The organism is Rhodococcus sp. 852002-51564_SCH6189132-a, from assembly GCF_001665495.1.
In the GTDB taxonomy this organism is placed as follows: Bacteria; Actinomycetota; Actinomycetes; order Mycobacteriales; family Mycobacteriaceae; genus Rhodococcus; species Rhodococcus pyridinivorans.
The window spans coordinates 1-57,671 of record NZ_LZMJ01000081.1 but is presented as its reverse complement, the minus strand read 5'-3'; the positions used below and the strand labels follow the sequence as shown (position 1 = coordinate 57,671).

Here is a 57,671-nt window from a genome sequence, read left to right as displayed (position 1 = left end):
CAGATCGACGTAGTCCACGTCGGCGGCCTCGGCCTGCTCGCGCATGACGGTGTTCAACCGGTCGATCTTCTCCTGCAGGTAGGTCGCGTCGTCGGGCCAGATCCGCTGCTCGGGGAAGCACCCGCCGTCGCGGATTCCGGTGGGATAGCCGACGAGCACGATGCGTGCCTCCGGGGAACGCCGGCGGATCTCGTCGATCACCGTGGTGTAGACGGGCGCGAAGGCGTCGATGGCGGCGTCGACACGGTCGGTGCCGTCCGGGGTGTTCGTGATCGCGCACGACGCGCCATCGGGTGGCGCCGAGAGATTGACGCATCCCAGCGCCAGCTGGACGAGACCGATGTCGTTGCCGCCGATACCCACAGTGACGAGTTCGGTGTCGGGGCGCAGCGCGTCGTACTGCGGTGGCACCGTCGCGCCGCGGAAGGTGGTCTGCGGCATCGCGAAGTCGAGTGAGGTGGCGGCGCCGCACGACGCGTCGACGAAGTCCTCGATACCGAGATCGGTCGCGACGAGGGTGGGGTAGTTGCTCGCCGACCGCCCGCACGGATCGCCGTCGGTCTGCGGCGGGATGCCGGGCCCGGAGGTGAACGAGTCTCCCAGGGCGACGTACGACGCGTAGTCCGCAGCCGGGGGCATGTCCTGCGTGTCGGCGCAGGCGACCGTGCCCACGGTCGTGAACGCGATTGCGGCGCAGGCGATGACCCCCGACCGTCGGAGAAGTCTCGGCATCGTCACAGTGGACCTCGCAATCCGGTGGGTGGATGTTTCCGAGGCTACAGGTGTGCCGGTGACCGGAGCGGGCGCCGAATGCCGACCGGTCGGGTCGATCGAATACCGAGCGTCCCGCTCATGCCTTGAAGTAGACGATCTGGTGCGAGGTCGCGAGCAGAACGCCGTCGCGACCCCACAGTTGTGCGCTCTGGTCGAAGAAGCCCTGTTCGAACCGATTCGCACGTGCGGTCGCGAGCACGGGGCTGTCGGATTGCGCGGCAACGGTCTCCGGGTCCGCGTGGAAGTAGACGGTCATCGAGACCGTGCCGGCCGGCAGCACCCGACCCAGACGCAGGAATGCCCGGGGGTAGAAGATGTCGCACATCGCGGTGAGCGAGGCGAAGTCGAGCGGGCGCGACGGGACGTCGCGGACCCACAGCGTCGACGTAGAGTCGGCGACCTCCGCGCTGCCCTCCTCGGGAACGACTCCTGCGGTGTACCGCATCTCGTAGTTGCGTGCCCACGCGATGAAGTCGGGCAGCGGTGTTGGCTCGAGCGAGTCGGGTGCCGGGGCGGCCGGCGCCTGCAGTTCGGTCGACGACCAGGTGGGGCGACGGAGACCGAAGACGGCCGTTGCGGTGGTGGCGACCTCGCCGCCCTGCGACAGTTCGATCGACCAGTGCTGGGTGGTCCGGTTCGTGCGCACCGGGCGCACCGCGATGTCGAACGGTCCGTCGGCGATGGGGCCGGCGTAGTTGATCGTCAGGGACAGCGGCATGCCGAGGACGTCCGGGTGTCGTTCGACCGCGCGGAGGAGAGTCGCGGCCGTGATACCGCCGAACGGGCCGACCATGTTCGCGTAGGCGGGGTGCGTGTGCCCTTCGGTGCGATCGTCCCGGACCTCGAACAGGTCGACGGCAGCGTCGAAGACGTGAGTGGTCACCGAGACGTCGGTCATGGCAGGGTCTCCTCGGAAGATGGTGTCGCGCAGGATCGGATCCGTACGACAACATACACAGAGTATGGGGGACCACCACCACTGCCGGAGGAACGGGTGATCGCTGCAGAACGGCGGGACGGACCGCGCGCGGCGATGATCGCCGGCGCGATCGCGCTGATGAGCGAACGAAGTGTCGCGGCCACGTCGTTCCGGGACGTGCTCGAGAACAGCGGGGCGCCGCGCGGCTCGATCTACCACCACTTTCCCGGCGGTAAGGCGCAACTCGTCGAAGAGACGACGGACCGGGCAACCACCCGGATCGAGCGGTCGCTGACGGCCGCCGGCGTCGGTGCAGAGCGTGCCGGTCGTTGGCGAGCCTGGTCATCGCCGCCCTGGAGGGCGCGCTGGTCGCGGCCCCGGCGCAACGCAGTCCGGCTCCGCTCGATGCGGTCGTCGCCGAACTCGAGGTGCTGCTCGCCCCGGTGGTGGGCTGACCGAAGCTGCAGCGGCCGGAAGCCACGGTCGGTGGACTCTCAGCCGTTCCGTCGCCGCGAGATTGCGTTCGCGATCTCGGCCGGCGCTTCCTCCGGAATCCAGTGCGAGACGTCGGGCAGGACCACGAAGTCGTACTCGGCGTCGACGAATTCGCCGCAGCGTTCGGCGCCGGCGCGGCCGATCGCGATGTCGGCGGTGCTCCAGATGTAGGTCGTCGGGACGCGGACCGGGGGAGTCGAATCGAGATCCCGCGTCATGGCGCGATACCAGTTCAGGGCGGCGGTGAGAGCGCCCGGCGCGGACAGGGCGGAGACGTAGTGGTCGACCGAGTCGTGGTCGACTGCGGAGGTGAACATCGCCCGCAGGCGCCGCGCGTCATCGGCGAGGAGCAGGGTCTCCGCCTTGCCTTCCTCGCGGAAGAGACCGATGTAGGAGGAGCGTTCGCGCTGGTCGGCGTCCTCCCGCAACGCCCAGCCGTAGGCGGCGAGGTGGGGGACCGAGACCGCGGTCAACGCCGAGACGCGATCGGGATTGTGGGCGGCGAAGTACCACGCCACAGCGGCGCCCCAGTCGTGTCCGACGAGGTGGACGCGATCGAGCCCGAACTCGTCGAGCAGGCCGAGGACATCACCGGCGAGCGCCGGCACCGCGTAGTGCTCGACGCCGTTCGGCCGGGCACCGGGGGAGTACCCGCGCTGGTCGGGGGCGATCACGCGGAAACCGCGCTCGACGAGCAGGCGCGCCACCGGCGTCCAGCTGCGTGATGTCTCGGGGAAGCCGTGCAGGAGCACGACGGGTGGGCCGTCCCTCGGACCCGCCACGCGCACGTCGAAGGTCAGGTCGTCGTAGGTGGCGGGTTCGGTCGATGCCATGGGAACCACGTTACGGAAGAGGAGTGTCTGCGACAGGATTTCCTGGCCACCTCGACGAACCGGCGTCGAGCCGACCCGTCACCGGTCGTTCGACGTCCGTCGCGGCCGCCACGCCGCCGCGCCCAGCAGGATCAGACGCATCTGTTTCTCCGCGCGCGTGACCACCTCCGATTCCTGCGCACTGCCGGGACGTTCGACGGCGAGCAGGTCGAGGACGAAATCGAGCATCGCGGTGACCAGCAGATCGGCGGCCATCTCGAGATCGTCGAACTCCCAGTCCTCGAGGCCCGGGGAGCGGCCCAGGTCGGCGGCGAGCTCGCTGGTCAGCAGGCGCAGTTCGACGGAGATCGCGGCGGCGACCTCGGGAACGCCGCCGTGGCGTTCGCGTGCCAGGAACCGGAAAGCCGCCTTGTGTGCCCGTACCTGTTGGACCAGCACGTCGAGCGATTGCCGCGCACCTGCCGGACCGGGCGTGCGACGCGCGTCGCGCAGCAGGCGCCGAAGTACCCGCATCGTGTCCGCCGCAAGGGTGACGCCGAGCTCGTCCATGGACGAGAAGTGCCGGTAGAACGCGGTGGGCACGATGCCCGCGTGACGGGCCACCTCCCTCAGACTCAGCCCGCCGAGTCCCCGGTCGGCGGACAGGTCGAGGGCGGCGTCGAGAAGCGCCTGACGTGTGCGTTCCTTGCGTTCGGCGCGTGTGGTCGGCGGAGGTGCGGAAGCGGTGGACACCCCCTGAGTCTAGGCATGACGTTCCCAGCGGTGTCCGTACATCTGTGTCAGCAGTCACATCGGGGTTGACAGGCGGGTGTGTCCGGCTGTCACACTGATTTCAGTGCACATTCGTTCACTGAGCACGCAGAGGTCTACCGAAAGGCGGACAGACATGATCGTGCGCGCCCGTCCGACGCCCGTCCGGCGCTCGGGTTCGTTGCGAAAATTGCTGGTAGAGGCACTCGGAGTGCTGTCCTACCCGCATCACCCGGACCGCTACCTGGAACTCGCCGACCCGCTTCTCGTCACGTCGGCGAACTATGCCCGGATTACAGATGTGGACCGAAGTGCCACCGACTCGCTCACGATCACGGTGCGCCCCGCGCAGCCGTGCCGACCCCTACCCGGGCAGTACGTGACCGTGTCGGTGCGTGTCGACGGTGTGCGGCATACGCGCTGCTACTCGCCGACGCTCGTCGAAGCGGAGTCGAAGCGCCGGCCCGACCTGCGGTTCACCATCGGCAGGCATCCCGAGGGTACCGTCTCACGCCACCTCCACGACCGAGCGCAGGTCGGAGACGTCATCGAACTCGGTTCTCCCGCAGGCGAGTTCGTGCTGCCGAGCCCACGCCCCCGACGTCTGCTGTTCGTCGCCGCGGGCTCCGGGCTGACTCCCGTGCTGTCGATGCTGTCCGGTCTCGTCGCCGAGGGGTACGACGGGTGCGCGGTGCTGCTCTACTACACCCGCACCCCCGGGCATGTTCCGCGCCGCGCCGAACTCGACGCTCTTGCCGACCGACCCAACATCGAGATCGTCCACGCGCACACCCGCTCCGACGACGGGCTGCTGCAGGGTCGGTTCGACCGCAGCCACCTCGCGGCCGTCGCACCCTGGTACGCCGGCACGCCCACCTTCGTGTGTGGTCCGGCGGAGATGGTCGCGGGCATCCGCGCGGTCTACGCCGAACAGGGAGCCGAGACGATGGTGAACACCGAGGAATTCGTCCTCGCACCACCGGTCGTGTCGACGGACGATGCCGGCGGCGAGATCTCCTTCGCCGAATCCGGCGTGGTTGCCCAGAACACCGGGTCGACGCTGCTCGAACAGGCCGAAGCGGCCGGTCTCACGCCCGAACACGGATGCCGCATGGGCATCTGCCACAGCTGCACCGCCGTCCGGCTGTCGGGGTGCACGCGCGACGTGCGTACCGGCGACGTCGATTCGGAACCGGGCCGCCGCATCCAGATCTGTGTCAGCGCCCCGGTCGGCGACGTCGCCGTCGAACTCTGAACCGGCCGTCCGGCGACACCACCGAAATCATTGGAGGACATCATGTTCGGATTGTCCCTACCCACCGTTCCCTTCCTGCCCTTCCTGTCCGACCGCAGCTCTTCGGTCGAGAACGAACCGCTCGTCCTCGACCACGACAGTGTCGAGGAGATCGGCCGCGAACTCGACGCACTGCGGGAGCAGACGCTCGCATCCCTCGGTGACGAGGACCGTGAGTATCTCTACCGGATCATCAGGGCGCAGCGCGGATTCGAGATCGCCGGTCGCGGTCTGCTCTTCGTCGGATTCCTCCCGCCCGCATGGGTCGCCGGTGTCGCGGCGCTGAGCGTGTCGAAGATCCTCGACAACATGGAGATCGGGCACAACGTCATGCACGGTCAATACGACTGGATGCGCGAGCCGTCGCTGAATTCCCGTGTCTTCGAATGGGACACGGTGTGCCCGTCGGACCAGTGGCGGCACTCGCACAACTACGTGCACCACACCTACACCAACATCCTCGGCCAGGACCGCGACATAGGATACGGGATCCTGCGCATGGACCCGGCCCAGAAGTGGCATCCCTACTATCTCGGCAACCCGGTCTACGCGACCGCCCTCATGCTGCTGTTCGAGTGGGGCGTGATGATGCACGACGCGGAGGTCGACCGGATCTTCGCCGGGAAACGCTCGTGGCGCGACGTGATCCCGATCGCGAAAGGCTGGTGGCGCAAGGCGCGCCGTCAGGTGATCAAGGACTACATCGCCTTCCCGCTGCTGAGCGGACCGATGTTCTTCCCGACGCTGCTCGGCAACGCGACCGCCAATCTGGTGCGCAACGTGTGGGCGTACTCGATCATCTTCTGCGGCCACTTCCCGTCCGGCGTGCAGTCCTTCACGGAGGAGGAGACCGCCGAGGAGACCCGTGGTGAGTGGTACGTCCGGCAGATGCTGGGCAGCGCGAACATCACCGGGTCGCCGTTGTTCCACATCATGTCGGGCAACCTGTCGCACCAGATCGAGCACCACCTGTTCCCCGACCTGCCGGCGCACCGCTATCCGGAGCTCGCGCCGAAGGTCAGGGAACTGTGCGAGAAGCACGGACTTCCGTACAACACCGGTGGCTTCACCGCCCAGGTGACGTCGGTGTGGAAGAAGATCTTCACGCTTGCTCTCCCTCCCGGCTGGTTCGCGCCCGAACCCGAGTCGCGGGTGATCATCGAACGTCACCGCTCCACCGATCGCCCGCTCGACGATGCGGGTACCCTCGCGGACGACACGATCGAGGGGGTCGAACATGGTGGGAAGATTCGAGCGTAACAAGGACACGATCCAGGAGGTCACCGAGTCGGCGGCCACCCACGTCGGCGCGATCGCGGGGATCATCACCGGAGCGGTCCGCGACGTCACCCGCGAGATCGGTGAGTTGATCACCGACGCGATCGAGATGCGCGAGGCCGCCCGCGCCGCGCGCGACGACGAGGAACGCGGAGAAGGGCCGGCGACGTCGGATCGTCGCTCGGCCCCTCCCGCGGAGTAGCGGATCGGAAGGGCGGATCGAGTTCCTACCGCGCGGGGACGCTCGAGGTGGTGCGGGGTGACGGACCCGGCCACCTCGTCGCGCACTGGAGCGCTCTGCACGCACTGTTCTGCGGGGCGACGGCCGAGGCGATCGGCCTCTACCTCCGTGCGGCCCGGGTGCATCGTGCGCACGGCCACCACGCCGCCCAGCTGACCTGCCTGTTCCAGCTGGCGATGGCGCAGACCTACGACGGACGACGCGACGACGCCCTGAAGGCGTGTGCTCGTGTCGTCGAGATGGCGGGCCAGCACGGCGAGCGGTGGAACAAGGCCTCTGCGCTGTGGCTCTCGGGGCTCGCCCATTTCCATCTCGGGCGCCTCGGCTCTGCAGTCGACGCGGCGAACGGTGCCCTGGAACGGATCCTCGACACGCTCGGCGTGCACTCCCGCACGCAGGTCGTCTCGTGGTTGCATGCCCACGGGGCGCCCGGAGCGTGACCGTGCGGGACGACGCTCCGGCTCAGGACCGGGCCGGGACCGATTCCCGGCGTGCCGCGGGCACCTTCGTGATCACCGTGAGCGCGACGGACACCAGCGCGATGATGCCGATGGTGGTGTAGGCGAGGGTGTACGCCTTGTCCTCGCCGAGCAGGGTCGACGCGATGATCGGCCCGATGATGCCGCCGATGCTCCATCCGATGAGCATCAGGCCGTAGATGGCTCCGGCGTTGCGCACGCCGAAGAAGTCGCCTGCGGTGGCGGGCATGGTGCCGAAAGCGCCGCCGTAGCAGAGGTAGATGATCGCGGCCAGGATCGAGAACAGCACCACGCCACTGGCGTGCGGCAGCACGATCAGGCACACGCCCTGCAGCACGAGCAGTGCGGTGAAGGTCTTCATCCGGCCGATACGGTCGGAGATCGCCGCCCAGACGATCCGGCCTGCGCCGTTGAAGATCGCGAGCGCACCCACGAGCGCCGCCGCGCCGGAGGCGCTGAAACCGGCGATGTCGGATGCGCTCGGCTTCGCCTGCGAGATCAGGGAGATGCCGGCGGTCACGCACAGGGTGAGGATGGCGGTCAGGAGGTACCACTGGGGCGTGCGCAAGGCCTCGCCCTGGGTGTACTCCTTGCCGCGGTCGCTCCCGCTGCCGTCGCTGCCGGTGGGTTCGAAGCCCGGCACGGTGTACCCCTCGGGCGGATTGCGGAAGAGGGCCGCACCGGCCAGCGACATCACGAGGTAGGCGATACCCAACGGCAGGAACGCACTCGTGGGATCGTCCGGATTCCGGTCGATGAGCCACTGCGCGACCGGCGAGGTGAGCACCGCGCCGAACCCGAAACCGCCCACAGCGAGTCCGGTGATGAGACCGGTCTTGTCGGGGAACCACTTCTGCAGCATGGCGATCGGGACGATGTACGCGAAGCCCAGCCCGAAACCGCTGATGATGCCGTACCCGAGGATGAGCAGCCAGTAGTCCTCGGCTCCGTCGGTGAACGAGGCGAGCAGGATGCCGAGCGCATAGATGATGCCGCCGATCAACGCGACGACTCGGGGACCTTTCAGATCCTGCAGTCGGCCACCGAGATAGGTGCCGATGAAGATCATGCCGATGGTCACGGTGAACGGCAGTGAGGCCCGGACCGTGCTCAGTTGCCAGGAGTCGGCGCTCTCGAGGGCTCCGCCGAAGACCGACCACGCGTAGACCGCGCCGATCGAGAACTGCAGCAACAGACCCCCGGCCACGAGGAGCCAGCGGAAGCTGCCCGGAGGCTGAGCCGTCGCGGCGTCGCCGTGTGGTTCGCGCGTAGGCTTGCCGGAGTCCATGCGTTCTCCTTCGTCCTGCCCGCGAGCCGGATCTCAGCTGCGGTAACGAACGGGTTCCCCGCGATCGACTCGTTCACGCTGGGGAACGACGGTGTACTTGGGATCCTTCGCCGACGCGATGCCGGCTTCGTAGACGCCGAGTCGTGTGCACAGCGAACCGACCATGAGTGCGGCGCCGGACACCGCCGACACCACCCGATTGCGGCGACCGACGAGTGCGCCGAGCGCACCGGCCACCGTCAACGCCTTGCTGGCCTTCATCAGTCGCCCGGGACGGCCGTGGTGGAGCGTCTCGGCCGACAGGCCCATCGACTTCTCCATCTGCTGCTCGGTCGCGAGTTCGACGAGCGCACCGCCGACCGCGAAGGCGCGCGCCGGCCCCGCCTCGGCGACCGGCGTACCCAGCAGTCCGAGACCGCCCGACGCGGCAGCGGCCGACCCGCAGAACACGAAGGGGATCTCCTTGTAGGCGGAGTGCCAGGCCGGAGTTGCGGTGTCGGACAACAGGACTCCGGTGTACGCGGCGACCGGTGGTGCTGTCAGCGCGCCGACGATCCCGGCGGGTCGGCCGAGGGCGAGCAGCAGGCGTACCGGCCCGCGCTTCCACCGGGCGGGGAGCATCTCGGCGATCTCGGCGACCGATGCGAGACCCGCGAACGGACCGTGCAACGACAGGATCCACGTCCCGACCGACATCGGTGAGGTCGGTTTCGCGACCCGCAGCATGTTGAGGAAGCGACTGGGTTTGCCGAGATCGTGGACCAGAGCACCGACACTGACGAGCAGCGCTGTGAGCGAACCGAATCGGGCCACCCGGCGCAGGGCGGGCCGCCCCGTGAGATCGGCGCCCGCGGCGAGCAGCGAACTGCCCGCGGCCACGCCCCCGGTGAACAGGTAGATCGCGATGTCGTGTTCCCACGGAGCCGGTTTCACGATCTGGCGCCCGTAATAGGACTCGAAGTCGGCCTCCGGCACCATCACCGGGTCGCCGCCGCGACCGCCACCGGACCGGCGGGGGTTGCCCGGGCTGCCGCCGTGCTGCACCTGGGTCATCCGCGCCTCCTCAGGAACGACGCGGCGGCGCCCGCCAGCATCGCGACGGCCGCGACGGCGGCGCGCGTCCACATCTCCGGCAGGTCCTTGGTCGTCACCACCGGATCCGGCGGAAGGCCGTAGACCTCCGGTTCGTCGAGGAGCAGGAAGAAGGCGCCGGTCCCGCCGACCCCGTCCTCGGGATCGTTGCCGTAGAGCCGCGCCTCGCTCACACCGCGCTCGTGCAGGGTTGCCAGTCTTTCCTCGGCGCGGGCGCGCAACTCTTCTACGTCGCCGTACTGGATCGACTCCGTGGGGCACGCCTGCGCGCAGGACGGTGTCTGGCCGTCGGTGAGCCGGTCGTAGCAGAGGGTGCACTTCTGGGCGATACCGACCTTCGGGTCGCCCTCCGGGCCCTTGCGGCGGTCGATGACACCGTACGGGCAGGCGGCCACGCAGTATCCGCAACCGTTGCAGATGTCGTCCTGCACGACCACCGTGCCGAACTCGCTGCGGAACAGCGAGCCGGTCGGGCACACGTCGAGGCACGCCGCGTGGGTGCAGTGCTTGCACACGTCCGAGGACATCAACCAGCGGAAGTCCGGCTTCTCCTCCTCCGGGAGCTCCGTCGGGGTCGCCCCGACGGTCGGCATTCCCAGCGAGACCGCGGGCTTGGATTCCGCAGGGCGCTCGATGAAGGCGACGTGCCGCCACTGGTTGGCGTTGAGCGAATGACTGTTGTCGTACGACGTGCCGAGCATCGCAAAGGCGTTCTCGGGGACGTCGTTCCACTCCTTGCAGGCCACCTCGCAGGCCTTACACCCGATGCACACACTGGTGTCGGTGAAGAAGCCCTTGCGAGCAGGCGGATCCTCGTACCCGGCATCGGGTGCCGGATCGATCGGTCCGAAGAAGCTGTTGGGACCGGTCACTCGTCCTCCTCCGGGTCACGTGGATCGTCCGAGGCCGTATCGCCGTCCGGGACCGTCACGATGGGTGGGTACACGTCATCGGTTACCCCGGCCCGCCGTGCATATCCCTCGACGTACTCCCGCAATGCCGCTCCGGACGGACGACGTCCGGCCCGGACGTCGCACGTGCCGACCTTGCTCTCCTGGATGAGTACGTTGGGGTCCAGCGTGATTCCGATCAGATCGTTGGTCGAGTCGCCGGTCACCATGCCGCCGCCACCCCAGTGGTAGGGCATCCAGATCTGGTGCACGATACGGCCCTCCACCTTCAGCGGGCGCAACCGCTCGGTCACCAGTACCCGGCCCTCGACCGCCGAACGGGCGGTGATCACGTGGCACCAGCCCATGTGCTCGAGTCCGCGCTCGGCCGCCAGGGCAGGGGAGACCTCCACGAACATCTCCGGTTGCAGTTCGGCGAGATGTTCGAGATAGCGGCTCATCCCGCCGGCGGTGTGGTGTTCGGTGAGACGGCTCGTCGTGAACACGAAGGGGAACACGTCGCTGTGTTCCTCCGGCGGTGACGGGTTCATCGGGTTGTCGTCACGCCGGTACTCCATGCGCGTCGGGTTGGCCTGCTGCGCGTAGAGCGGATTGCGGAACGGCGACTCCACCGGTTCGTAGTGCGTCGGCATCGGGCCGTCGATGAGCCCCTGGGGTACGTAGAGGGCCCCCTTGCCGTCGCCCTGCATGATGAACGGATCGATTCCCTCGATCGCCTCGACACCGTCGGCGCCGTCGGGGGAGCGGTAGCTCGGCGGCTTCGTCTTCTCGAAGTCCGGGACATCCGCGCCCGTCCACTGCTGCGCGTCGTCGTCCCACCACACGTAGGCCTTGCGTTCGCTCCACGGCCGGCCCTCGGGATCGGCGGAGGCCCGGTTGTAGAGAATGCGGCGGTTCATCGGCCACGCCCAGCCCCACTCGGGAGCCACGAACGACTGCTCGTGCCGGGACTTGCGACGGTTGGCCTGGTTGACGCCGTCGGCATAGACCCCGGTGTAGATCCAGCAGCCACCGAGCGTGGAACCGTCGTTCTTCATCTCGGTGAACGACGACAGCGGCCGGTGGGTCGCGACGTCGTAACCGTTGATCTCCATGAGCACCGCCTCGGCACTCGGCTCGTCGTGCTCGCCGTGCACGGGGTAGTCCCACGCCAGGTCGAGCAGCGGGCGGTCGCGCTCGTCGGTGGACTCGGCCAGACGCTCCCGCATCATGCGGCCGAGGTGGTAGAAGAACCACAGTTCCGAGCGGCAGTCCTCCGGCGGCTCGACGGCCTTCTCCCGCCACTGCAGCATCCGCTGGGTCTGCGTGAAGGTGCCTTCCTTCTCGGCGTAGGACGCAGCCGGGAAGAGGAACACCTCGGTGGCGCACTCCTCGGTCACGATCTCGCCGGTCTCGACCTCCGGGGAGTCCTTCCAGAAGTTGGCACTCTCGATCTCGAACAGGTCGCGCACCACGAGCCAGTCGAGGTTCGCCATCCCGAGCCGCTGGGCGCGCCCGTGGGCGGAGCCGACGGCCGGATTCTGGCCGAGGAGGAAGTAGCCCTTGACCTTTCCGTCGATCATGTCGAGCACCGAACGGTAGGTGCCGTGGTCGCCGGTGATCTTCGGCATGTAGTCGAAGCAGTAGTCGTTGTCGGCGTTCGCCGCGTCGCCCCAGTACGCCTTGAGCAGGTTCACGGCGTAGGCGTCGGCCTTCGACCAGAAACCCTTGCTGCCCGGGTTGCGCACGCTGTCGACCCAGTCCGTGAACGAGTGGTGCTTGTTCGCGTCGGGCATCGGCAGGTAGCCGGGCAACAGGTTGAACAACGTCGGGATGTCGGTCGAGCCCTGGATGCTGGCATGACCGCGCAGCGCCATGATGCCTCCGCCGGGGCGGCCCATGTTGCCGAGCAGCAGCTGCAGGATCGCGCCGGTGCGGATGTACTGCACACCGACACTGTGCTGGGTCCAGCCCACGCTGTAGACGAGCGCCGTCGTCCGCTCCCGACCGGAGTTCTCGGTCCACGCGCGGCAGACGTCGAGGAAGTCCTCCTGCGAGACGCCGCACACCTGCTCGACCACCTCGGGGGTGTAGCGGGCGAAGTGCCGCTTGAGCACCTGGTAGACGCACCGCGGGTGCTGTAGGGTCTCGTCGCGCCTCGGGTGGCTCGCCGTCTGCATGCCGTGCGACTCGTTCTGCAGGCCCGCGGCCGTGTCTCGATGCTCGGCGTGCTCGTCGGAGCCGTTGGCCTGCGACTTGTGCAGGTCGCCGGATTCGTCCTCCACGTCGTACTGCCAGCTCGTCGGATCATAGGTCCGCTTCTCGGGGTCGAAGCCCGAGAAGAGCCCGTCGAGATCGTCGGTGTCCTCGAACTTGTCGCTGACGAGCACCGCGGCGTTCGTGTAGTTGACGACGTACTCGCGGAAGTCCAGCTCGTTGCTCAGGATGTAGTTGGCGATGCCGCCGAGGAAGGCGATGTCGCTGCCGACCCGGATCGGGACGTGCTTGTCCGCCACCGCGCTGGTACGGGTGAAGCGCGGGTCGATGTGGATGACGCGGGCACCGCGTTTCTGGGCCTCCACGACCCACTGGAAGCCCACCGGGTGGGCCTCGGCCATGTTGGAACCCTGGATGATGATGCAGTCAGCGTTGGCCAGGTCGGCTGTGTAGCCGGTGGCGCCGCCGCGCCCGAAGCTGGTCCCCAGACCGGGGACGGTGGCGGAGTGTCATATGCGGGCCTGGTTCTCGATCTGGACCGCCCCCATCGCTGTGAACAGCTTCTTGATGAGGTAGTTCTCCTCGTTGTCCAGCGTGGCACCGCCGAGGCTGGCGATACCCATCGTGCGCCGGACACGGTGGCCCTTGTCGTCGAATTCCTGCCAGGTCTCGCGGCGGGTCTTCAGTACGCGGTCGACGACCATCTCCATGGCCGTGTCGAGATCGAGGTCTTCCCATTCGGTGCCGTAGGGCCGGCGGTAGCGGACCCGGGTCTCGCGCAGCTCGCTGGTGACGAGGTTCTTGCTCGCCGAGCCCTTGGGGCACAGGCGCCCGCGGTTCACGGGGCTGTCGGAATCGCCTTCGATCTGGACGACCTTTTCGTCCTTGACGAAGATCTTCTGTCCGCATCCGACAGCGCAGTAGGGGCACACGCTGCGGGCGACACGATCGGCGGTGGAGGTGCGCGGTTCGATCTCCTCGGTACGACGGGACCGTGCGGCCTTGCCGCGTCCGAGCAGGTCCTTACCGAGGAACTGGCGCAGGACGGGCCAGGGGAGGGACGTGTCTTTCTCCGCCATCGGTGCTCCTTTCCTGCGCTCTCGTTCCGAAGCTACCGTCTACCCGCGCTTCGTGCCGGTTAATCCGGATCCCGTGCAGGTGTGTCGGCATGTCCGTCGGTCGTCGGGGTCAGCGCACCCGGATCGCGTGTTCGCCCGCGGGGACCACCTCCCCGATGACCGGATGGCCGGGGAGCTCCCCGACGACCAGGAGACCGCCGGACGTCTGAGCGTCGGCGAGCAGGAGTAGTTCGTCGTCGTCCACCTCGGAGTCGACCTGCTCGCGGACCCAATCGAGATTGCGACGGCTCCCGCCGGGCACGAATCCCTCCGCGAGCGACTCGCGCGCTCCCGCGACGTACGGCACGGCCGCGGAGTCGATCACGGCGGTCGTGCCGCTGGCCCGCATCATCTTCATCAGATGGCCGAGCAGACCGAAACCGGTGACGTCGGTGGCGGCGCGGACACCGGCCTCGTGCGCAAGTTGTGCCGCCTCGCGGTTGAGTGTCGTCATCACCGCGACCGCTTCCTCGAAACGCTCGCCGGTGGCCTTGTGACGGTTGTTCAGGATGCCGAGACCGAGCGGCTTGGTGAGAGTCAGCGGCAGGCCGGGCGTGGCAGCGTCGTTGCGCAGCAGGCGATCCGGATCGCCCAGACCGGTGACCGCCAGTCCGTACTTCGGCTCCCGGTCGTCGATGCTGTGCCCGCCGGCGAGATGGGCACCCGCCTCGGCGCACGCGTCGGCGCCGCCGCGCATGACTTCGGCGGCGAGTTCGAACGGGATGAGCTCGCGCGGCCAGCCCAGGAGGTTGACCGCGATGATCGGCGTGCCACCCATCGCGTAGACGTCGGACATGGCGTTGGTGGCGGCGATCCGTCCCCAGTCGTAGGCGTCGTCGACGACCGGGGTGAAGAAGTCGGCCGTCACGATGACGGCCCGGCCGCTCCCGTCGGGCGCCGGATCGATCCGGACCGCGGCTCCGTCGTCGCCGTTCTCCACACCCACCAACAGTTCGCCGGAGGCCCGTCCACCCTGCAGACCGCCGAGCACCCGCTCGAGTTCACCCGGCGGAACCTTGCATGCGCACCCGCCGCCGGCGGCGTACTGGGTGAGTCGGATGGCGCCCTCGGGAAAGTCGACGTGTGCGGTCATGAACCCAAACATACGGGCGAGTCGTAACCGAGGGCCCGACTTCGGTTAGGGTGAGCGCGGAGGTGGTTCTCGTCTGGTGACGGTCGCGGTCTTCAAAACCGTTGTGGCCCAGTATCTGGGCTGGGCGGGTTCGATTCCCGTCCGCCTCCGCCAAAAGTTTTCGTCGACCGTGGGATGAGGAGCGCGTGCCGGATCCGAGGCGGGACGTTCCCCGCACCGACCAGGTCCTGGCCGATCCGCGCCTGCGCGAGGCCGTCGACCGGCTCGGCGCCCGACTGGTCAAGCAGACCGTCGTCGCGGCCCAGCAACGGTGCCGCGACGGCGAGATCGGGCCCGATGCCGTCGCCGACGTCGCGGTCGCGTCGCTGCCGCAGCAGGCGACCACCCTGCGCCGCGTCGTCAACGCGACCGGCGTGGTGGTGCACACCAATCTCGGTCGCGCCCCGCTGTCCCGAGCGGCGGTCGAGGCGGTGTCCACCGCGGCGGGCGCCACCGACGTCGAACTCGACCTGGCCACCGGTCGGCGCGGACGGCGAGGACGCGGCGCCCTCGAAGCACTCGCCGAACAGGTACCCGACGCCGGCGGCATCCACGTCGTCAACAACGGTGCCGCGGCTCTCGCCCTGGTCACCCGGGTGCTCACACGCGGTGGTCGCTCGATCGTGATCGCACGGGGCGAACTGGTCGAGATCGGTGACGGCTTCCGGATCCCGGAACTGCTGGAATCCGTGGGCGCGACGCTGCGTGAGGTCGGCACCACCAACCGCGTGCGCCTGAGCGACTACGCCGCGGCCGTCGACGACGACACCGCCTTCGTCCTCAAGGTGCATCCCTCGAACTTCACCGTCAGCGGCTTCACGTCGTCGGTGTCGGTCCGGGAACTCTCCGGACTCGGACCGCCCGTCGTGGTCGACATCGGATCGGGTTTGCTCGCGCCGCATCCGCGGCTGTCGAACGAACCCGACGCCACCACCGCGCTGCGTGCCGGCGCCGACCTGGTGACCGCCTCGGGCGACAAGCTCCTCGGCGGTCCGCAGGCCGGCCTGCTGCTCGGACGGGCCGAACTCGTGGAACGCCTGCGGCGCGACCCGTTCGCGCGGGCGCTGCGCGTCGACAAGCTCACCCTGGCCGCTCTCGAAGCGACCCTGACGGGACCGATGCCACCCGTGGCGTCGGCGCTGGCCTCCCGCCCGGAAGATCTCCGCGCCCGCGCACAGGCGATCTGCGTGGCGCTGCCCTCGGAGTGCCAACCCGAGGTGGTCGACTCCGACGGCGTCGTCGGGGGCGGTGGCGCCCCGGACGTCGTCCTGCCGAGCGTCGCGATCGCCCTGCCCGAACATCTCGCACTCCCGTTGCGGCTCGGTGAGCACCCCGTCGTCGGCCGCGTCGAACGCGGCCGGTTGCTGCTCGACCTGCTCGCGGTCGACCCCGCCGAGGACGGCGAGCTGATCGACGCCGTGACGCGCGTGGCCGCTCGCGAAGGATCCTGATGCAGGTCGTCGCGACCGCCGGTCACGTCGATCACGGCAAGTCGACGCTGGTCGAGGCGCTCACCGGTGCGAACCCGGATCGGCTCGCCGAGGAACGGCGACGAGGACTGACCATCGAGCTCGGCTACTGCTGGACGTCCTGGCCAGAGGTGGGGGAGGTCGCCTTCGTCGACGTCCCCGGGCACGAGCGATTCCTGACGACGATGCTCTCCGGAGTGGGATCGGTCCCGGCCGCGCTGTTCGTGGTGGCCGCCGACGATCCGTGGATGCCGCAGGCGGCCGAACACCTCGCAGCACTCGACGCGCTCCGCGTGCGCCACGCGGTCGTCGCCGTTACCCGGGCCGATCTCGCCGATCCGGGACCCGCGGCCGCGCGGGCCGCGGCGGAGGTCGCCCGCACGAGTCTGGCGGGGGCGCCCGTCGTCGCCGTGAGCGGGCGCACCGGGATGGGCCTCGACGACCTCCGGAGCGCACTGACGACGATGGTCGCCTCGCTTCCGGACCCTGATCCGCAGGCCGACGTCCGGCTCTGGGTGGACCGCCGGTTCACCGTGCGTGGATCCGGAACCGTCGTCACCGGAACCCTTCCCGCGGGCACGGTGCGCGTGGGGGACACCCTCGTGCTGGGGGACACGCCGCTGCGGGTCCGCAGCGTGCAGGCACTCGGTCGCGACCGGAGCGCGGTGAGCGGCGTGGCCAGGGTCGCCCTCAATCTCACCGGCCGGGTCGACGATCTGGGACGGGGCAGTGTGCTCGTCACGCCCGGCGCGTGGCACCACACCACCGTCGTCGACGTTCGGATCAGCGGCGACGACCGGCCGCCCGTCGCTCCGGTGCTGCACATCGGAGCCGCGGACGTCGGTGTCCGGTGCCGTCCGCTGGCAGACGATCTCGTCCGGCTCACCCTCGACCGCCCGCTGCCCCTGCGGATCGGCGACCGCGCGTTGCTGCGCGACCCGGGCCGCCGGATGATCTGGCGAGCCGACGTTCTCGACCCCGATCCACCCCGATTCCGGCGTCGCGGCGCGGCGGCACGCCGCGCGCTGCAACTGGCAGGGGCCGACGGGACGCCGCACCTGGCCGACGAACTCGCCCGCCGCGGACTCCTGCACCGGCAACGGTTGCGACAGTTGGGCATCCCACTCGCACGGGGAGAGCACCTGACGGTCGGGCCGTGGCTCGTCGCACCCGGTCTCGCGAAGACCGTCGCCGACCGGCTGCCCACACTCGTGCAGGCCCATGCCCGCACCCATCCACTGGATCCGGCGGCGCCGTTGACGGTGCTGGCATCGCAGCTGCGTCTTCCCACACCGGACCTCGTCCGGGCGCTGGTGCGACCTCCGCTCGAAGTGGTCGGGGGGCGGGTGATCGCTCCCGGCGCCGACGGTCTACCGCCGAAGATCCGCAAAGCCGTCGAGCAGGTGCGCCGCGACCTGTCGGCCGCCCCGTTCGCGGCCCCGACCGCCGATCGCCTACGCGAGCTCGACCTCGACGACCGGGCACTCGGCGCGGCCGAACGCAGCGGGCGGTTGTGGCGGGCGGGCCCGGGCATCGTCCTGCTCCCCGACGCCGCCGACACGGCCGTGGAGCTGCTGGGCGAATTGGACCAGCCCTTCACGACCAGTGCCGCGCGCGAACGCCTGGGAACGACACGGCGGGTGGTCCTGCCGTTGCTCGACCGGCTCGACAAGGCGGGTCGCACACGCCGGCTCCCTGACGACCGCCGCGAGATCGTCCGCTAGAGTCGCCGTCCCCGCACTCTCCGGCGGGACGACCCTTCACCCGAAACGCGAAGTGCAGGTACCGAACTCGTCGGTACCCGCACTTCGCATGAAGAATCGGTCGTCAGATGACGCCCGGTGCGAACACAGCGTCAGATGACGCCCAGTGCGAACATGGCGTCGGCGACCTTCACGAAGCCGGCGATGTTGGCGCCGTGGATGTAGTCGCCCGGCTTGCCGTACTCGGCGGCGGTCTCGACGCAGCGGCCGTGGATGTCGGCCATGATCCCGGCGAGACGCTCGTCGGTGTAGTCGAAGTGCCACGAGTCGCGCGAGGCGTTCTGCTGCATCTCCAGCGCCGAGGTCGCCACACCACCGGCGTTGGCGGCCTTGCCGGGCGCGAAGGCGACTCCGGCGTCACGGAAGACACTGATGCCGCCCGGGGTGGTGGGCATGTTGGCGCCCTCGGCGACGATCTTCACGCCGTTGTTGACGAGGGTCTTCGCCGAGTCCTCGTCGAGTTCGTTCTGCGTGGCGCACGGCAGTGCGACGTCGCACGGCACGTTCCAGATGTTGCCGCCGGGGAAGAACTCGGCGTCGCCGCGCTCGTCGACGTACTCGGAGATGCGTCCGCGGCGGACCTCCTTGATCTCCTTGAGGAGAGCGACGTCGAGGCCCTTGCGGTCGACGATGTAGCCGGAGGAGTCGGAGCACGCGATCGCGGTGCCGCCGAGCTGGTGGATCTTCTCGATGGCGTAGATCGCGACGTTGCCCGAACCCGAGACGACGGCGGTGCGGCCGTCGAGCGAGGTGCCGGCGGTCTTGGCCATCTCGTTGACGAAGTAGGCCGCGCCGTAACCGGTGGCTTCCTTGCGCACCTGCGAACCACCCCAGGTCAGGCCCTTGCCGGTAAGGACGCCGGACTCGTAGGAGTTGGTGAGGCGCTTGTACTGGCCGAACAGGTACCCGATCTCGCGGCCGCCGACGCCGATGTCACCGGCCGGGACGTCGGTGTACTCACCGATGTGGCGGTGCAGCTCGGTCATGAACGACTGGCAGAAGCGCATGATCTCCTGCTCGGAGCGACCCTTGGGGTCGAAGTCCGAGCCGCCCTTGCCGCCGCCGATGGGCAGGCCGGTGAGGGCGTTCTTGAAGATCTGCTCGAAGCCGAGGAACTTGACGATGCCGAGGTTGACGCTCGGGTGGAAGCGCAGCCCGCCCTTATAGGGGCCGAGAACGCTGCTGTACTGCACGCGGAAGCCACGGTTGACGTGGACGTTACCCTGATCATCGATCCACGGCACGCGGAAGATGATCTGCCGCTCCGGCTCGCACAGGCGCTCGATCAGACCGGATTCGAAGTATCCGGGGTGCCGCTCGAGCACGACATGCAGAGACTCGAACACTTCGGCCGCAGCCTGGTGGAATTCGGGTTCACCTGCGTTGCGGGCCTTGACCTGCTCGTAGATCTCTTCGATGCGGTCCGATGTCGACACGCCCACCTACCTGACTCTGTGAGGATTCTGTAACACGGGATTTACGACGAGAACTATAGGACGTGGCCCTTAGCATGTGTTAACCCTGCGGCAAGGTGGGATGAGAAACACACGATCCGAACGGCCTGTCTACCGGGCGAAATGCCCAGTTCACCGGTATGATGTGCGGCCCCGCGACGGGTGGTCCGCCGGCGGTCGAGGTGCCCCCGGCAGGACTCGAACCTGCGACCTAGAGATTAGAAGGCTCTTGCTCTATCCAGCTGAGCTACGGAGGCGCGGCCAGAATCTTAGCGGGTGCTCCCCGAGGTCGCCGCACACACCCTCGTACCCGCCGGGGTCAGCGCTCGAGCGTGCTGCCCCGTTCGTCGCCGGGGCTCGATTCGCCCCGCGGAACGTCCACTCGACCGGTCTTGAACCGTTGGATGAGATGGTCGATTCCGACACCCAGGACCACCGCGACGCAGATGGCGACCGCGGCGCCGAACAGCGGCTGCGATTCGAACCAACCGCCGACGAGGCGCCCCACGAACGCCGAGTACAGCGCCCAGGTCGTGCCACCGAGGATCGTGAGCGGCACGAACTTCTGCCGCGGGTAGCGGGTCGCTCCGGCCGTCATGTTCACAGCGATCCGGCCGATCGGGATGTATCGCGCCGTGAGGATCACTGCGGCGCCGCGCTTGTCGAGTCCGCGCCGCGCCCACGCGAAAGCGGCTCGTGCCTTCGGGCGGCGCATCCACCGGAACCGTTCGGTACCGACCTTCCGTCCGATCGCGTACGCGATGTTGTCACCGATGATCGCGCCGAGCGCCGCGAGCACGATGACGATCCACAGGTAAGGACGCCCGGTCGAGCCGGAGAGGGACGACAGGGTCACCAGGACGGTCTCGCTGGGCACCGGTGGGAAGAAGCCGTCGAGGATGCACACGGCGAAGAGCAACGGGTAGACCCACAGGGCTGCGGCCTGGCCGATGATGAATTCGTTGATCACGTCCATGGATCTGTGTGGTGCTCCCGTGGGGTCCGCCGGTCGGCTCCTTCCACGCTATCCGCTCGCGCCGCCGAGGACTCCGGACGACGGCGGCGTTACGGCACACACCGTCGACCGCAAGGGAACGATTCGATTCCGATTCGCCCGTTTCGTCGCATCGATCTCGAGTCGGGTCTACTATGAGCGCACCAAGGGGGAATCGTGGGCGGCTGGTGGGGGAAACCGGTCCGCGCCACCTGATGGCGGGAGTTCTTCATGCAGGTTCCTGGCCCATTCGAGTACGAGCGTGCCACCGGAGTGGATCACGCCGTCGAGTTGCTCGACCGGCACGGAGAGGGGGCCCGGGTCGTCGCCGGCGGGCACAGTCTGCTGCCGATGATGAAACTTCGGCTCGCGAATCCGGAGTACTTGATCGACATCAACGATCTCGCGGACGAACTCGATCACATCGTGTTCGAACCCGGGTCCGTGCGCCTCGGTGCCCTGGTCCGGCACCGTCGGCTTCTCGAATCCGACGAACTCGCCGAGATCTTCCCGATCTTCCGCGATGCCGAGCGCGTGATCGCCGATCCTGTCGTCCGCAATCGTGGAACGCTCGGTGGGTCGTTGTGTCAGGCAGATCCTGCCGAGGATCTGTCCACCGTGTGTGCAGTGCTCGGCGCGACCTGTGTCGTACGCGGACCGGGCGGGGTGCGCGAGCTCGATTTCCACGACTTCCATCTCGGCCCCTACGAGACGGCGGTCGCCCCGAACGAACTGCTCGTCGAGGTGCGGCTGCCGAGGAAGGGCACCGGGGCCAGTGCGTACGAGAAGGTCGAGCGTCGCACCGGCGACTGGGCGGTGGCCGCCGCGGGCGCCGCGCTGTGGATGTCGGACGACGGACGCATCACCGACGCGCGTGTCGGGCTGACGGCGGTGCGCGCCGACGAGGCGGCGCTGTCGAGGGTGTCCGAGCTGTTGCGCGGCTCGCCGGCCTCGGAGGAACTCTTCCGCGAGGCGGGAGCGGCGGCCGCGTCGGCATGCGATCCCGAGACCGATCAGCGCGGCACCGCCGCCTACAAGCGTCACCTCGCATCGGAGTTGACGGTGCGGGCCCTGCGCCAATCCGCCGAACGTCTCGGCGTCACCGAAAGGGTGTGAACCGATGCAGATCTCGATGACGGTCAACGGCGAGAGTGTCACCGCCGACGTCGAACCCCGGACGCTGCTCGTGCACTTCCTGCGCGACCACCTCGGTCTGACCGGAACCCACTGGGGTTGCGACACGAGCAACTGCGGTACGTGTGTCGTCGCCGTGGACGGCGAGCCGGTGAAGTCGTGCACCACGCTGGCGGTCATGGCCGCCGGCCACGAGGTGCTCACCGTCGAGGGACTCGAACGCGACGGTGTCCTCGACCCCGTGCAGGAAGGCTTCGTGCGCTGCCACGGACTGCAGTGCGGCTTCTGCACCCCGGGAATGATGATCACCGCGCGGTCCCTGCTCGACCGCGATCCCGACCCCGACGAGGCGACGATCCGCGAGGCGATCTCCGGGCAGATCTGCCGCTGCACCGGCTACACCACCATCGTCCGGTCGGTCCGGTGGGCCGCCGAACACTCCTCGAAGGCGCAACCCACGGAGGTGTCGTGATGACCGCGGTCGAACCGGACACACGCCCGGAGGAACAGGACAACGATGGCAAGCCGTGCGGACACGGCCGGATGCTGCGCAAGGAGGACCCGCGGTTCGTGCGGGGCCGCGGCAACTACGTCGACGACGTCCGGCTGCCCGGCATGCTGCATCTCGCTGTGCTCCGATCGCCGGTTGCGCATGCGCGCATCAACGGCATCGATACGTCCGCCGCCCTCGCGCACCCGAAGGTGCGGGCGGTGATCACGGGCGCCGATCTGGCAGAGAAGGGGCTCGCCTGGATGCCGACGCTGTCGAACGACGTACAGGCCGTGCTGGCCACCGACAAGGTGCGCTTCCACGGTCAGGAGGTCGCCTTCGTCGTCGCCGACGACCACTACTCGGCGCGCGACGCCCTCGAACTGATCGACGTCGACTACGAGATGCTCGACCCGGTCGTCGACGTGCGCACGGCCCTGTCGCCCGAGGCACCGGTGATCCGGACCGATCTCGACGGCAAGACCGACAACCACTGCTTCGACTGGGAAACCGGCGATGCCGCGGCCACCGACGCGGTCTTCGCGAAGGCCGACGTCGTCACCCGGCAGGAGATCGTCTATCCACGCGTGCATCCCGCGCCGATGGAGACCTGCGGTGCGGTCGCCGATTACGACCGGATCTCCGGGAAGCTGACGCTCTGGTCCACCACACAGGCCCCGCACGCCCATCGCACGCTGTACGCGCTGGTGGCGGGTCTGCCCGAGCACAAGATCCGCGTCATCTCACCCGACATCGGCGGGGGATTCGGCAATAAGGTCCCCATCTACCCCGGCTACGTCGGAGCGATCGTCGCGTCGCTGGTCACCGGTCATCCGGTGAAGTGGATGGAGGACCGCAGCGAGAACCTCATGAGCACCGGCTTCGCACGCGACTACATCATGGTCGGGGAGATCGCGGCGACGAAGGAAGGTCGCATCCTCGCGATCAGGTCCCGTGTCCTCGCCGACCACGGCGCCTTCAACGCCACCGCGGCCCCGGTGAAATATCCGGCCGGCTTCTTCGGTGTGTTCACCGGCAGTTACGACATCGAGGCCGCCTACTCCCACATGACCGCGGTCTACACCAACAAGGCACCCGGCGGCGTCGCCTACGCCTGCTCGTTCCGCATCACCGAGGCCGTGTACTTCGTCGAACGGCTCGTCGACTGCCTCGCCTACGACCTCGACATGGACCCTGCGGAACTGCGCCTGAAAAACCTCCTGCGCCCTGATCAGTTCCCCTACACGAGCAAGACCGGCTGGAAGTACGACTCGGGCGACTACGAGACCACCATGCGCAAGGCCATGGACATCGTCGGCTACGACGAGCTGCGCCGCGAGCAGGCCGAACGCCGCGCACGGGGTGAGCTGATGGGTATCGGCATGTCGTTCTTCACCGAGGCCGTCGGCGCCGGTCCGCGCAAGGACATGGACATCCTCGGTCTCGGCATGGCCGACGGCTGCGAACTGCGTGTCCATCCCACCGGCAAGGCCGTGGTGAGATTGTCGGTGCAGTCCCAGGGGCAAGGACACGAGACGACTTTCGCGCAGATCGTCGCGGAGGAGATCGGCATCCCGCCCGACGACATCGACGTCGTCCACGGAGACACCGACAACACCCCCTTCGGGCTCGGCACCTACGGAAGCCGCTCGACACCGGTGTCCGGCGCGGCCGCCGCGCTGGTAGCCCGCAAGGTGCGCGACAAGGCGAAGATAATCGCATCGGGCATGCTCGAGGTCTCCGTCGCCGATCTCGAATGGGAGAAGGGCACCTTCCGAGTCAAGGGCGACCCGTCGGCGGCGGTCACGATCCAGGACATCGCGATGCGGGCCCACGGCGCCGGCGATCTGCCCGAAGGTCTCGAAGGCGGTCTCGAGGCGCAGATCTGCTACAACCCCGAGAACCTCACCTATCCCTATGGCGCCTACTTCTGTGTCGTCGACGTCGATCCCGGCACCGCGGAGGTGAGGATCCGCCGGTTCCTGGCCGTGGACGACTGCGGCACCCGCATCAACCCGATGATCATCGAAGGGCAGGTGCACGGTGGCATCGTCGACGGGATCGGCATGGCCCTGATGGAGATGATCGCGTTCGACGAGAACGGCACCTGCCTGGGCGGGTCGTTCATGGACTACCTGATCCCCACCGCCTTCGAGGTACCCACGCTCGAGACGGCGTTCACCGTCACTCCGTCACCGCATCACCCGATCGGCGCGAAGGGCATCGGCGAATCCGCCACGGTCGGTTCCCCACCCGCGATCGTCAACGCCGTGGTCGATGCGTTGAAACCCCTCGGCGTCCGGCACGCCGACATGCCGTTGACACCGTCGCGGGTGTGGGAAGCCATGCAGGGTCGCGCGACCCCGCCGATCTGAGCGACGCGACAGAAGGATTCGAGTGGAACGAGCGGAGTACGAGGACATGGACCTTGCGATGCGGGCAGCACAGTTGCGCAGCGAACGCCGCCCGTTCGTGGAAGCGACCGTCGTACGGGCACAGCCGCCGACGTCCGCGCACTCGGGCGACCGGGCGCTCGTCCACGCCGACGGCACGATCGAGGGGTTCGTCGGCGGACAGTGCACCGAGAACTCGGTGCGCGAAATGTCCCGCACGGTGCTCGAGCGAGGGGAGAGCATGCTCCTACGGGTGCTGCCGGCCGGAGCCGCCGAGTTCCCCGACACCCCGGGGGCGACGATCGCGGTCAACCCGTGCATGTCCGGTGGGGCCACCGAGATCTTTCTCGAGCCGCGGATGCCTGCGCTCGTGGTGGCCGTCTTCGGGGACTCGCCCGTGGCCGACGCCGTGAGCGACTTCGCGCGGCGCGTCGACTACTCGGTGGAACGGATCCGCGGGACGCGAGTGCCTGCCGAGGCGTCGGTGGTGATCGTCGCGAGTCACGGAGGCGACGAGGGGAGTGTGATCCGCGCGGCGCTCGACGCCGGAAGCCGCTATATCGGTCTGGTCGCCAGTCACACCCGTGGCGCCGCGGTGCTCGACGAGGTGGATCCGACCGACGACGAGCGTGCCCACGTGCACACCCCGGTCGGGCTCGATATCGGTGCCCGCACCCCCGCGGAGATCGGACTGTCGATCGTGGCCGACATCGTGCGAGTCGCGCGCAGCGGCAGCCTCATCCGCCCCTCCGAGGAGAGTTGTCGACGCGTCGAGGTGCCGAGGGAGACGGAGTCGAAGCCGCAGACGGCCGTCGACCCGGTGTGCGGGATGACCGTCACGATCACCGAGTCCACCCCGCACCTCGTCGTTGCGGGCCGGACGATGTGGTTCTGCTGCCCGGGTTGCCGCAGCCGCTTCGAGAAGGACGACGTCGCGTGACCGACCCGTCCTCTCCGGGCATCTTCACCGGCGTCGACGACGTGATGGCCAGATTCGACAGCCACGATCACCTACTCGATCAGGGCACCGCCGCCGCCATCCACCTCGCCGTCGCATTGGGGCGACCGCTGTTGCTCGAGGGCGAACCTGGGGTCGGCAAGACCACTGCCGCCAAGGTGCTCGCGCAGATTCTCGGCAGCCCGCTGATCCGGTTGCAGTGCTACGAGGGACTGTCGGTCGCCGAGGCCCTCTACGACTGGAACTACCAACGCCAGTTGCTCGCGATCCGGCTCGCCGAGGCGCGCGGCGACGTTCCCGCCGAAGCCGACCTGTACTCCGAGGAATACCTCCTCGAACGCCCCATCCTGCGCTGCGTCCGCCACCGCGGCGACACACCCGCCGTTCTGCTCGTCGACGAGATCGACCGTGCCGACGACGAATTCGAGGCGTTGCTGCTCGAGTTCCTGGGGGAGTTCGCCGTCACCATTCCCGAACTCGGCACCCTCACCGCGACCCGCCCGCCCGTTGTCGTGCTGACCTCGAATCGGAGCCGCGACCTACACGACGCACTGCGGCGACGTTGCCTGTACCACTGGATCGACTACCCCGACCGCGCCCGGGCGGTGGCGATCCTGCGTCGCACGGTGCCATCGGCGAACCTCGCGCTCGTCGAACGTGCCACAGATTTCGTCGCGGTGGCCCGCGGACTCGATCTCGACAAGGCACCCGGAATCGCGGAGACCATCGACTGGGTATCGGCCCTCGCCGCGCTCGGTGTCACCGACCTCGTCCGGCCCGAAGCGGCGATGTCGCTCGCGGCACTGGCGAAGACTCCCGACGACGGCGACGCGCTGGGGGAGGCGCTGACCCGCTTCGTCTCCACCGAAGTGTAATGAGCGCCGGGCTGCTCCCCGGGGTCGATCACGCCGCCTTCACAGTCGCGTTGGTCGACCGGCTCAGGTCCGCCGGGATCGTGGTCCCGGCGGACGGAGCGGCGACCTTCACGCGCGGCTTGCGTGCGTGTCCGCCAACCACGCGGACTCGGTTGTACTGGACCGCGCGGCTCACCCTCGTCGACCGGTACGAGAGCCTGTCCACCTTCGATACGGTCTTCGACCGGGTGTTCGGCGAGGCACCAGTTCCGCTCGACCCGCACGCCCGTCGCACGGGACCCGAGGACGAAGGCGCGCCGGGGGCGTCGACACCGGACGGACCCAGCCGGCCCATCGGGGTTCCCACTTCCGGGCACGACGTTCCATGGGTCACCAGGACGATCGTCGAATCCGCAGAGGGGGAGCGGGCACCCGGCCGCCCGGGGCGCGAGGTGGCGAGCGCACTGGCCGAGATCGCCGATCAGCGGTTCGACGACCTCGACCCGGCGCAACTCGCACTCCTCGAGACATGGATCGAGGCGGCCGGAGCGCGCTGGGCGATCCGCCGCACCCGCCGCCGGGTGCAACGCCACACCGGACGCGTCGACATCCGCGCGAGCATCGCAGCCTCCCGCGGCACGGGGTTCGAGCCGCTCCGGCTGATCCGCACGCGACCGGGTCGACGCCGGCGGCAGGTCGTCGTGTTCTGCGATGTCAGCCGTTCCATGCGTCCCTACATCGGGGTGTATCTGCATCTCGTGCGTGCGCTCGCCCACACCGGAACGGCTGAGGTCTTCGTGTTCTCCACCACAGCTGCGCGTCTGACGCCGGTCCTCCGGCACCGGTCGGTCGATCAGGCGATCGGCGTCGCCAACGAGCGGGTACGGACGCGGTTCGGAGGCACCCGCATCGCCGGTTCGCTCGCCGAGGTGGTCGCCTCCCATCACGGACACCTGATGCGCGGAGCGATCGTCGTCGTCGCGTCCGACGGTTGGGACAGCGACGATCCCACCGAACTCGCCCACGTCCTGGCCAGGATCCGGCGTCGCGCGCACCGGCTGGTGTGGCTCAACCCCCGGGCCGGGCAGTCCGGTTTCACGCCCTCGACCGGGTCGATGTCCGCCGCGCTTCCACACTGCGACGCGATGGTGGCGGCCGACACACTCGTGGCCCTGCAGCACGCCGTCGACGTTGTTACGTCCACGGATACGGGGGACGGGGGACTCCGACGGCGTGTCGTAGGTCATGGCGTGAACGTCCTACCCTGGTAGGCATGGCAACATCCGAGCTCGCGTCTCCCGCGCAGCCTCCGGCGCCCGCCCCCATGAGGGGAAACCCGCCGGCACTGCTGATTCTCTTCGGCCTCCTCGCCGCCCTCGTCGCGGCGTTCGCGGTCGGACTGTCCGCTGCGCAGGCTCTGGTGTTGCTCGGCATCCCCGATCCCGGTCCGCTCACCACCTACGGTCTCCCGGCGGTCCGCGCGATCTCCGAGATCGCGACGGTCATCACGATCGGCTCGCTGTTCTTCGCCGCCTTCCTCGTGCCCCCGCAGCGGAGCGGGGTACTCGACGTCGGCGGTTATCGCGCCGTGCGGACGGCGGGCGTCGCGGCGACGGTGTGGGCCGTGACAGCGGCGCTGATGGTGCCGCTGACCTTGTCCGACACTTCCGGTAGTCCGCTGAGTGAGGCCATCCGTCCGGAGAACCTGTTCTCGGCGCTCGGTCAGGTGGAGGTCGCGCTGGCCTGGGCCTGGACGACCGTGCTCGCGCTGATCACCGCGCTGCTGACCCGACTCGCAGTGCGCTGGTCGTGGACGCCGTATCTGTTGCTGCTGTCGTTCGTCGCCCTCATGCCGATCGCCCTGACCGGGCACTCCTCGTCGGGTGGTTCGCACGATATGGCGACCAACAGCCTCGTGCTGCACCTCGGCGCGGCGTCCGTCTGGGCCGGCGGGTTGTTCGCGCTGCTCGCCCATTCGATGCGGGGAGGGGAGCACACCGATGTCGCCGCCCGGCGGTTCTCCTTCGTCGCCGGACTCGCGTTCGTCGTGATGGCTGTCAGCGGCGTGATCAACGCCGCGGTCCGCATGTCGTTCGACGACCTGACGACCACCACCTACGGCGGGTTGCTGCTCGCGAAGACCGTCGCGCTGATCCTGCTCGGCATCTTCGGCTGGGCTCAGCGACGCCGGGCGCTTCCGGCCCTCGAAGCCGACCCCACGAGCCGGTCCGCGCTCGTGCGGTTCACCCTCGTCGAAGCGTTCGTCCTCGCCGCGACCATCGGCCTGGCCGTGGGACTCGGCCGCACGCCCCCGCCGCCGCCGGCCTCGGTACCGACGATCCAGGAGGTCGAGCTCGGCTACCAGCTCGACGTACCGCCGTCGTTCGTGAGCCTGTTCTTCGGCCAGTGGCGCTTCGACCTGATCTTCGGCACGGCTGCTCTCGTGCTCGCCGCCGCCTACGCCATCGGTCTGTGGACGCTGCGCAAGCGCGGCGACTCGTGGCCGGTCGGCCGGTCGATCGCCTGGTTCTCGGGTTGCTTCGTGCTGTTCGTCGCCACCAGTTCGGGCGTCGGGATGTACTCGCCGGCGATGTTCAGCGTGCACATGGGCGCGCACATGGCTCTGTCGATGCTCGCCCCGGTGCTCCTTGCGCTCGGCGGGGCGATGACCCTCGCCCTGCGTGCGTTCAAGCCGGCCGGCCGCAACGCCCCTCCCGGACCGCGCGAATGGATCCTCGAGTTCCTGCACAGCCCGCTGTCGCGCTTCTTCACGCATCCGATCGTCGCATCGGTGATGTTCGTCGGCGGTTTCTACGCGTTGTATCTCGGAGGGATCTTCACCGCGTTCATCGACAGTCACACCGCCCACGTCCTGATGAACCTGCACTTCCTGCTCAGCGGCTACCTGTTCTACTGGGTGGTGATCGGCGTCGACCCGTCGCCACGCGACCTGCAGCCCGTGACGAAGCTGGCGATGGTCTTCGGCTCGCTCCCGTTCCACGCCTTCTTCGGCGTGACCCTCATGAGCATGGGCACGGTGATGGCCGAGAGCTACTACCGCGGCCTGGCACTACCGTGGAACTACGACCTGTTCTCCGATCAGAAGGTCGGCGGCAGCATCGCATGGTCGGCCGGCGAGATCCCGCTCGTGCTCGTGATGCTCGCCCTGCTCGTCCAGTGGTCGCGCAGCGACCGGCGCACGGCGCGACGTGTCGACCGGGCCGCCGAACGCGACGACGACGCCGATCTCGCGGCACACAACGCGATGTTCGCCGAGCTGGCGCGCCGCGACCGCGAAGGCCGCTAGCCGCGCCGATCCGACGTGCACATCCTGTCGCGCCGCGGCGAATCGGACGAATACGGACGCCGCGGCCGGACGGTCCGTATCGTCCTCGGCGTGACCCGTACCACGCACGTCCCCGCCCTGCTGCTCGCCGGTGCTCTGGCACTGCTGACGACCGTCGTGTCACCTCCCGCGGTGGGCGCGAACCCGGCGCCGGGAAAGGTTGTCGAGGTCGCCACGCTCGACCCGGAATCGTCCCTGCCCGGGGCGTCCTCGGCTCGCGTCCTCGCCTACACCACGCAGTGGCGCGACGGCACCCCGACCACGGCGACCGGGGCACTGTTCGTCCCTCCCGGCACGCCGCCCGAGGGCGGGTGGCCCGTCGTCGCATGGGCCCACGGGACCGTCGGTCTCGACGATTCGTGCGCGCCCTCGCGGTTGCCGCGCACACCGCGCGACACTGCCTATCTCGACCACTGGCTCGGGCAGGGCTATGCCGTCGTGGCAGCCGACTATCCGGGCCTCGGGTCGGGCGGGCTGCACCGCTATCTGGACGGGCAGAGCGCCGCGAACAGCGTCATCGACATCGTGCGGGCGGGACGCGCTGTCGAACCGTCGCTGTCCGACCGCTGGGTCGTGATCGGCCAGTCGCAGGGTGGGCACACCGGTCTACACACCGCGCACGCTGCGACCTCCCGCGCGCCCGAACTGGACTTTCGCGGGACGCTCACGACCGGCGCCCCGTCCAACCTCGAGTACCTGTTCCCGCTCGGATTCCCGGGCTTCCCCGATCTCGGTCTCGACGGGCTCACGGCGTTCGCCGCCTACATCTTCGCGGGTCTGCGCGACGCCGATCCTTCCCTGGACGTCGACGGATACCTCACTCCCCTCGGTCGCGAGGTGGTCGACGCCGCCGAGCGACTCTGTTACGACGAGCTGATGGACCGCTACGGCGAGGTCGGCATCGGCGAGGTCCTCGCCCGTCCGCTGAGCGACGACCGGTTCCGCGCCGCCTTCACCGACTATGTCGCGGTGCCGACCCGTGGTTACGACCGGCCACTGTTCCTCGCGCAGGGTCTGCGCGATACGACGGTGCCCGCGCCGCTCGCGTTCGAACTGATCGGGGGCCTGTGGGCCGGGGGCGCGAACGCGCAGTTCCGGACGTATCCGACAGGGCACTCGGAGACGATGTTCGCGTCGCTGCCCGACACGACAGGCTTCGTCGCGGAGCTGCTGCGGCGCTGACGCGGGCGCGGCCCGGGCATCCCGTGGTCGCACGATGTGGGTTATCGACCGTCGACCGATACGCTGGTGGTCATGGCGGAGTTCATTTACACGATGAAGAAGGTGCGCAAGGCGCACGGTGACAAGGTCATCCTCGATGACGTCACCATGAGCTTCTACCACGGCGCGAAGATCGGCGTCGTCGGACCCAACGGCGCGGGCAAGTCGTCGATTCTCAAGATCATGGCCGGGCTCGATCAGCCCAGCAACGGCGAGGCCTTCCTCGATCCGGAGGCCACCGTCGGCATCCTCCAGCAGGAGCCGCCCCTCAACGAGGAGAAGACGGTCCGGGAGAACGTCGAGGAGGGCCTCGGCGAGATCAAGGTCAAGCTCGACCGGTTCAACGAGATCGCCGAGCTCATGGCCACCGACTACTCCGACGAGCTGATGGAGGAGATGGGCAAGCTCCAGGAGGAGCTCGACCACGCCAACGCGTGGGATCTCGACTCGCAGCTCGAGCAGGCCATGGACGCACTGCGCTGCCCTCCGCCGGACGAGCCCGTCACCCACCTCTCCGGTGGTGAGCGCCGCCGTGTCGCGCTGTGCAAGTTGCTGCTGAGCAAGCCCGACCTGCTGCTCCTCGACGAGCCGACCAACCACCTCGACGCCGAGTCGGTGCTGTGGCTCGAGCAGTTCCTCGCCTCCTATCCGGGCGCCGTGCTGGCCGTCACCCACGACCGGTACTTCCTCGATCACGTCGCGCAGTGGATCTGCGAGGTCGACCGCGGCAAGCTGCATCCCTACGAGGGCAACTACTCCACCTACCTGGAGAAGAAGGCCGAGCGTCTCGAGGTCCAGGGCAAGAAGGACCAGAAGCTGCAGAAGCGGCTCCGCGAGGAACTCGAGTGGGTCCGCTCCGGTGCCAAGGCACGGCAGACGAAGAACAAGGCGCGTCTGGCCCGCTACGAGGAGATGGCAGCCGAGGCCGAGAAGTACCGCAAGCTCGACTTCGAGGAGATCCAGATCCCGACGCCGCCGCGTCTGGGCAACGTCGTTGTCGAGGTCGAGCACCTCGACAAGGGCTTCGACGGCCGTGTCCTGATCAAGGACCTGTCGTTCACGCTGCCGCGCAACGGCATCGTCGGTGTCATCGGTCCCAACGGCGTCGGCAAGACCACGCTGTTCAAGACCATCGTCGGTCTCGAGGAGCCCGACAGCGGCACCGTCAAGGTGGGCGACACGGTCAAGCTGAGTTACGTCGACCAGAACCGCGCGAACATCGACCCGAAGAAGACGGTCTTCGAGGTGGTCTCCGACGGTCTCGACTTCATCGAGGTCGGGCAGAACGAGATGCCGTCGCGCGCGTACGTGAGCGCGTTCGGGTTCAAGGGTCCCGACCAGCAGAAGCCGGCCGGTGTGCTCTCCGGTGGTGAGCGCAACCGCCTGAACCTGGCGCTCACGCTCAAGGAGGGCGGCAACCTGATCCTCCTCGACGAGCCGACCAACGACCTCGACGTCGAGACCCTGTCGTCGCTCGAGAACGCGCTGCAGCAGTTCCCGGGTTGCGCCGTCGTGATCTCCCACGACCGCTGGTTCCTCGACCGCACCTGTACCCACATCCTGGCGTGGGAGGGCAACGTCGAAGAAGGCAAGTGGTTCTGGTTCGAGGGCAACTTCGAGGCCTACGAGGCGAACAAGATCGAGCGTCTCGGAGCCGATGCGGCACGTCCGCACCGCGTCACGCACCGGAAGCTCACGCGTGACTGAGCGCAACGGCCACCGGCCCTACCGGTGCCCGGTCGAGGTGCGCTGGGGCGACTCCGACCGGCTCGGGCACGTCAACAACGCCAAGGTCGTGGAATACCTGCAGGAAGGGCGCATCAAGTTCTTCCGGAGCGAGCTGCCGGCCCGCGATGCCGTCGTGCTCCGGAAGATGGACGTCGAGTTCCTGCGTCCGATCAAGGATTCCTCGGCGCCGATCGAGGTCGAGACGACGGTGCTGCGTCTCGGCACGAGCTCGTTCACGGTGCGTCAGACGATCCTCGACCGGGACGGCGTGGTGTGCGCGGTCGCCGACACCGTGCTCGTCGGCTTCGATCCCGAGACCGACACGTCGCAGCCGTTGACAGACGAGGTACGGGCGGTGCTCGACCGGCACCGCGCCGTCACGCCCACCGGCTGAGCGGGTACATCCTGTCGACCGGCCCGGCTGTTACCCGACCCGCCGGTTCCGACCCCCCGATTGCGCGCCGCGGATAGGCTCGATCACGAGTCCGTCCGCGGCGCGCGGAGTATCCGCCCGACAGAGCAGGAAGGGTGTCGATGGCCGATCCGGCTGTGGTGCAGACAAATGCAACGGACAGCGATGCCTCTCCCGAGGCGGTCCTCGAGCGGATCTATCAGAGCTCCGGAGAGTTCACCACGGACCACGGCGCGGCCGCGTTCGAGCACGTCCGTCTCGGTCGTCGCCGCGCACCGGGCACCGCTGTCGTCGGTGTGCGCCGCACCGAGGGCATGGGTGTCGCCGTACAGATCGTCACCGACGACATGCCGCTGCTCGTCGAATCGGTGCTGGCACTGCTGTCCCGGCTGGGTGTCTCGGTGGCGACGGTCATCCACCCCGTCCTGTCTGCGCGCCGCACCGCCGAGGGCGACCTCGAGCGCCTGGCCGACGAAGGCGGACGGGCCTCGGGTGGAGTCGCCGAATCGTGGATGCACATCGAGTTGCGCGGGCCCGTCGACGACGAATCGCTCGAGGAGATCGATCACGGCCTGCGGCGCGTACTGTCCGATGTGCGGCAGGTGGCGTCGGACTCCGGGAAGATGCACGCCCTGCAGCGCGACCTCGCGGACGCGCTCGACGGCCTGGCCGCCGATCCGCCGGCGCACTACACGGCCGACGAGCTCACCGAGACCGCCGAACTGCTGCGCTGGTTGAGCGGCGGGAACTTCACCCTTCTCGGCTACCGGCGCTACGACTTCGTTCCCGACGGCGGCGACGACAACGTGCGCGCGACGCCCGTGCCCGGCAGCGGCAGGGGAGTGCTGCGCACCGATGCCTCGGTCGCGGACCCGCTCGACCTGCCCGGTGAGGTCGGCACGTGCCGCCGCCCGCTGCTCGTGCTCACTCAGGGCGCGCTTCCCGCCACCGTGCACCGTTCCGTCTATCCGTACTTCGTCGGCGTCGCCCGGCTCGACGCCGACGGCGCGCTCGCCGGGGAGGATCGTTTCCTCGGTGTCCTCACCGTGACCGCTCTGCACGAGAACATCCTCGACATCCCCGTGGTCTCGCGCCGGGTGCGGGAGATCGTCGCGCGGGCGCGGGTCGAGCTGTCGTCCTACAGCGGCCAGGCGATGCTCGAGATCATGCAGACGGTGCCCCGCGCGGAACTGTTCTCCATGGACACCGACACCCTCTACGAGACCGTCACGGCGGTGGTCGACATCCGCAGGCAGGTGCGGTTGTTCGTCCGCGTCGACACCTACGGGCGGTACATCTCGTGCCTCGTCTACCTGCCGCGCGACCGCTACACGACGAAGGTGCGCGTGGCGATCCAGGACATCCTGTTGCGCGAGTTCGGTGGCGGCGTACTCGACTACACCGCGCGGGTATCCGAACGTGACCTCGCGTTGCTGCACGTGACGATCCGTTTCTCCGGGCGCGCACGTCGCGAGGTGGACACCTCCGAGGAGAACCGCCTGCGGATCCAGGCGATGCTCGCGGAAGTGACCCGCAACTGGGCCGATCGGCTCGGTGAGGCGGCGGCCGCGACCGGCGATCTCGATCCGTTGCTGGTGCAGCGGTACGCCGAGGTCGTGCCCGAGGCGTACAAGGAGGACTTCGGCTCCGAACGTGCCCTGGACGACCTGCGGCGTCTGGAAGCGCTCGACTCCGGCGATCTCGACACGCACCTGTACCGTCCGGGTTCCGACGATCCGTTGTCGTTGCGTTTCACCCTGTACATCGCCGACGAGACGGTCACCCTCGGCCGGATCCTCCCGGTGTTGCAGAGCCTCGGCGTCGAGGTCGTCGACGAGCGGCCCTACCGGCTGCCGCGATCGGACGGAATCGAGTGCGGGATATACGATTTCGGACTCTGCCTGCCCGAGGACATCGAGCACGGCATCGTGGAGGCCGATCCGACCCTGGCGGATCGTCTCACCGACACCTTCACCGTGGCCTGGCGGGGGGCGGTCGAGACCGACCGGTTCAACCAGCTCGTGCTGCGCGCCGGGCTCACCTGGAAGCAGATCGTGCTTCTCCGCGCCTACGCGAAGTACTTGCGCCAGACCGAATTTCCGTACAGCCAGTACAACATCGAAGGTGTGCTGCTCGGCGCCCCCCACACCGCGGCGCTGCTCGTCGGGCTGTTCGAGTCCCGATTCGATCCGGAGAACGCCTCCGCCGAACGCGAACAGCAGATCGCCGAGGAACTCACGACGACGATCGCAGAGGTGACCGCCCTGGCCACCGACCGCATCCTCCGGGGACTGTTCTCGTTGATCCGTGCGACCCTGCGCACCAACTTCTACGTGGCCGGCGGTATCGGGCACGAGCGCCCGGACGGCCGGGCGTTGTCGCTCAAGTTCGATCCGCGACGGATCGCCGAACTACCCCAGCCGCGACCGGCTTTCGAGGTGTTCGTCTACGCCCCGGGCGTCGAGGGCGTCCACATGCGGTTCGGTCCCGTCGCCCGCGGTGGTCTGCGCTGGTCCGACCGCCGGGAGGACTTCCGCACGGAGGTGCTCGGCCTGGCCAAGGCGCAGGCCGTGAAGAACGCGGTGATCGTGCCCGTGGGTGCGAAGGGTGGCTTCGTCGTCAAGCACGCCCCGCGTCCGACCGGTGACGCCGAGGCGGACCGGCGCGCCGTCCGCGAGCGTGGCGAGCGGTGCTACCGGTGCTTCATCGCCGGTCTGCTCGACATCACCGACAACCTCGACGCCGCCCGCAACGACACGGTCCCGCCGCAGCGGGTCGTGCGTCACGACAACGACGACCCGTATCTCGTGGTGGCCGCGGACAAGGGCACCGCGTCGTTCTCCGACCTCGCGAATTCCGTTGCGGCGGAATACGGCTACTGGCTCGGCGACGCGTTCGCGTCAGGTGGCTCCGCCGGTTACGACCACAAGGAGATGGGCATCACCGCGCGCGGTGCATGGGAGAGCGTCCGGCGTCACTTCCGCGAACTCGGATCCGACCCGCAGACGGACGATTTCACCGTCGTCGGCATCGGTGACATGAGCGGTGACGTCTTCGGCAACGGCATGCTGCTCAGCCGGCACATCCGGCTCGTCGCGGCCTTCGACCATCGGCACATCTTCCTCGATCCCGATCCCGATCCGGAGCGGTCGTTCGAGGAGCGGCGCCGGTTGTTCGAACTGCCGCGGTCGTCGTGGAAGGACTACTCGACCGAACTCGTCTCGGCCGGGGGCGGGGTGTGGGACCGGACGGCCAAGTCGGTGCCCGTCGGTCCCGAGGTGCGTGCGGTGCTCGACCTGCCCGACGACGTCACCGCACTCCCACCGCCCGAACTGATCCGCGCGATCCTGCGCGCACCCGTCGACCTGTTGTGGAACGGCGGTGTCGGCACCTACGTGAAGGCGTCGACGGAAACCCATGCGGACGTGGGGGACAAGAGCAACGACGGCGTGCGCGTCGACGGGCGGGAACTGCGTGCCCGGGTCGTGGGCGAGGGCGGCAATCTCGGTGTCACGCAACGCGGCCGCATCGAGTTCGCGCGCGCCGGCGGAAAGATCAACACCGACGCGATCGACAACTCGGCCGGCGTCGACAGCTCCGACCACGAGGTCAATATCAAGATTCTCCTCGACGCTATGGTGACCGCCGGCGAACTCGCGGCGGAGGACCGCAATCCGCTGCTCGCGTCGATGACCGACGACGTCGCCGAACTCGTTCTCGCCGACAACATCTCGCAGAACGCCGTGCTCGGACTCGAGCGGGTCGTCGCGCCGTCCCTGCTGGGGGTGCACCGTCGGATGCTCGCAGCCCTGGAACTCGATCGTGGACTCGACCGCGGCCTCGAGGCCCTGCCCGACGAGGCCGAGTTCGATCGTCGTGAAGCGGCGGGGGAGGGATTGACGTCGCCGGAGCTGGCGCAGCTCCTCGCCCACGTCAAGCTCGCCCTCGTCGACGACCTGCTGGCCACGGACCTGCCCGACAACGAGACCTTCGCGTCGATCCTGCCCGCCTACTTCCCGCCCGCTCTGCGCGAGCGGTTCCGGGCCGGAATCCGGGCGCATCCGCTGCGTCGGCAGATCGTTGCGACCATGCTGGCCAACACCACGGTCGACAACGGCGGCCCCACCTACGTCTACCGGCTCGCCGAGGAGGCCGGGGCGACGGCGACCGACGCCATCCGCGCCTACACCGCCGTCACCACCATCTTCGGGCTACCGGCCCTGTGGGACGAGATCCGGGCCGCCGGGCTGCCTGTCGACATCGAGGACGACCTGCTGCTCGAATCCCGCCGCGTGCTCGACCGGGCGTCGCGCCGGCTCCTCGCCACGCGACCGCAGCCCCTCGCGGTCGGTGCCGAGATCAGCCGTTACCGCGATGCCTTCGCGCGTCTCGCACCGCGGGTCGCGGACTGGATGCGCGGGCACCACGCCGAGGACTTCCTTCGTCGTACCCGCCCGCTCCTCGAACGAGGAGCACCGGAGGAGCTCACGGGCGTCGTCTTCCGGCTCCTCGACCAGTTCCCGCTGCTCGACGTCATCGACATCGCCGACATAGAGCAGCGCGACGAGGCGGAGGTCGCCGATCTCTACTACGCCCTCGACGCGCGTCTCGGCGTCGACCGCCTGCTCACGGCGGTCTCCGGTCTCGAGCGGGGCGACCGCTGGCATTCGCTGGCACGCCTCGCGCTGCGCGAAGACCTGTACGGCTCGTTGCGGTCGCTCGTCCTCGACGTGCTCGCCGGCGCCGAACCCGGGGAGTCGACCGAGGAGATGATCGAGGACTGGGAGTCGTCCAACGGCTCCAAACTCGTCCGTGCGAGGGCGGCGCTCGACGAGATATTCGCGTCTGGAAGTCTGGACCTCGCCACCCTCTCGGTGGCGGCACGACAGATCAGGGGCATGGTGCGCACGCGCGCATCCGATCGGAGGTAACGAGTGAGCGGTGCGGGCGAACAGTTCGGTTTCCACACCGAGGTGATGGTGCGGTGGTCCGACATGGACGTCTTCCAGCACATCAACCACGCGCGGATGGTCACCCTCCTCGAAGAAGCGCGGATCCCGTGGCTGTTCGCCGACGGCCGCCCCACCCGCGATCTGCGTGAAGGCGCCGTCATCGCCGACCTCCACGTCCGCTACCGAGGGCAGTTGCGCCACGACGACGGTCCGCTCGACGTGCTGATGTGGACCGAGAAGGTGCGGGCCGTCGACTTCACGATCGGGTACGAGGTGCGGCCGGGCGGTGCCCCGGTCGACTCGGCGCCGGCGGTGGTCGCGTCCACCCAGATCGCGGCGTTCGACATCGAGACCCAGCGCCTGCGCCGGCTCAGCGACGACGAACGCGAGTTCCTGCGTCAGTGGCAACGAAACTGACGGTGGCACCGCAATTGACGAGGCCGACGTGACCGACGACCGGATCCGACGTGCAGAGCGCCTCCTGACGCTCGCCGACCCCGACGACAGCGTCGACCTCGCCGCATTCCTGGCCCGGGCCGCGCGTCTCGACGAGGCTGCCGTGGTGCGGTTGCGCCGCCGCGGCGACGGATTGCTCGGTGTGTGGACACGCACCGGTTTCGAGGTGCTCGCCGGACGCGTCGTCCGCGGAACCGTGGCTCCGGCCGACACCTGCGTGGCCGCCGAGTCGCTGCGGGCCGCGCTCCTCGCCGGGTCCGAACCGCGCACCGAGGTCGACCCGGGCTGGGCGATGGATTCCGCCTGGCGCGGCGCACTTCCACCCGACGACGGCTACGTCCACGTCGACGACGTGCCGGCACGGATCCTCGTCGCACTCGCGCAACGCGGCGTCGCGCTCACCCGCGAGCACGGCGCGCAGGGACCGCCGGCGTCGTTGCTCGCCCAAGAGGTTCTCGAGGTGAGCGGTGCCGGGACGACCGTGGGGGTGCCGATGCGCATGGTGTTCGCGCTCGGTGCGATGGGCTTCGTGCCGGGTGCCGGTCGTGACAGCGTCGACTCGACGGGTATCGATCCCGCCGAGGTGGTCCGGGTCCGGGCGTCCGCCACCTGGATGCGCCTCGACGCCCGCTTCGGGTCGGTCTATCTGCGCCGCGGCGGGGGGCTCGGTCTGAGCGTCCTCTGAGGGAGCCTCACGCCAACCAGGCGGCGGTGTCCGGTGGCAGTGCGTGTCCGGTGAGCGGCGCACTCGCGAGCAGCACCTCGCCGGGAGGCAGATCGACCGCGACGTCGCCGGCGTTGAGAACACAGGTCAGGCCGTCGGAACGGCGGAAGGCCAGGCACCCCGCCGGGCTTCCGTACCAGCCGATCCCACCGCCCTCGGATCGCCTTCGCTCCGTACGGATCTCGATCGCCTGGCGGTACAGCGAGAGCGTCGAGCCCGCATCCTCGAGTTGCTTCTCGACGGTGAGCGCCGACCACTCCGGCGGCTGGGGCAGCCACGCGGACCCGGCGGAGGTGAACCCGAAGGGCGGTGTTTCGCCCTCCCACGGCAGCGGCACGCGGCATCCGTCGCGTCCGCGTTCGGTGTGGCCGGATCGCTCCCAGACCGGATCCTGCAGCACCTCGTCGGGCAGGTCGACGTTCGGCAACCCCAGTTCGGCACCGTTGTAGACGAACACTGCTCCCGGGAGCGCGAGGGCGACGAGGATCATCGCGCGTGCCCGCGCGAGCCCGACCTCACCGCCTCCGTACCGAGTGACCTCGCGGTCGACGTCGTGGTTCGACAGCGTCCACGTCGGTGAGGCATGCACCGCCGTCACCGCCGCCAGGCCCTTCTCGATCGCGTCGCGGACGGCGTCGGCGTCCCAGTCCGACAGCGTCAGGTGGAAGTCGAAAGCGAGATGCAGTTCGTCCGGGCGCAGGTACTCGGCGAACCGTTCGTGGTCGTCGACCCAGATCTCACCGATCGCCACCGAGTCCGGATACTCGTCGAAGACCCGCCGGATGCGGCGGTGGATGTCGTGCACCTCGGGATTGTTGAACCGAGGGTCGGCGGGGGAGTGCCCGAGCAGTTCGTTGGTCTCCCACCCCTCGTGGTCGGGAAGATCTGCGGGCTTGGCCATCCCGTGGGCCACGTCGATCCGGAAACCGTCCACGCCCCGGTCCAGCCAGAACCGCAGGGTCTTGTCGAGGTCCTCGACGACCTCCTCGTCGTCCCAGTTCAGATCGGGCTGCCCGGGAGCGAAGACGTGCAGATACCACTGAACGGGCGTGCCGTCGGGTTCGGTGATGCGGGTCCAGGCCGGCCCGCCGAAGACGCTCGGCCAGTTGTTCGGTGGTGCGCTGCCGTCCGGTTCGCGCCCGTCGCGGAAGTGGAAGCGCCGGCGTTCACGGCTGCCCGGCCCGGCTTCGAGCGCGGCCCGGAACCAGCGGTGCTCGACGCTGACGTGGTTCGGCACGAGGTCCATCACCACCCGGATGCCGCGCGCGTGGGCGTCGGCGACCAGCGCTTCGAGATCGGCGATGTCCCCGAACAGCGGGTCGATGTCGCGAGGATCGGAGACGTCGTAGCCGTGATCGGCCATCGGTGAACGCATCACCGGGTTGAGCCAGATCGCGTCGACACCGAGCAGTTCGAGATAGCCGAGGCGGCTGCGCACCCCCGCGAGGTCGCCGATGCCGTCACCGTTCGCATCGACGAACGAGCGGGGATAGACCTGGTAGAAGACCGCGTTGCGCCACCACGGCGCCGTCGGGTCGCCTCGGCCGGAGGTCGGTGCTGCGGGGTGGGCCACGGGACTCATCGTGTCAGACGACAGGGCGAAAGGCAGGGCGAACGTGGCCGCGGCCGTTCCGTCCGGGCCTGCCCGCATGATAGGACGAACGGCATGAATACGACATCGATCGTCGCGGTCCGGTTGGACGACGTGGAGCTGCGCGACGACCCGATCGACCCTGCGTGGATCCGCGAGGGCGCGCCCGTGGCGCGCAGCGGCCAGTGGGCGACCAGCGCCGACCGCACCACCACCACACACGTGTGGGACTGCACGGCCGGTCGCTTCGACTGGCATTTCGGCGTCGACGAGATTGTTCACATCGTGGAGGGCTCGGTCATCGTCTCGTCCGCAGACTCCGAGCCGCGCACCTTGCGTGCCGGGGACGCGGCGCTCTTCCGAGCCGGGACCACCGCTCTGTGGGAGGTCCCCGAATACGTGCGCAAGCACGCCGTCCTGCGTCGTCACCTGTCGCCGGCGGCGCGGTTCACCCAGAAGGTGGAGGACCGCCTGCGCCGGATTCTGGGCCGCTGAGCTGCGCCGACCTCGGTCAGATGGGGGAATTCATCATCGAGTCGGCCGCCATGTTCATGTAGTCGACGAGCTGCCGGCGGTGCTCGTCGTCGAGCGTCTTCTCGTCGATCGACGCGATCGCGGTGTGCATGCAGCGCAACCAGGCGTCGCGCTCGAGCGGCCCGATCCGGAAGGGATGATGACGCATGCGCAGCCGCGGGTGGCCCCGCTCCTCGGAGTAGGTGCGCGGGCCGCCCCAGTACTGCTCGAGGAACATCCGCATGCGTCGTTCGGCCGGACCGAGATCCTCCTCGGGATACAGGGGCCGGACGATCTCGTCCCGTGCGATCTCCTCGTAGAACCGTGCAGTGAGCCGGCGGAACGTCTCGGCGCCACCGACCGCCTCGTAGAAGGTCTGCTCGTCACTCATCTGTATTCGTTCACCGTCCCTCTCGACCGTCCATTGTGCCCGCTCCCGACCGCACACCGCCCGACGAGCCGTGCCGGGCGGGACCGTCACCGGATGTTCACCGGCCCGACCTGGACCGGTCCGCTGATTCGGGGTGCGATTCGGGAGCATCCGTGGTCCACTGTTCCCAGTCTTTTCGGAGGTCGTATGAAGCACAGCAGCAGCTCGCATCGACAACTCCCGCCCGCGGACGCCCCTGCAGGGGTGCCGGGGGCTACCACACTGCGCGTGGTGCACGACAGCACCGCGACGGTACCCGACTGGTTGAAACGTCGAGTGTTGCTGCTCAACGCCACCTACGAGCCACTCACGGCCCTGCCCGCTCGCAGGGCCGTGGTCCTGATGGCCGGGGGCAAGGCCGATACCGTGCACGACGATCCGCTCGCCCCGCTGGTGCGGTCGGCAGAATGGTCCGTGCAGCTGCCATCGGTGATCCGTCTGCGCAACTATGTGCGCGTTCCGTATCACGCGCGGGTGCCGCTCACCCGGGCCGCGCTCATGCACCGCGACCTGAACCGGTGCGCCTACTGCGGTGGCAAGGCCGAGACGATCGACCACGTCGTGCCGCGCAGCCGAGGCGGCGAGCACACCTGGGAGAACTGCGTCGCATGCTGCGCGCCGTGCAACCATCGCAAGGCCGACAAGCTGCTCACCGAACTCGGATGGACCCTGCGTGTGGTGCCGAATCCGCCCAAGGGCCGGCACTGGCGCCTGCTCGCCACCCTGCCCGAGTTGCACCCCACCTGGCTGCCCTATCTGGGGGAGGGCGCGGCCTGATCGGGCCGTTCTCCGGGGCGTATGAGGCCTTTCGGGCCCGGCTGGGCTAACGTTTGGCTGTGAGCATTCTCGAGACAACCCTGATCTTCGTCGGCATCCCGCTGCTGATCGTCTTGGTCTTCGGTGGGCTGTCCTTCGTCCTGAGCAAGTACCCGGGCTCCACGCCGTCGGACGACCCGTACACGCTCGACCGGAAATGGGAGCACGGACCGCTCCTGTGGACCGCGACCGACGAATCGACCCATCCCTGGAAATACCCGCATCATGGTCACGGTCATGCCGCTCTGACCTCGGCGGAGCTGATCGGAGGTACCGCAAGTGGCAAGTGGTGACGTGATCCAGCGTCCGGTCGTCGCGCCGGAGAACCTGCCGCACGGTGCGGCACTCACCGCGAGCGGACGCATCTCTGCCGTGCGCGGTCTCGGTCAGGCCTTCACGGGTGCGCCCTTCAAGGACCGCGACCTCATCACCCTCGACGACACGCTCACGCACGCGACGCGGATCACCAATGTGCGGTTCACCGTCTACATCGGTGACGACGAGAATCCGGCCGCGGCGACCGACGCCCTGCTGCCGACGACGCCGGACGCCGACAACTCGGTCCTCGTCGCCGTCTTCCCGAACCAGCGGAGCATCGAGATCCGCTCGGGTCGCACCGCCGCCGACCGCGCCACCGACCGGGTGCTGCAGCTCGGCGTGACCGCGGCCGTGTCGTCCTTCGGCCAGGGGAATCTGCTCGACGGCATCACCAGTGCCGTCCGCGTCATCGCGAACGCCATGGTCGCTCCCTAGTCCGGAGCCCACGACCATCTGTGGCCCGCTGCCACTCCGCGAAGGAGAGGCGGCGGGCCACAGTCGTCTCATGTGGTCGTCTCATGTGGGCACCGCCCACGGTCGTTCGGTGAGGTCGGCGCGTCAGGACGCGTCGAACGCGCGTGCCTTCAACGAGCGCACGACCCCGGCACGACCCTCGACGACGAGCCGGCGCAGCGCCGGCGGATGGTCGCCGGCGAGGAACTCGTCTGCCGCAGCCACCGACTGCTCACTGATCGACCACGACGGGTAGAGCCCGATCACGACGGTCTGCGCGACCTCGCTCGAACGACGCTCCCACACTCCCGGCACCTCCGCGAAGTACCGCGCGACGTACGGCTCGAGCAATTCGCCCTGACCGGCCGGGGCGAAACCGCCGATCACGGCGCGCGCCGTGATGTTCGGGACGCTGTCGTCGTGCACGACGGTCTGCCACACCTGCTCCTTGACGGCCTCCTGCGGACGGGCCGCGCGGGCGGCCGCCGCCTGGCGGGCACCCGCGGCCGTCGGGTCGCGTTCGGCCTCCGCGTCGATGAACGGCGACTCCACGCCCTCGGCGTCGACCTCACCCGCCGCGGCGAGCGCCTGGACGATCCGCCAGCGCAGATCGGTGTCGACCGTCAGCCCGGGCAGGCCGACCGTCGCCGGATCGGCGCCCAGCAGCTCCTCGAGCACCTCGGTGTGCCAGGGCGACAGGTACGCGGTGGTCAGCGCGTTGACGAACGCGAGCTGATGGTCGGAGCCGGCGACGGACTCGCGGGCGAGCTCGAGCAGACGGTTGGCGAAGTCCGCCCGGCCCTGCTCCGCGGCCCAGGACGGGTCGGCGTAGCTCTCCAGCGCGGTGTGCGCCTGCATGAGCAGACGCTGGACGACACCGACCTCGGTCTCGGCGGCGATACCGCGCTGCACGAGGGCGACGAAATCGCGCGCCTTCATCTCGGCCTGACGGGTCATCTCCCACGCCGCCGACCACACCAGGGTGCGCGGCAGCGACTCGGCGATGTCGCCGACCCGGTCTATGACGGTCGCGAGCGACTCCTCGTCGAGCCGCACCGAGCAGTACGTCAGGTCGTCGTCGTTGACGAGGACGAACGCGCCGCGCGGCACGCCCACCAGATCGGGGACCTCGGTGCGCTCGGCGGCGTCGACGTCGATCTCCACGCGGTGCGTGCGGACGAGCTTGCCGGAGCCGTCGTCGTCGTACACACCGATCGCGAGGCGGTGCACGCGGAACTCACCGGCGCCGGGCTGGGCACCTTCCTGCACCACCGCGAAACGCGTGAAGTGTCCCTGGTCGTCGACCTCGAAGTCCGGTCGCAGGATGTTCAGGCCGGTGGTCTTGAGCCACTGGGCACCCCAGTCCGACAGGTCGCGGCCGGAGGCCTTCTCCAGCGCGGCGAGCAGGTCGTCGAAGGTGGCGTTGCCGTAGGCGTGGTCGCGGAAGTACTCGCGCAGACCGGCGAGGAAGGGCTCCTGCCCCACATAGGCGACGAGCTGCTTGAGCACCGACGCGCCCTTGGCGTAGGTGATGCCGTCGAAGTTGACCTCGACCGCGGCGAGGTCGGGGATGTCGGCGGCGATCGGGTGCGTCGACGGCAGCTGGTCCTGCCGGTAGGCCCACGACTTCTCGACGTTCGCGAAGGTCGTCCACGCGTTGGTGTACTCGGTGGCCGAGGCCTGGCACAGCACCGACGCGAACGTCGCGAACGACTCGTTGAGCCACAGGTCGTCCCACCAGCGCATGGTGACGAGGTCGCCGAACCACATGTGCGCCATCTCGTGCAGGACGGTCTCGGCGCGGCGCTCGTAGGAGTAGCGGGTGACCTTGGACCGGAAGACGTAGTCCTCCAGGAAGGTCACCGCTCCGGCGTTCTCCATCGCCCCGGCGTTGAACTCGGGCACGAACAGCTGGTCGTACTTGCCGAAGGCGTAGGGGATCCCGAAGTTGGCGTGGTAGAAGCCGAAGCCCTGTTTGGTCTCGGTGAACAGTCGGTCGGCGTCCATGTACTCCGCGAGCGACGCTCGGCAGAAGATGCGCAGCGGGATGGTGCCGTGCTCGTCGGACCACACGGCATACGGACCGGCGATGAGCGCGACGAGATAGGTGCTCATCCGCGGGGTGGTGCGGAAGATGTGCAGACCCGGCTGCGCGGCCGCCGTCTGTACGGTGTCGGCGTTGGAGATCACGGCCCAGTCCTGCGGCGCGGTGACCTGCAGGTCGAAGGTGGCTTTGAGATCGGGCTGGTCGAAGCACGCGAACATCCGCTTGGCGTCGGCCGTTTCGAACTGCGAGTACAGGTACACCGCGTCGTCGGTGGGGTCGACGAACCGGTGCAGGCCCTCGCCGGTGTTCGTGTACAGGCAGTCGGCGTCGACGACGAGTTCGTTGTGAGCGGCGAGCCCGGTAAGGGTGATGCCGGTCTCCTCGGAGTATCCGGACACGTCGACGGGGTCGCCGTTGAGGGTCGCCGAATGCACGGTCTTCGCGATGAGGTCGATGAACGTCGAGGCTCCCTCGGTCGCGTCGAATCGCACGGTGGTCACCGATCGGAAGGTCGTGGTGCCCGGCGCGCCGGCACCGTCGGTGAGATCCAGTTCGATGCTGTAGTTGTCGACGGACAGGATCGCGGCCCGTTCGGCGGCCTGCTCGCGGGTCAGATTCGGTGGTGCCACGGGAGAACTCCTTCTCACGACGGAATGTCGGTCGGCGTCCATCCCATCATGATCGGCGAACCCTCACGGAGCGACGTCGGACAACGGCACCGTGGTGTCCGTCAGCCGGCCGACGTCGACGGGCCGCCCGGAGGCGATGAGTGCGCGGAGGTCGTCCCCGGCATCCCAGATGTTGACGTTCATCCCCGCCCGGACCCGCTGCTCGTCGTCGAGCCAGAACGCGAGGAACTGCCGTCCCGGCACGTCGCCGCGGGTGACCACCCGCGCGTCGCGGGGCGCGAGCCCGACATACTCCATGCCAAGGTCGTACTGGTCGGTGAAGAAATAGGGGAGCCGGTCGTAGGTCGCCTCACGTCCGAGCATCGTCGCGGCCGCGACGGCCGGCTGGTTCAGGGCGTTCGCCCAGTGTTCGACGCGCACACGGGTGCCGAGCAGCGGATGCTCCGCCGACGCGATGTCGCCGACGGCGACGATGTCCGGGTCGCTCGTCCGCAGCGATGCGTCGACGAGCACGCCGTCGTCCACCGCGAGTCCGGCGTCGCGGGCCAGCTCGATGTTCGGGCGCGCCCCGACCGCGACGAGCACGGCGTCGGCGGGCACCACACTGTCGTCGCCGAACCGGATGCCGCTCGCGCGACCGTCGTAGGCGACGATCTCGCGCACCGAGGTGTTCGTCCGCAGATCGACACCGTGCGCGCGGTGCAGGTCGGCGAACACCGCACCCATCTCCTCGCCGAGGGCACCGGACAGGGGTTGCTTCGCGGTCTCCGCGACCACCACGCCCGCGCCCCGGTCGCGGGCGTTCGCGGCGATCTCCATGCCGATCCATCCCGCGCCGATGACGGCCAGCCATCCCGCGTGGTCGGTCTCGCCCTGGATCGCGGTGAGCAGCGCATCGGAGTCCTCGATGGTGCGCATGACGTACACGCGTTCGGCGTCGGCTCCGGGAATCGGGACCGTGCGGGGCGTCGAGCCCGTGGCGAGCGCGAGCTTGTCGTAGTGGAGCGTCGACCCGTCGGGCAGCGTCACCGTGTGGGCGGCCGGATCGATCGCGGTGACCTTCGTGCCGAGCAGCAGTTCGACGCGGTGGTCGCGGTACCAGTCGCCGTCGTGCACCGTGAAGTCGGCGAGTTGCTTGCGTCCGGCGAAGTAGTCCTTCGACAACGGCGGTCGCTCGTAGGGCAGGTGCTCCTCCGCGCCGATGAGCAGGATGCGCCCGGGAAAGTCGCGGGCGCGCAGTTCCTCTGCCAGCTTGGCGCCGGCCAGACCCGCGCCGACGATCAGAAACGTTTCCTCACCCGACATCGTGGTGCCTCCGCTGTGATGCGTGCCGGACCTGCTTCCCGGCTCCGACGTTACGGCTACCGCCCGCACTACGGCCCGGTTCAGGAAGAATCGTCGACGGGGCCGTGTTGAACATGCTTGTAGTTGTCCGGCCCGTACGAACTCTTGTGAGGAGATCTCTTGAGCGACCTGACCGCCGCGTCCTCGACCGGCAAGGACATCGCCGACTTCTGGTTCGATCCGTTGTGCCCGTGGTGCTGGATCACCTCGCGCTGGATCCTCGAGGTCACGAAGGTGCGCGACATCGAGGCGCGTTTCCACGTCATGAGCCTGGCCGTGCTGAACGAGGGGCGCGACCTGCCGGAGGAGTACGCCGAGCTGATGACGAAAGCCTGGGGCCCGGTGCGCGTCGCGATCGCTGCGGCGCAGAAGTACGGCGACGACATCCTCTCCCCGCTGTACACGGCGATGGGCACCCGCATCCACAACGAGGGCAACAAGGACTTCGCGGACGTGATCGCCGCGTCGCTCGCCGAACTCGACCTCGACGCCTCGCTGGCCGAGGCCGCCGACAGCGACGCCTACGACGAGGCTCTGCGCACGAGCCATCACGCCGGCATGGACAAGGTGGGCCAGGACGTCGGTACCCCGACGATCCATGTCAACGGCATCGCCTTCTTCGGGCCCGTCCTGTCGAAGATCCCGCGCGGGGAAGAGGCCGGCAAGGTATGGGACGGTGTGGTTGCCCTCGCGTCCTACCCGCACTTCTTCGAGCTCAAGCGCAGCCGCGACGAGGAGCCCGACTTCTCCTGACCGGGCACCGCCGTGGCGCTCGGTAGAGTGCAACGGCGTGTCGAACGATCATGTGGTCCGGCCGGCGACGGTGCACGATGTCGAGAAGGCGACGGCAACGCTCGGACGAGCGTTCCGCGACTATCCGTTCACCCGCTACACCGTCGACGGCCGGGACCACGAGACCCGGGTCCGCGACCTCCAAGGGCTCTTCCTCGCCGAGATCGGCATGCGCTGCGGCGAGGTATGGGTCTCCGACGACGTCGACGCCGTGGCCGTCTGGACGACGCCCGGCTCCACCGGACTCGAGGAGGCGTTCACGTCCGTCTCCGATCGGGTGACGGAGCTGCGGGGTGATCGTGCCCGCGCCGCCGAACTGGCCGAGCAGGCCACCGCGGAACTGCAACCGAGCGAGCCAGGGTGGTTCCTGGCCACGGTGGGCGTCGATCCCGCCTCGCAGGGGCGCGGCCTGGGACGGGCCGTCCTCGAACCAGGACTTCGCGCGGCCGAGCGGCAGGGGGTCGCGGCCTGTCTGGAGACCTCCTCGGAGGCGAACGTCGCGCTCTACGAACGTCTCGGATTCGTCGTTACCGGTGTCGTGGAGCTGCCGGACGGCGGCCCGAAGGTCTGGGCGATGCGCCGCTGACCTGCCGGGGCGGGGTTCGCCACGCTCGGGACCGAAGGTCGCAACGCTCCGCCGTACAGACTTGTGCTCACTCCGAATTCGATTCTCGGCTTCGGGTCGGGCGCGGACTACCGTGATGCATCACGGCTCGCGGCCTCCGGACTGCCAGCGGCACCCACCCGCCGCGCTACGGTGCCCTCTGACCCGCCCCCGGCGTGGTGCCCTCTGACCCGCCCCCGGCGGGGTGTGCTCCGACCCGCCCCTCGCACGGCGAACGGCGCGTGCGGGCGAGCGGACGAGTCTCGTTAGACTCGGCCCATGCGCGTTTACCTGGGAGCCGACCACGCGGGCTTCGAACGGAAGAATGAGATCATCGAGCACCTGAAGAAGAACGGCCATGAGCCGATCGACTGCGGTGCGTTCGAGTACGACGCCCTCGACGACTACCCGGCCTTCTGCATCGAGGCTGCTCGGCGCACCGTCGCCGACGAGGGCAGCCTCGGTATCGTGCTCGGTGGCAGCGGTAACGGCGAGCAGATCGCCGCCAACAAGGTGCGAGGTGCGCGCTGCGCCCTCGCCTGGAGCGTCGACACCGCCAAGCTTGCGCGCGAGCACAACAACGCGCAGCTCATCGGCATCGGTGGCCGCATGCACAGCCTCGAGGAGACCCTCGCGATCGTCGACGCCTTCCTGTCGACCGAGTGGTCGAACGAGGAGCGTCACCAGCGCCGTATCGACATCCTCGCCGAGTACGAGAAGACCGGCGAGGCTCCGGCAGTTCCCGGCGCACCTGCCTGATCCGTGCCCGAAGGACACATCCTGCACCGGCTTGCCCGGCTGCACCACGAGTGGTACTCGGGTGCGCCGGTGCGGGTGTCCAGTCCGCAGGGGCGGTTCGCCGACGGTGCCGCCGCCGTGGACGGGCGCGTCCTGACCCACGCGGACGCGTGGGGCAAGCATCTCTTCCACCACTACGAGGGCGGTCTCGCCGTCCACGTGCACCTCGGTATCTACGGTGAGTTCACCGACCGCGAGTTGCCGCTCGGCGAACCGGTCGGACAGGTGCGGATGCGGATGATCGGCGCGCGCCACGGCAGCGACCTGCGTGGTCCGGCGGCGTGCGAGGTGCTCACCCCCGGCGAGGTCGAGGCGATCGAGGCCCGGCTCGGTCCAGACCCGCTGCGACCCGACGCCGATCCCGAGCGGGCATGGCGCCGTATCGGCAGATCACGCACCGCGATCGGCGCGTTGCTCATGAACCAGGCCGTCATCGCCGGCGTCGGCAACGTCTACCGCGCAGAAGTGCTCTTCCGTCACGGCATCCATCCGGAACGTCCGGGAAACAAGCTGTCCCGCAGAGAGTTCGACGCGATCTGGGCCGACCTCGTCGAACTGATGAACGTCGGTGTGGAGCACGGGCGCATGCACGTCGTGCGACCCGAACACGACCACGGCGCACCGGCCTACGCCAAGAACAGGCCCCGGACGTACGTCTACCGCCGTGCCGGCGAACCCTGCCGGATCTGCGGGACTCCCGTTCTGCACTCGGTCATGCAGGCGCGGAACCTGTTCTGGTGCCCGGTCTGTCAGCCGAGCTGACCCGACTCAGCTGACCCGACTCAGCTGACCCGACTCAGCAGATCCGACTCAGAAATCGAAGCCCCCGAAATCGAATCCGCCGCCGTCTCCGCCACCGAAGTCGCCGCCACCGAAGTCGTCACCGCCTCCGTACTCGTCGCCCCCGCCGTACTCGTCACCACCGCCGAAGTCGTCGCCGGCACCTGTCTCCGCCGACGGATCACCGACACCGGATTCGAATGCCTGCGCGTCGTAGGGGACACCGGCCATCCCGGCGAACATCGTCGAGAAGAGCAGCATCGAGCCGACGCCCCACGCGCCCGCGACCAGGGCGGGCTTCCACCACGGCTCCGAATACCAGCCCGCAGGGACAGGCCGGCCCGCGACGCGGCCGCCGGGGTAGTAGTTCGGCGTCGCGGAGGACGGTGACGGCGACGCGGCGATGGTGCGGCCCTCGAAGTCGACGGTGCGCTTCTCGGTGACCTCGCCGGCGGACTTCTGTCCGTCGAGCGTTGGGATCTCCGGCCCCGGGTCCATGCCCATCGCCAGGCGCGCAGCTCGGATGTAGTACAGACCTTCGAGCGCGGTCTGTTTCGCGAGACGCGCCTGCCTCGGCGAGTTCGCCTGCTCGATCTGGGAGCCGGCGGCGGTGAAGCGCTCGGAGGCGTCCGCCAGCGCCTGACGCGAGGCGTCGTCGGTGCCGGTCAGGTTGTAGATCTGGCCGCCGAGACGCTCGATCGCCTGCCGTGCGTCGGCCTTGGCGTCGTCGAGGGTGACGGTGCGGTGACGGGTGGTGCTCTTCTGGGAGCGGGAGACGAAGTACACCACGGCACCGACGGCGGCGAGGATGAGCAGAAGTTCCACGGGCCGATCCTTCCGGTGGGGGAGGGTCCTGTCCTCCAGCGTACCGACGCGGGGAGTCACTCCCCGAGGACCGCGCGCATCCCTTCCTGCAGGCACGAATCGAACGAATCGCGGTTGGGGACGACCGTGGGGTCCACCGCCAGGCCCATGCAGCAGGTGTCGCGATAGGACATCGCCGACGCGGTCATCATCGCGCCGTCGGCCGCACCGAAGCCGTAGTACCGCTCGATCTTCGCGCCGCCGACGTAGAGCGGCGCGTGGGAACCGGGGAGCGTGGACACCACCACGTCCCGCGGACCGACGGCGATGTCGGAGTGTGCTCCGGCGGAGGACGGGAACGAGATGTCGATGCGTCGCATGAGATCGACCGTGTCCATCGCGTGGATGTCCGCCTCGTCCTCGGGTGCCATAGGCACCGCCCCGCCGTCCGGCCCGGGGACGACGACACGCAGATCGTCGATCGAGCGGCCGTGCCGCCGCCGGTACTCGCTGCACGCGAGGAGCATCGCAGTGGAGAACCCGCTCGACACGCGGCAGCCGGCGCGTTCGCAGGCGTGACGCAGGGCGGCGAGATCCGCGTCGAGTACGTGCAGTCGCGGCGCGCGGGGTGCGGGCTCCTCGTGGTCGCCGGTGCGTCCGAGCAGGGCGTTGATCAATCCGGTGCCCAGCGAGGTGAACATGTGCGCCGCGGTGCGGAACGACTCGACGCCCTGTTCGGACACCGATCTCGCCCACGACAACATGGACTCGGACTGACCGGGTGAGGGTGCCGAGCCGAGATGCCGGAGCCGGATCACCAGCGCCGACTGGCCACCGCCGAGGCCGTCGAGCAAGGTCAGTTCCCAGCGCGGGTGCCGGAGACCCGAGGGGTCGGGGGCCGTGCGGGCGTAGGCGAGTACCTCCTCGAAAGTCGCCGGGGCGGGCAGGGCGACCCGCTCGAGATGCCACGGCGGATCCGAGTCGGGATGCCCGGCGCGGCGCGGCGGATCGAGCCCGAACGGCAGTTCCACCACCCGGTGCCGGAAACTGGGCGACTCGTGGTTGCCGGGCGCGAGCACGGCGGCGACCCGATCCCAGTCGGGGGTGGCATCGAGAAGGACCGCGGCGACGACGGAGGAGCCGGGAGAGAGGGCCCGAGGGAGGTCGTCGGAGGTGTCCTTCACAAGAGGGACGGTCTCATATCGTGAACGACGCACACCCCTGCTTGACTCTCGCTTTGCACTATCGAGTCGAAAAGGTGACACGTCGTTGCTGGATTCGGGATCTCCCCACGTGCCGGTTCTCACCTCCGTGAGCGCCCTTTCCGGCGTATCACCACCGCTGCGCCCAGACCCGCTGCGGCGATCCACGGTGCGCCGGAGACGAACGGATCGAGCCACTGGTGGTTGACGTCGGCACGCGAACTCCGCCGCCTCGACGCCCCGCCGTGCGCGGTGATCTCCGACCGGATCCCGCTCTCGGTCACGGGATTGTCGGGACGGCCCTGCATCAGGGCCCGGACCCGGCTCTCGGCGACGTCGATGCGGTCGGCGCCGATCAGGAGCAACCAGTGCGCGGCGCGGCCTTCGCTGTAGCGGCGGTAGGCGTGCCTGCGCACGACGCCGGACAGTCCCTTCAGCGGCGCCGTGGTGCCGAAGACCGGGGTGACGAAGGCATGCTCGATCGAGCGTTCGCGGGTCTCGTACCCGGGCTGGCGTTCGGGGAAGTCCCAGTGCGCGCCGGTCGTCTCAGGTGCGAAGCGTTCCTTCGGCACCGAGGGCCGATCGCGAGGATCCAGGTCGACTCCCCATCCGGGGATGCGGGCGCGCAGTTGGTCGGGGGTCTCCGGGGGTTCGGGCTTGTCTGCGGTGTAGGCCATGGCGGATCCTCCTCAACTCCCGTCGGCGACGATGATCGGCTTGATGCACCTGTCGAGCTTCGCCGAGAACATGTGGTAGGCCTCGGGGATGTGTTCGAGCGGGACACGGTGCGTGACGATGTCGTTCGGCTTCAGATGGCCGTTGCGGACGTGCTCGAACAGACGGGGCCACTGACGTTTGACGGGGCACTGGTTCATCCGCAAGGTCAGCCCCTTGTTGAGTGCGTCGCCGAACTTCACGGCACTGAAGATCGGGCCGTAGGCGCCCACTACCGAGACGGTGCCGCCCTTGCGGACACCGTCGATGGCCCAGTTCAGCGCGACCGGCGAGCCACCTTGCATCTTCAGTTTCGCGGCCGTGACGTGCTGCAGGAAGTTGCCGTCGGCCTCCGCCCCGACCGCATCGATGGCGACGTCCGCTCCGAGATGACCGGTGATCTTCTTCAGGTGGACGATGATGTCGTCGTACTCCGCGAAGTTGTAGGTCTCGGCGTGAGCGAAGGTCCGGGCCTTCTCCAGCCGGTACTCGAGGTGGTCGATCACGATGACCCGGCCGGCACCCATGAACCAGGCGGACTTCGCCGCGTACAGGCCCACCGGTCCGGCGCCGAAGACCACGACCGTGTCGCCCTCGACGATGTCACCCAGCTGTGCACCGAAGTAGCCGGTCGCGAGGGCGTCGGTGAGCATCAGGGCGTCCTCGCCGTCCATCCAGTCGGGCACGATCGTTGGGCCGACGTCGGCGAACGGCACCCGCACGAACTCGGCCTGGCCGCCGTCGTAGCCGCCGCAGGTGTGCGAGTAGCCGTAGATGCCGCCGACCGCGGTGGCGTTGGGGTTGACGTTGTGGCAGTTGGAGTACAGGCCGCGCGCGCAGAAGAAGCACGACCCGCAGAAGACGTTGAACGGGACCATGACCCGGTCGCCGGGTTTCAGGCTCTGCACCGACGGCCCGACCTCGTGGACCACCCCGACGAACTCGTGACCGAAGGTCGTACCGACGCGGGTGTCGGGCATCATCCCGTGGTAGAGGTGCAGGTCGGAACCGCAGATCGCCGCCAACTCGACGCGCACGATGGCGTCGTTGGGGTGCTCGATCCGGGGAATGTCCTTCTCTTCGACGCGGACCCGATAGGGGCCGCGATAGACCATCGCGCGCATACGTGCTCCCTCGTCCTGGCTCGTGTGGTCGCGAATACCCGAGGGAAGGCGCTCCAAACGGCAGGTCGCGGGATCAGAGCGCGGGGACGTCCGGGGCGGGATGGGCTCCGCCGGACAGTGGAGGGGTCTGCGGTCCGGCGACGAACGCCCGGTGGAGCGCGTCGACGACGTCGGCGACGGCGTGACGGCGGGCGAACGCGCGTCGCTGCAGCATCGCCCCGGTGCCGCGGGCGAGGATCGCCTCCCACATCGCCACCGCGCACCGGCGGTCGCCGGCCTCCTCGAGTCGGGGGCCGATGTACCGGAGGAAGGCGCGGAAGGACTGCTGCGCGGTGGTGGGCCGCCCGGTGAACACGTCGACGGCACGTCCGGTCGGCCCCTCGCGAGCAGCGCACAGGTACGCGGCGTGGACGACCTCGTCGGCGACCGGGGGAGCAGTGATGCCCGCCCGGACCTCTCGTTCGGCGGTGGCGACGAGCGCGCGGACGAGCATCGCCAGGAGAACAGTCTCGTCGACGGTCGCCGGCACGTCGCTCACCCGGATCTCGACGGTGGGCAGATGCGCCGAGGGACGCACGTCCCAATAGACCATGCCCGGATCGAGGATGTTGCCGCTCTCGATCATCATGGCGACGATCGCGTCGTAGTGCTCCGCCGACGTGAACCGCGGGGGAGGACCCGCGCACGGCCACCGGGAGGCCATGATCGCCCGCCAACTGGCGTACCCGGTGTCGCGGCCCCGATGGATGGGCGAGTTGGCCGTCGCGGCCAGCAGGGTGGGCAACCATACCCGGACGTGATTGCACACCAGGACGGCGGTTTCGCGGTCCGCGACACCGACGTGGACGTGGCAGCCGCAGACCTCCTGCTCCTCGGCGAGACGTCCGTACCGCTCGGCCATCGTCCGGTAGCGCGGCACATCCGTCACGGACGCGAGCTTCTGGAGCGTGGGCGACACACCCGACGCGAGCAGACCCGCGTGCGCCTCCCGCGCGGCCGCGGCTGCGACGGTCCGGCCCTCGACGACACGCGCGCGCAACTCGGCCGAGCTGCGGCAGACCGGTGTGTTCACCTCGACCTGGATGCGTTTGAGCTCGTAGTCCATGTCGAGTCCGAGCCGGGCGGCTGCGGCCACGACGAGGTCGTTGCTCGCGGTCAGCCGTTCGGAGGTCGGGTCGACGAGGAAGAACTCCTCCTCGACGCCGACGGTCGGAGCGGGGGTCGGGGGCATGTCCGGAGTCGGTCTGTGGCGCCGAGGCATCGTTGCTTCCCTGCATAGCGAGGCGCCGTCGGTACAGCCGGCGCCGTCGTTGACGCCGGCGCCTTCTCGACCGACCGCTGACCTACGGGGGTGAGACGACGATACTCGGATTTCACACCGGAGAACGGCATTCGATGGTGGAGAGGGACCGACCGGAGGTGGGGCGGGGCTGGTCCCTCCACACCCCCTGCGGTGTCATCCGACGACGCCCCACCCATTCGCGGTCGCGTCCGCTGGAGGGACGCGACGAGGAATCACGACGCGGTGGTTCGTGCGGTCGTCGGAATGCGGATGGGCTGGGCCGGACGGGACGGTCCGGAACGACGAAGCCCGCCGGTGCTGTGTGCACCCGGCGGGCTTCCTCCGTGGAGGGGATGACGGGAATCGAACCCGCGTAGCCAGTTTGGAAGACTGGGGCTCTACCATTGAGCTACATCCCCGTTGCGGCTGCAGCGCCGGTGTCGACCGGTGCTGCGGCTTGCGAGATGAGACTGTACCGGACCTCGCTTTGGATTTCATAATCGGGGGGCCGTAGGATTCTGCGATGGGTCCCGCGGTCGGATGCGGTGCCTTCACGACCGGGATGTGGCGCAGCTTGGTAGCGCATCCGCTTTGGGAGCGGAGGGTCGCAGGTTCGAATCCTGTCATCCCGACCAGATCGAACAGCGTCAGCGCGCTCAGTAGTGACACGAACGACCGACAAGAGAGCACGACAGAAGGAGCATGTCCGTGAAGAGCACCGTCGAGCAGCTGAGCCCGACGCGAGTCCGTATCAATGTTGAGGTGCCCTTCGAGGAGCTCCAGCCTGATTTCGACCGCGCTTTCAAGGCCCTCGCCGGCCAGGTCCGCATCCCGGGCTTCCGCCCCGGTAAGGCACCTCGCAAGATCCTCGAGGCCCGCGTCGGCCGCGGAGCCGTCCTGGACCAGGTCATCAACGAGGCCATCCAGAGCCGCTACAGCGAAGCTGTGACCGCGAACGACGTCAAGGTCATCAGCCAGCCCGAGATCGACGTCACCAAGCTCGAGGACAACGTCGAGCTGGCGTTCACCGCCGAGGTCGACGTGCGTCCCGAGATCACCCTCCCCGATTTCTCCGAGATCGCCGTCACCGTCGATCCCGTCGAGATCACCGACGAGGACATCGCCGAGCAGCTTCTGTCGCTGCGTCAGCGCTTCGGCACCCTGACGGGTGTCGAGCGTCCGGTGCAGGACGGCGACTTCGTCTCCATCGACCTGTCCGCGACGGTCGACGGCAACGAGGTTCCCGAGGCCGCCACCGAGGGCCTGTCGCACGAGGTCGGCTCCGGCCAGCTCATCGACGGACTCGACGAGGCGATCATCGGCCTGTCCGCCGGCGAGTCGAAGGAGTTCACCTCCACGCTGGTCGCCGGCGAGTACGCCGGTAAGGAAGCCGTCGTCACCGTCAAGGTCAACACCGTCAAGCAGCGCGAGCTGCCCGAGGCCGACGACGAGTTCGCGCAGCTCGCGAGCGAGTTCGACACCATCGGCGAGCTCGAGGCCGACCTCCGCGAGCGCGTCCAGCGCGTCAAGCAGGTCGAGCAGGCCGGCCAGATCCGCGACAAGGTCCTCGAGGTTCTCCTCGAGACCGTCGACATCCCGGTTCCCGAGGCTGCCGTCCAGGCCGAGGTCGACAGCGCGCTGCACGACGCGATCCACGAGCTCGATCACGACGAGACCAAGCTGAACGAGCTGCTCGAGGCCCAGGGTTCGAGCCGCGAGGAGTTCGACAAGGAAGCACGCGAGTCCGCCGAGCGTTCGGTGAAGACCCAGCTGCTCCTCGACGCGATCGCCGAGGCGGAGAACACCACGGTCGAGCAGCAGGAGCTGACCGAGCGCATCTTCTTCCAGGCGCAGCGCTACGGCATCCCGCCGGAGCAGTTCATCCAGCAGATCAGCCAGGCCAACCAGCTCGGTGCCGTCTTCGCCGACGTCCGCCGCGGCAAGGCGCTCGGCACCGTCGTCGATCGCGCCAACGTGACCGACACCACGGGTGCGACCGTCGACACCGCCGAGCTGTTCGGCACCAAGAAGGACGATGACGCCGAGGGCGAGAACGCCGAGGCGGAGACCACCGAGGACTCGGCCTCCGAGTAGTCGGACGACCCGCGGAGATTCGAAACCCCAGGGGCCACGAATTTCCGCTTTCAGCGAAGAGGGGCGGGGCCCGGGGGGCGGGGGGGGCCCCCGGGGGTGTGGTTGGGGGGGGGCACCCCCCCGCCGCGCGGAAGGCGGGGGCCCCGCGGGCGAACAAAAAAGCGGCCAGGACACGGGCCCCCCCGAGC

At 68.8% G+C, this 57,671-nt stretch carries 48 protein-coding genes, 4 tRNA genes and 1 pseudogene (1 of these 53 running past the window's edge); 31 read left to right on the top strand and 22 right to left on the bottom strand.

Annotation, left to right across the window (positions count from 1 at the left end; genetic code table 11):
* Positions 1–738, bottom strand: the 5' portion of a protein-coding gene (locus A5767_RS20220) for an SGNH/GDSL hydrolase family protein (protein ID WP_006554375.1). The gene continues 153 nt to the left of window position 1, outside the view; only the first 738 of its 891 coding nucleotides appear in the window; the start codon lies at positions 736–738; the stop codon falls past the left edge of the window.
* 112 nt (positions 739–850) lie between these two features.
* On the bottom strand, positions 851–1,672 hold the full coding sequence (locus A5767_RS20215) for an acyl-CoA thioesterase (RefSeq protein WP_019289008.1): 822 nt from the start codon (positions 1,670–1,672) through the stop codon (positions 851–853).
* A gap of 135 nt (positions 1,673–1,807) precedes the next feature.
* Between A5767_RS20215 and A5767_RS24220 the strand changes: the two are divergent.
* A pseudogene (locus A5767_RS24220) lies at positions 1,808–2,148 on the top strand (TetR/AcrR family transcriptional regulator).
* Positions 2,149–2,187: 39 nt separating this feature from the next.
* Here A5767_RS24220 and A5767_RS20205 read toward each other — a convergent pair.
* Positions 2,188–3,021 carry an alpha/beta fold hydrolase gene (locus tag A5767_RS20205; protein WP_024100537.1) on the bottom strand — a complete coding sequence of 278 codons (834 nt, stop codon included), beginning with the start codon at positions 3,019–3,021 and terminating at the stop codon, positions 2,188–2,190.
* Positions 3,022–3,099: 78 nt separating this feature from the next.
* The gene (locus tag A5767_RS20200; RefSeq protein ID WP_006554379.1) at positions 3,100–3,753 is read right to left on the bottom strand and encodes a TetR family transcriptional regulator; all 654 of its coding nucleotides are present in this window, start codon (positions 3,751–3,753) and stop codon (positions 3,100–3,102) included.
* Between the two features lie 154 nt (positions 3,754–3,907).
* Here A5767_RS20200 and A5767_RS20195 point away from each other — a divergent pair, with 154 nt between their 5' ends.
* From A5767_RS20195 to A5767_RS20180, 4 genes are read left to right on the top strand one after another with little or no spacing between them, the layout of a single operon-like run.
* Entirely contained in the window at positions 3,908–5,026 is a 1,119-nt protein-coding gene (locus tag A5767_RS20195; RefSeq protein WP_006554380.1) for a ferredoxin reductase, read from the top strand.
* A 42-nt stretch (positions 5,027–5,068) separates the two neighbouring features.
* Complete coding sequence (locus A5767_RS20190) at positions 5,069–6,325, top strand: fatty acid desaturase family protein (RefSeq protein WP_006554381.1); 1,257 nt, start codon at positions 5,069–5,071, stop codon at positions 6,323–6,325.
* Entirely contained in the window at positions 6,303–6,545 is a 243-nt protein-coding gene (locus A5767_RS20185; protein ID WP_006554382.1) for a hypothetical protein, read from the top strand. Before A5767_RS20190 ends, A5767_RS20185 begins: the two co-directional genes overlap by 23 nt.
* Positions 6,546–6,595: 50 nt before the next feature.
* Complete coding sequence (locus tag A5767_RS20180; RefSeq protein WP_197483281.1) at positions 6,596–7,024, top strand: hypothetical protein; 429 nt, start codon at positions 6,596–6,598, stop codon at positions 7,022–7,024.
* 22 nt (positions 7,025–7,046) lie between these two features.
* Here the strand turns inward: A5767_RS20180 and A5767_RS20175 are convergent, their stop codons facing one another.
* From A5767_RS20175 to selD, 5 genes are all read right to left on the bottom strand, one after another.
* On the bottom strand, positions 7,047–8,351 hold the full coding sequence (locus A5767_RS20175; RefSeq protein WP_019289015.1) for an L-lactate MFS transporter: 1,305 nt from the start codon (positions 8,349–8,351) through the stop codon (positions 7,047–7,049).
* Between the two features lie 33 nt (positions 8,352–8,384).
* The gene (gene nrfD, locus A5767_RS20170) at positions 8,385–9,404 is read right to left on the bottom strand and encodes an NrfD/PsrC family molybdoenzyme membrane anchor subunit (RefSeq protein ID WP_033096442.1); all 1,020 of its coding nucleotides are present in this window, start codon (positions 9,402–9,404) and stop codon (positions 8,385–8,387) included.
* On the bottom strand, positions 9,401–10,315 hold the full coding sequence (locus A5767_RS20165) for a 4Fe-4S dicluster domain-containing protein (RefSeq protein ID WP_019289017.1): 915 nt from the start codon (positions 10,313–10,315) through the stop codon (positions 9,401–9,403). The genes nrfD and A5767_RS20165 overlap by 4 nt, the downstream gene beginning before the upstream one ends.
* Positions 10,312–13,629 carry a formate dehydrogenase gene (gene fdh, locus A5767_RS20160; protein WP_231913239.1) on the bottom strand — a complete coding sequence of 1,106 codons (3,318 nt, stop codon included), beginning with the start codon at positions 13,627–13,629 and terminating at the stop codon, positions 10,312–10,314. Before fdh ends, A5767_RS20165 begins: the two co-directional genes overlap by 4 nt.
* Before the next feature lie 109 nt (positions 13,630–13,738).
* Positions 13,739–14,761, bottom strand: a complete 1,023-nt coding sequence (gene selD / locus A5767_RS20150) for a selenide, water dikinase SelD (protein WP_024100547.1) — start codon at positions 14,759–14,761, stop codon at positions 13,739–13,741.
* Positions 14,762–14,819: 58 nt separating this feature from the next.
* Between selD and A5767_RS20145 the strand changes: the two genes are divergently transcribed.
* The 3 genes from A5767_RS20145 to selB all read left to right on the top strand — a co-directional run bounded on the left by A5767_RS20145 (position 14,820) and on the right by selB (position 17,993).
* Positions 14,820–14,914: transfer RNA gene (locus A5767_RS20145), tRNA-Sec, on the top strand.
* 32 nt (positions 14,915–14,946) lie between these two features.
* The gene (gene selA / locus A5767_RS20140; RefSeq protein ID WP_064060701.1) at positions 14,947–16,251 is read left to right on the top strand and encodes an L-seryl-tRNA(Sec) selenium transferase; all 1,305 of its coding nucleotides are present in this window, start codon (positions 14,947–14,949) and stop codon (positions 16,249–16,251) included.
* On the top strand, positions 16,251–17,993 hold the full coding sequence (selB, locus tag A5767_RS20135) for a selenocysteine-specific translation elongation factor (RefSeq protein WP_064853004.1): 1,743 nt from the start codon (positions 16,251–16,253) through the stop codon (positions 17,991–17,993). Before selA ends, selB begins: the two co-directional genes overlap by 1 nt.
* Before the next feature lie 131 nt (positions 17,994–18,124).
* On the opposite strand, the gene gdhA is transcribed toward selB, so the two are convergent.
* The 3 genes from gdhA to A5767_RS20120 form a co-directional block, all read right to left on the bottom strand.
* On the bottom strand, positions 18,125–19,468 hold the full coding sequence (gdhA, locus tag A5767_RS20130) for an NADP-specific glutamate dehydrogenase (protein ID WP_064853010.1): 1,344 nt from the start codon (positions 19,466–19,468) through the stop codon (positions 18,125–18,127).
* A gap of 201 nt (positions 19,469–19,669) precedes the next feature.
* Positions 19,670–19,743, bottom strand: a tRNA-Arg gene (locus tag A5767_RS20125).
* Between the two features lie 62 nt (positions 19,744–19,805).
* Positions 19,806–20,462: a DedA family protein gene (locus A5767_RS20120; RefSeq protein WP_064853003.1), complete on the bottom strand. Its 657-nt coding sequence runs from the start codon at positions 20,460–20,462 to the stop codon at positions 19,806–19,808.
* 249 nt (positions 20,463–20,711) lie between these two features.
* Here A5767_RS20120 and A5767_RS20115 point away from each other — a divergent pair, with 249 nt between their 5' ends.
* The 13 genes from A5767_RS20115 to A5767_RS20055 all read left to right on the top strand — a co-directional run bounded on the left by A5767_RS20115 (position 20,712) and on the right by A5767_RS20055 (position 39,109).
* On the top strand, positions 20,712–21,596 hold the full coding sequence (locus tag A5767_RS20115; protein WP_024100552.1) for an FAD binding domain-containing protein: 885 nt from the start codon (positions 20,712–20,714) through the stop codon (positions 21,594–21,596).
* A 4-nt stretch (positions 21,597–21,600) separates the two neighbouring features.
* Positions 21,601–22,086, top strand: a complete 486-nt coding sequence (locus tag A5767_RS20110; RefSeq protein WP_019289024.1) for a (2Fe-2S)-binding protein — start codon at positions 21,601–21,603, stop codon at positions 22,084–22,086.
* Positions 22,086–24,479, top strand: a complete 2,394-nt coding sequence (locus A5767_RS20105; protein ID WP_064853002.1) for an aerobic carbon-monoxide dehydrogenase large subunit — start codon at positions 22,086–22,088, stop codon at positions 24,477–24,479. The genes A5767_RS20110 and A5767_RS20105 overlap by 1 nt, the downstream gene beginning before the upstream one ends.
* A gap of 46 nt (positions 24,480–24,525) precedes the next feature.
* Positions 24,526–25,437 (top strand): XdhC family protein, encoded by a 912-nt coding sequence (locus A5767_RS20100; RefSeq protein ID WP_033096691.1) that lies wholly within the window; start codon positions 24,526–24,528, stop codon positions 25,435–25,437.
* A 44-nt stretch (positions 25,438–25,481) separates the two neighbouring features.
* Complete coding sequence (locus A5767_RS20095) at positions 25,482–26,330, top strand: AAA family ATPase (protein WP_138845521.1); 849 nt, start codon at positions 25,482–25,484, stop codon at positions 26,328–26,330.
* A complete protein-coding gene (locus A5767_RS20090) occupies positions 26,330–27,580 on the top strand; it encodes a vWA domain-containing protein (RefSeq protein ID WP_019289028.1) in 1,251 nt (416 codons plus the stop codon). Before A5767_RS20095 ends, A5767_RS20090 begins: the two co-directional genes overlap by 1 nt.
* A 2-nt stretch (positions 27,581–27,582) precedes the next feature.
* Positions 27,583–29,616 (top strand): cytochrome c oxidase assembly protein, encoded by a 2,034-nt coding sequence (locus A5767_RS20085; protein ID WP_064853001.1) that lies wholly within the window; start codon positions 27,583–27,585, stop codon positions 29,614–29,616.
* Between the two features lie 90 nt (positions 29,617–29,706).
* Positions 29,707–30,837, top strand: coding sequence for a lipase family protein (locus A5767_RS20080; RefSeq protein ID WP_371683107.1), 1,131 nt, complete (start codon positions 29,707–29,709; stop codon positions 30,835–30,837).
* 72 nt (positions 30,838–30,909) lie between these two features.
* Complete coding sequence (gene ettA / locus A5767_RS20075) at positions 30,910–32,583, top strand: energy-dependent translational throttle protein EttA (RefSeq protein ID WP_006551119.1); 1,674 nt, start codon at positions 30,910–30,912, stop codon at positions 32,581–32,583.
* Positions 32,576–32,998 (top strand): acyl-CoA thioesterase, encoded by a 423-nt coding sequence (locus A5767_RS20070; protein ID WP_019289031.1) that lies wholly within the window; start codon positions 32,576–32,578, stop codon positions 32,996–32,998. The genes ettA and A5767_RS20070 overlap by 8 nt, the downstream gene beginning before the upstream one ends.
* A 140-nt stretch (positions 32,999–33,138) precedes the next feature.
* On the top strand, positions 33,139–37,947 hold the full coding sequence (locus A5767_RS20065; RefSeq protein WP_064853000.1) for an NAD-glutamate dehydrogenase: 4,809 nt from the start codon (positions 33,139–33,141) through the stop codon (positions 37,945–37,947).
* 3 nt (positions 37,948–37,950) lie between these two features.
* Positions 37,951–38,385: an acyl-CoA thioesterase gene (locus A5767_RS20060; protein ID WP_016691845.1), complete on the top strand. Its 435-nt coding sequence runs from the start codon at positions 37,951–37,953 to the stop codon at positions 38,383–38,385.
* Positions 38,386–38,413: 28 nt separating this feature from the next.
* On the top strand, positions 38,414–39,109 hold the full coding sequence (locus A5767_RS20055) for a hypothetical protein (RefSeq protein WP_082921035.1): 696 nt from the start codon (positions 38,414–38,416) through the stop codon (positions 39,107–39,109).
* 7 nt (positions 39,110–39,116) lie between these two features.
* On the opposite strand, the gene A5767_RS20050 is transcribed toward A5767_RS20055, so the two are convergent.
* Positions 39,117–40,730, bottom strand: coding sequence for a glycoside hydrolase family 13 protein (locus A5767_RS20050; protein ID WP_064853009.1), 1,614 nt, complete (start codon positions 40,728–40,730; stop codon positions 39,117–39,119).
* A gap of 84 nt (positions 40,731–40,814) precedes the next feature.
* On the opposite strand from A5767_RS20050, the gene A5767_RS20045 reads away from it, so the two are divergent.
* On the top strand, positions 40,815–41,234 hold the full coding sequence (locus A5767_RS20045; protein WP_006551124.1) for a cupin domain-containing protein: 420 nt from the start codon (positions 40,815–40,817) through the stop codon (positions 41,232–41,234).
* Between the two features lie 16 nt (positions 41,235–41,250).
* On the opposite strand, the gene A5767_RS20040 is transcribed toward A5767_RS20045, so the two are convergent.
* A complete protein-coding gene (locus A5767_RS20040; protein WP_006551125.1) occupies positions 41,251–41,643 on the bottom strand; it encodes a globin in 393 nt (130 codons plus the stop codon).
* 186 nt (positions 41,644–41,829) lie between these two features.
* On the opposite strand from A5767_RS20040, the gene A5767_RS20035 reads away from it, so the two are divergent.
* Genes A5767_RS20035 through A5767_RS20025 form a run of 3 tightly spaced genes read left to right on the top strand, consistent with a single transcriptional unit; the run spans position 41,830 to position 43,251 of the window.
* Entirely contained in the window at positions 41,830–42,459 is a 630-nt protein-coding gene (locus tag A5767_RS20035; RefSeq protein ID WP_024100561.1) for an HNH endonuclease, read from the top strand.
* Positions 42,460–42,518: 59 nt separating this feature from the next.
* Complete coding sequence (gene ctaJ, locus A5767_RS20030; protein ID WP_006551127.1) at positions 42,519–42,791, top strand: aa3-type cytochrome oxidase subunit CtaJ; 273 nt, start codon at positions 42,519–42,521, stop codon at positions 42,789–42,791.
* On the top strand, positions 42,778–43,251 hold the full coding sequence (locus A5767_RS20025; protein ID WP_006551128.1) for a DUF5130 domain-containing protein: 474 nt from the start codon (positions 42,778–42,780) through the stop codon (positions 43,249–43,251). The genes ctaJ and A5767_RS20025 overlap by 14 nt, the downstream gene beginning before the upstream one ends.
* 123 nt (positions 43,252–43,374) lie before the next feature.
* On the opposite strand, the gene pepN is transcribed toward A5767_RS20025, so the two are convergent.
* Both pepN and A5767_RS20015 read right to left on the bottom strand, forming a co-directional pair.
* Entirely contained in the window at positions 43,375–45,945 is a 2,571-nt protein-coding gene (gene pepN / locus A5767_RS20020; protein ID WP_064852999.1) for an aminopeptidase N, read from the bottom strand.
* A 63-nt stretch (positions 45,946–46,008) separates the two neighbouring features.
* Positions 46,009–47,250 (bottom strand): NAD(P)/FAD-dependent oxidoreductase, encoded by a 1,242-nt coding sequence (locus tag A5767_RS20015; protein WP_024100563.1) that lies wholly within the window; start codon positions 47,248–47,250, stop codon positions 46,009–46,011.
* Between the two features lie 159 nt (positions 47,251–47,409).
* On the opposite strand from A5767_RS20015, the gene A5767_RS20010 reads away from it, so the two are divergent.
* From A5767_RS20010 to A5767_RS19995, 4 genes are all read left to right on the top strand, one after another.
* Positions 47,410–48,042: a mycothiol-dependent nitroreductase Rv2466c family protein gene (locus tag A5767_RS20010; RefSeq protein ID WP_006551131.1), complete on the top strand. Its 633-nt coding sequence runs from the start codon at positions 47,410–47,412 to the stop codon at positions 48,040–48,042.
* 37 nt (positions 48,043–48,079) lie between these two features.
* Positions 48,080–48,667 carry a GNAT family N-acetyltransferase gene (locus A5767_RS20005; RefSeq protein ID WP_024100565.1) on the top strand — a complete coding sequence of 196 codons (588 nt, stop codon included), beginning with the start codon at positions 48,080–48,082 and terminating at the stop codon, positions 48,665–48,667.
* A 297-nt stretch (positions 48,668–48,964) separates the two neighbouring features.
* Complete coding sequence (locus A5767_RS20000) at positions 48,965–49,444, top strand: ribose-5-phosphate isomerase (protein ID WP_006551133.1); 480 nt, start codon at positions 48,965–48,967, stop codon at positions 49,442–49,444.
* Between the two features lie 3 nt (positions 49,445–49,447).
* Positions 49,448–50,245 carry an Fpg/Nei family DNA glycosylase gene (locus A5767_RS19995; RefSeq protein WP_024100566.1) on the top strand — a complete coding sequence of 266 codons (798 nt, stop codon included), beginning with the start codon at positions 49,448–49,450 and terminating at the stop codon, positions 50,243–50,245.
* Positions 50,246–50,293: 48 nt separating this feature from the next.
* On the opposite strand, the gene A5767_RS23465 is transcribed toward A5767_RS19995, so the two are convergent.
* The 6 genes from A5767_RS23465 to A5767_RS19965 all read right to left on the bottom strand — a co-directional run bounded on the left by A5767_RS23465 (position 50,294) and on the right by A5767_RS19965 (position 55,808).
* Positions 50,294–51,088 carry a hypothetical protein gene (locus A5767_RS23465; protein WP_064852998.1) on the bottom strand — a complete coding sequence of 265 codons (795 nt, stop codon included), beginning with the start codon at positions 51,086–51,088 and terminating at the stop codon, positions 50,294–50,296.
* Between the two features lie 56 nt (positions 51,089–51,144).
* The gene (locus A5767_RS19985) at positions 51,145–52,251 is read right to left on the bottom strand and encodes a wax ester/triacylglycerol synthase domain-containing protein (RefSeq protein WP_006551136.1); all 1,107 of its coding nucleotides are present in this window, start codon (positions 52,249–52,251) and stop codon (positions 51,145–51,147) included.
* A gap of 119 nt (positions 52,252–52,370) precedes the next feature.
* Positions 52,371–52,946 carry a hypothetical protein gene (locus tag A5767_RS19980; RefSeq protein WP_006551137.1) on the bottom strand — a complete coding sequence of 192 codons (576 nt, stop codon included), beginning with the start codon at positions 52,944–52,946 and terminating at the stop codon, positions 52,371–52,373.
* A gap of 12 nt (positions 52,947–52,958) precedes the next feature.
* Positions 52,959–54,107 carry a zinc-dependent alcohol dehydrogenase gene (locus tag A5767_RS19975; RefSeq protein ID WP_064852997.1) on the bottom strand — a complete coding sequence of 383 codons (1,149 nt, stop codon included), beginning with the start codon at positions 54,105–54,107 and terminating at the stop codon, positions 52,959–52,961.
* 73 nt (positions 54,108–54,180) lie between these two features.
* Positions 54,181–55,338, bottom strand: coding sequence for a carboxylate-amine ligase (locus A5767_RS19970; RefSeq protein WP_064852996.1), 1,158 nt, complete (start codon positions 55,336–55,338; stop codon positions 54,181–54,183).
* A gap of 396 nt (positions 55,339–55,734) precedes the next feature.
* A tRNA-Gly gene (locus tag A5767_RS19965) sits at positions 55,735–55,808 on the bottom strand.
* Positions 55,809–55,947: 139 nt separating this feature from the next.
* Here A5767_RS19965 and A5767_RS19960 point away from each other — a divergent pair.
* Together A5767_RS19960 and tig are read left to right on the top strand one after the other, a co-directional pair.
* A tRNA-Pro gene (locus A5767_RS19960) sits at positions 55,948–56,024 on the top strand.
* 73 nt (positions 56,025–56,097) lie between these two features.
* Positions 56,098–57,483 (top strand): trigger factor, encoded by a 1,386-nt coding sequence (tig, locus tag A5767_RS19955; protein WP_346772272.1) that lies wholly within the window; start codon positions 56,098–56,100, stop codon positions 57,481–57,483.
* Positions 57,484–57,671 lie beyond the last annotated feature (188 nt).

Bases quoted from the DNA above. Each gene is read 5' to 3' on its own strand.
- selB (WP_064853004.1), top strand. From the start codon at position 16,251: ATGCAGGTCGTCGCGACCGCCGGTCACGTCGATCACGGCAAGTCGACG.
- A5767_RS19975 (WP_064852997.1), bottom strand. From the start codon at position 54,107: ATGCGCGCGATGGTCTATCGCGGCCCCTATCGGGTCCGCGTCGAAGAG.
- A5767_RS20100 (WP_033096691.1), top strand. From the start codon at position 24,526: ATGGACCTTGCGATGCGGGCAGCACAGTTGCGCAGCGAACGCCGCCCG.
- A5767_RS20000 (WP_006551133.1), top strand. From the start codon at position 48,965: ATGCGCGTTTACCTGGGAGCCGACCACGCGGGCTTCGAACGGAAGAAT.
- A5767_RS20190 (WP_006554381.1), top strand. From the start codon at position 5,069: ATGTTCGGATTGTCCCTACCCACCGTTCCCTTCCTGCCCTTCCTGTCC.
- A5767_RS20110 (WP_019289024.1), top strand. From the start codon at position 21,601: ATGCAGATCTCGATGACGGTCAACGGCGAGAGTGTCACCGCCGACGTC.
- A5767_RS20095 (WP_138845521.1), top strand. From the start codon at position 25,482: ATGGCCAGATTCGACAGCCACGATCACCTACTCGATCAGGGCACCGCC.
- A5767_RS20215 (WP_019289008.1), bottom strand. From the start codon at position 1,672: ATGACCGACGTCTCGGTGACCACTCACGTCTTCGACGCTGCCGTCGAC.
- A5767_RS20090 (WP_019289028.1), top strand. From the start codon at position 26,330: ATGAGCGCCGGGCTGCTCCCCGGGGTCGATCACGCCGCCTTCACAGTC.
- nrfD (WP_033096442.1), bottom strand. From the start codon at position 9,404: ATGACCCAGGTGCAGCACGGCGGCAGCCCGGGCAACCCCCGCCGGTCC.
- A5767_RS20065 (WP_064853000.1), top strand. From the start codon at position 33,139: ATGGCCGATCCGGCTGTGGTGCAGACAAATGCAACGGACAGCGATGCC.
- A5767_RS20115 (WP_024100552.1), top strand. From the start codon at position 20,712: ATGCAGGTTCCTGGCCCATTCGAGTACGAGCGTGCCACCGGAGTGGAT.
- A5767_RS20120 (WP_064853003.1), bottom strand. From the start codon at position 20,462: ATGGACGTGATCAACGAATTCATCATCGGCCAGGCCGCAGCCCTGTGG.
- A5767_RS20035 (WP_024100561.1), top strand. From the start codon at position 41,830: ATGAAGCACAGCAGCAGCTCGCATCGACAACTCCCGCCCGCGGACGCC.
- A5767_RS20185 (WP_006554382.1), top strand. From the start codon at position 6,303: ATGGTGGGAAGATTCGAGCGTAACAAGGACACGATCCAGGAGGTCACC.
- A5767_RS20040 (WP_006551125.1), bottom strand. From the start codon at position 41,643: ATGAGTGACGAGCAGACCTTCTACGAGGCGGTCGGTGGCGCCGAGACG.
- A5767_RS20205 (WP_024100537.1), bottom strand. From the start codon at position 3,021: ATGGCATCGACCGAACCCGCCACCTACGACGACCTGACCTTCGACGTG.
- ettA (WP_006551119.1), top strand. From the start codon at position 30,910: ATGGCGGAGTTCATTTACACGATGAAGAAGGTGCGCAAGGCGCACGGT.
- A5767_RS20085 (WP_064853001.1), top strand. From the start codon at position 27,583: ATGGCAACATCCGAGCTCGCGTCTCCCGCGCAGCCTCCGGCGCCCGCC.
- A5767_RS20015 (WP_024100563.1), bottom strand. From the start codon at position 47,250: ATGTCGGGTGAGGAAACGTTTCTGATCGTCGGCGCGGGTCTGGCCGGC.
- selD (WP_024100547.1), bottom strand. From the start codon at position 14,761: ATGACCGCACACGTCGACTTTCCCGAGGGCGCCATCCGACTCACCCAG.
- A5767_RS20045 (WP_006551124.1), top strand. From the start codon at position 40,815: ATGAATACGACATCGATCGTCGCGGTCCGGTTGGACGACGTGGAGCTG.
- A5767_RS20175 (WP_019289015.1), bottom strand. From the start codon at position 8,351: ATGGACTCCGGCAAGCCTACGCGCGAACCACACGGCGACGCCGCGACG.
- A5767_RS19970 (WP_064852996.1), bottom strand. From the start codon at position 55,338: ATGCCCCCGACCCCCGCTCCGACCGTCGGCGTCGAGGAGGAGTTCTTC.
- A5767_RS20050 (WP_064853009.1), bottom strand. From the start codon at position 40,730: ATGAGTCCCGTGGCCCACCCCGCAGCACCGACCTCCGGCCGAGGCGAC.
- A5767_RS19980 (WP_006551137.1), bottom strand. From the start codon at position 52,946: ATGGCCTACACCGCAGACAAGCCCGAACCCCCGGAGACCCCCGACCAA.
- A5767_RS20195 (WP_006554380.1), top strand. From the start codon at position 3,908: ATGATCGTGCGCGCCCGTCCGACGCCCGTCCGGCGCTCGGGTTCGTTG.
- A5767_RS20105 (WP_064853002.1), top strand. From the start codon at position 22,086: ATGACCGCGGTCGAACCGGACACACGCCCGGAGGAACAGGACAACGAT.